Source organism: Mycolicibacterium sp. SMGY-1XX, assembly GCF_059132455.1.
The window spans coordinates 1,605,383-1,661,805 of record NZ_CP101139.1 but is presented as its reverse complement, the minus strand read 5'-3'; the positions used below and the strand labels follow the sequence as shown (position 1 = coordinate 1,661,805).

The 56,423-nt window shown below is 66.7% G+C and carries 60 protein-coding genes (2 of these 60 running past the window's edge); 22 read left to right on the top strand and 38 right to left on the bottom strand.

What is annotated here, in order from left to right:
- On the bottom strand, positions 1-1,247 hold the 5' portion of the coding sequence (locus NL241_RS08185) for a tyrosine-protein kinase domain-containing protein (RefSeq protein WP_487690783.1). Its footprint begins 148 nt before the window's first position; 1,247 of the gene's 1,395 nt are visible here — the first part of the coding sequence; it begins with the start codon at positions 1,245-1,247; the stop codon falls past the left edge of the window.
- A 253-nt stretch (positions 1,248-1,500) separates the two neighbouring features.
- Here NL241_RS08185 and NL241_RS08180 point away from each other — a divergent pair, with 253 nt between their 5' ends.
- From NL241_RS08180 to NL241_RS08165, 4 genes are all read left to right on the top strand, one after another.
- Positions 1,501-3,501 (top strand): hypothetical protein, encoded by a 2,001-nt coding sequence (locus tag NL241_RS08180; RefSeq protein WP_494397258.1) that lies wholly within the window; start codon positions 1,501-1,503, stop codon positions 3,499-3,501.
- 76 nt (positions 3,502-3,577) lie between these two features.
- On the top strand, positions 3,578-4,303 hold the full coding sequence (locus NL241_RS08175; protein ID WP_487690780.1) for a GAF domain-containing protein: 726 nt from the start codon (positions 3,578-3,580) through the stop codon (positions 4,301-4,303).
- Between the two features lie 143 nt (positions 4,304-4,446).
- Positions 4,447-5,100: an undecaprenyl diphosphate synthase family protein gene (locus NL241_RS08170; protein WP_494398267.1), complete on the top strand. Its 654-nt coding sequence runs from the start codon at positions 4,447-4,449 to the stop codon at positions 5,098-5,100.
- A 6-nt stretch (positions 5,101-5,106) separates the two neighbouring features.
- Complete coding sequence (locus NL241_RS08165) at positions 5,107-6,504, top strand: FAD-dependent oxidoreductase (RefSeq protein ID WP_494397257.1); 1,398 nt, start codon at positions 5,107-5,109, stop codon at positions 6,502-6,504.
- 156 nt (positions 6,505-6,660) lie between these two features.
- On the opposite strand, the gene NL241_RS08160 is transcribed toward NL241_RS08165, so the two are convergent.
- The 14 genes from NL241_RS08160 to NL241_RS08095 form a co-directional block, all read right to left on the bottom strand.
- Positions 6,661-8,184, bottom strand: a complete 1,524-nt coding sequence (locus tag NL241_RS08160; protein ID WP_494397256.1) for a sugar transferase — start codon at positions 8,182-8,184, stop codon at positions 6,661-6,663.
- Between the two features lie 211 nt (positions 8,185-8,395).
- Entirely contained in the window at positions 8,396-8,695 is a 300-nt protein-coding gene (gene rpsQ / locus NL241_RS08155; RefSeq protein WP_487690772.1) for a 30S ribosomal protein S17, read from the bottom strand.
- Entirely contained in the window at positions 8,695-8,931 is a 237-nt protein-coding gene (rpmC, locus tag NL241_RS08150; protein WP_487690770.1) for a 50S ribosomal protein L29, read from the bottom strand. The genes rpsQ and rpmC overlap by 1 nt, the downstream gene beginning before the upstream one ends.
- Positions 8,931-9,347, bottom strand: a complete 417-nt coding sequence (gene rplP / locus NL241_RS08145; RefSeq protein WP_083736073.1) for a 50S ribosomal protein L16 — start codon at positions 9,345-9,347, stop codon at positions 8,931-8,933. Before rplP ends, rpmC begins: the two co-directional genes overlap by 1 nt.
- A 2-nt stretch (positions 9,348-9,349) precedes the next feature.
- The gene (gene rpsC / locus NL241_RS08140) at positions 9,350-10,186 is read right to left on the bottom strand and encodes a 30S ribosomal protein S3 (protein WP_487690768.1); all 837 of its coding nucleotides are present in this window, start codon (positions 10,184-10,186) and stop codon (positions 9,350-9,352) included.
- On the bottom strand, positions 10,186-10,662 hold the full coding sequence (gene rplV / locus NL241_RS08135; protein ID WP_494397255.1) for a 50S ribosomal protein L22: 477 nt from the start codon (positions 10,660-10,662) through the stop codon (positions 10,186-10,188). The genes rpsC and rplV overlap by 1 nt, the downstream gene beginning before the upstream one ends.
- On the bottom strand, positions 10,659-10,940 hold the full coding sequence (gene rpsS, locus NL241_RS08130; RefSeq protein ID WP_003883480.1) for a 30S ribosomal protein S19: 282 nt from the start codon (positions 10,938-10,940) through the stop codon (positions 10,659-10,661). Before rpsS ends, rplV begins: the two co-directional genes overlap by 4 nt.
- A gap of 18 nt (positions 10,941-10,958) precedes the next feature.
- A complete protein-coding gene (gene rplB, locus NL241_RS08125; protein WP_487690765.1) occupies positions 10,959-11,795 on the bottom strand; it encodes a 50S ribosomal protein L2 in 837 nt (278 codons plus the stop codon).
- Between the two features lie 24 nt (positions 11,796-11,819).
- Entirely contained in the window at positions 11,820-12,122 is a 303-nt protein-coding gene (gene rplW / locus NL241_RS08120; protein WP_487690764.1) for a 50S ribosomal protein L23, read from the bottom strand.
- Positions 12,122-12,769: a 50S ribosomal protein L4 gene (gene rplD, locus NL241_RS08115; protein WP_487690763.1), complete on the bottom strand. Its 648-nt coding sequence runs from the start codon at positions 12,767-12,769 to the stop codon at positions 12,122-12,124. Before rplD ends, rplW begins: the two co-directional genes overlap by 1 nt.
- Positions 12,769-13,422 (bottom strand): 50S ribosomal protein L3, encoded by a 654-nt coding sequence (gene rplC, locus NL241_RS08110; RefSeq protein WP_487690761.1) that lies wholly within the window; start codon positions 13,420-13,422, stop codon positions 12,769-12,771. Before rplC ends, rplD begins: the two co-directional genes overlap by 1 nt.
- Positions 13,423-13,445: 23 nt before the next feature.
- Entirely contained in the window at positions 13,446-13,751 is a 306-nt protein-coding gene (gene rpsJ, locus NL241_RS08105) for a 30S ribosomal protein S10 (RefSeq protein ID WP_003883485.1), read from the bottom strand.
- 398 nt (positions 13,752-14,149) lie between these two features.
- Positions 14,150-14,509: a nuclear transport factor 2 family protein gene (locus tag NL241_RS08100; protein WP_487691441.1), complete on the bottom strand. Its 360-nt coding sequence runs from the start codon at positions 14,507-14,509 to the stop codon at positions 14,150-14,152.
- Positions 14,510-14,516: 7 nt separating this feature from the next.
- On the bottom strand, positions 14,517-16,112 hold the full coding sequence (locus NL241_RS08095) for a carboxylesterase/lipase family protein (RefSeq protein WP_494397254.1): 1,596 nt from the start codon (positions 16,110-16,112) through the stop codon (positions 14,517-14,519).
- A 130-nt stretch (positions 16,113-16,242) separates the two neighbouring features.
- On the opposite strand from NL241_RS08095, the gene NL241_RS08090 reads away from it, so the two are divergent.
- Complete coding sequence (locus NL241_RS08090) at positions 16,243-17,505, top strand: cytochrome P450 (RefSeq protein ID WP_487690746.1); 1,263 nt, start codon at positions 16,243-16,245, stop codon at positions 17,503-17,505.
- Here NL241_RS08090 and NL241_RS08085 read toward each other — a convergent pair.
- A complete protein-coding gene (locus NL241_RS08085) occupies positions 17,490-18,113 on the bottom strand; it encodes a TetR/AcrR family transcriptional regulator (protein WP_487691440.1) in 624 nt (207 codons plus the stop codon). The genes NL241_RS08090 and NL241_RS08085 overlap by 16 nt on opposite strands.
- Before the next feature lie 88 nt (positions 18,114-18,201).
- Here NL241_RS08085 and NL241_RS08080 point away from each other — a divergent pair, with 88 nt between their 5' ends.
- Both NL241_RS08080 and NL241_RS08075 read left to right on the top strand, forming a co-directional pair.
- Positions 18,202-19,809 carry an MFS transporter gene (locus NL241_RS08080; RefSeq protein WP_494397253.1) on the top strand — a complete coding sequence of 536 codons (1,608 nt, stop codon included), beginning with the start codon at positions 18,202-18,204 and terminating at the stop codon, positions 19,807-19,809.
- 72 nt (positions 19,810-19,881) lie between these two features.
- Positions 19,882-20,541 carry an aspartate/glutamate racemase family protein gene (locus tag NL241_RS08075; protein WP_487690743.1) on the top strand — a complete coding sequence of 220 codons (660 nt, stop codon included), beginning with the start codon at positions 19,882-19,884 and terminating at the stop codon, positions 20,539-20,541.
- A 54-nt stretch (positions 20,542-20,595) separates the two neighbouring features.
- Here NL241_RS08075 and mftG read toward each other — a convergent pair whose 3' ends face one another.
- The 7 genes from mftG to mftA form a co-directional block, all read right to left on the bottom strand.
- Positions 20,596-22,038 (bottom strand): mycofactocin dehydrogenase MftG, encoded by a 1,443-nt coding sequence (mftG, locus tag NL241_RS08070; RefSeq protein ID WP_487690742.1) that lies wholly within the window; start codon positions 22,036-22,038, stop codon positions 20,596-20,598.
- Between the two features lie 9 nt (positions 22,039-22,047).
- Positions 22,048-23,484 carry a mycofactocin biosynthesis glycosyltransferase MftF gene (mftF, locus tag NL241_RS08065; protein ID WP_487691439.1) on the bottom strand — a complete coding sequence of 479 codons (1,437 nt, stop codon included), beginning with the start codon at positions 23,482-23,484 and terminating at the stop codon, positions 22,048-22,050.
- Between the two features lie 32 nt (positions 23,485-23,516).
- Positions 23,517-24,263: a mycofactocin biosynthesis peptidyl-dipeptidase MftE gene (mftE, locus tag NL241_RS08060; RefSeq protein WP_494397252.1), complete on the bottom strand. Its 747-nt coding sequence runs from the start codon at positions 24,261-24,263 to the stop codon at positions 23,517-23,519.
- A 113-nt stretch (positions 24,264-24,376) separates the two neighbouring features.
- Positions 24,377-25,555: a pre-mycofactocin synthase MftD gene (gene mftD / locus NL241_RS08055; protein WP_487690740.1), complete on the bottom strand. Its 1,179-nt coding sequence runs from the start codon at positions 25,553-25,555 to the stop codon at positions 24,377-24,379.
- Positions 25,556-25,558: 3 nt separating this feature from the next.
- Positions 25,559-26,740, bottom strand: coding sequence for a mycofactocin radical SAM maturase (gene mftC, locus NL241_RS08050; RefSeq protein ID WP_494397251.1), 1,182 nt, complete (start codon positions 26,738-26,740; stop codon positions 25,559-25,561).
- Positions 26,737-27,033, bottom strand: coding sequence for a mycofactocin biosynthesis chaperone MftB (gene mftB / locus NL241_RS08045; RefSeq protein ID WP_487690736.1), 297 nt, complete (start codon positions 27,031-27,033; stop codon positions 26,737-26,739). Before mftB ends, mftC begins: the two co-directional genes overlap by 4 nt.
- A 2-nt stretch (positions 27,034-27,035) precedes the next feature.
- Entirely contained in the window at positions 27,036-27,131 is a 96-nt protein-coding gene (gene mftA / locus NL241_RS08040) for a mycofactocin precursor MftA (RefSeq protein ID WP_487690734.1), read from the bottom strand.
- 90 nt (positions 27,132-27,221) lie between these two features.
- On the opposite strand from mftA, the gene mftR reads away from it, so the two are divergent.
- The 11 genes from mftR (at position 27,222) to NL241_RS07985 (ending at position 40,332) form a co-directional block, all read left to right on the top strand.
- Positions 27,222-27,806, top strand: a complete 585-nt coding sequence (gene mftR, locus NL241_RS08035; RefSeq protein WP_487690732.1) for a mycofactocin system transcriptional regulator MftR — start codon at positions 27,222-27,224, stop codon at positions 27,804-27,806.
- Between the two features lie 71 nt (positions 27,807-27,877).
- Positions 27,878-28,363 carry an RNA polymerase sigma factor gene (locus NL241_RS08030; protein WP_487690730.1) on the top strand — a complete coding sequence of 162 codons (486 nt, stop codon included), beginning with the start codon at positions 27,878-27,880 and terminating at the stop codon, positions 28,361-28,363.
- Positions 28,360-29,607 (top strand): VOC family protein, encoded by a 1,248-nt coding sequence (locus tag NL241_RS08025; RefSeq protein ID WP_494397250.1) that lies wholly within the window; start codon positions 28,360-28,362, stop codon positions 29,605-29,607. The genes NL241_RS08030 and NL241_RS08025 overlap by 4 nt, the downstream gene beginning before the upstream one ends.
- A 69-nt stretch (positions 29,608-29,676) precedes the next feature.
- Positions 29,677-30,981 carry an NtaA/DmoA family FMN-dependent monooxygenase gene (locus NL241_RS08020; RefSeq protein ID WP_494397249.1) on the top strand — a complete coding sequence of 435 codons (1,305 nt, stop codon included), beginning with the start codon at positions 29,677-29,679 and terminating at the stop codon, positions 30,979-30,981.
- 10 nt (positions 30,982-30,991) lie between these two features.
- On the top strand, positions 30,992-32,224 hold the full coding sequence (locus NL241_RS08015; RefSeq protein ID WP_494397248.1) for an acyl-CoA dehydrogenase family protein: 1,233 nt from the start codon (positions 30,992-30,994) through the stop codon (positions 32,222-32,224).
- Positions 32,225-32,229: 5 nt separating this feature from the next.
- Positions 32,230-33,606 (top strand): LLM class flavin-dependent oxidoreductase, encoded by a 1,377-nt coding sequence (locus NL241_RS08010; protein ID WP_494397247.1) that lies wholly within the window; start codon positions 32,230-32,232, stop codon positions 33,604-33,606.
- Between the two features lie 31 nt (positions 33,607-33,637).
- Positions 33,638-34,858: a GNAT family N-acetyltransferase gene (locus NL241_RS08005; RefSeq protein WP_494397246.1), complete on the top strand. Its 1,221-nt coding sequence runs from the start codon at positions 33,638-33,640 to the stop codon at positions 34,856-34,858.
- 121 nt (positions 34,859-34,979) lie between these two features.
- The gene (locus tag NL241_RS08000; RefSeq protein ID WP_494397245.1) at positions 34,980-36,608 is read left to right on the top strand and encodes a dipeptide ABC transporter ATP-binding protein; all 1,629 of its coding nucleotides are present in this window, start codon (positions 34,980-34,982) and stop codon (positions 36,606-36,608) included.
- Positions 36,605-37,546 (top strand): ABC transporter permease, encoded by a 942-nt coding sequence (locus NL241_RS07995; RefSeq protein WP_494397244.1) that lies wholly within the window; start codon positions 36,605-36,607, stop codon positions 37,544-37,546. Before NL241_RS08000 ends, NL241_RS07995 begins: the two co-directional genes overlap by 4 nt.
- Positions 37,543-38,526, top strand: a complete 984-nt coding sequence (locus NL241_RS07990) for an ABC transporter permease (protein ID WP_494397243.1) — start codon at positions 37,543-37,545, stop codon at positions 38,524-38,526. The genes NL241_RS07995 and NL241_RS07990 overlap by 4 nt, the downstream gene beginning before the upstream one ends.
- Before the next feature lie 36 nt (positions 38,527-38,562).
- Positions 38,563-40,332 (top strand): ABC transporter substrate-binding protein, encoded by a 1,770-nt coding sequence (locus NL241_RS07985; protein WP_494397242.1) that lies wholly within the window; start codon positions 38,563-38,565, stop codon positions 40,330-40,332.
- A gap of 57 nt (positions 40,333-40,389) precedes the next feature.
- On the opposite strand, the gene NL241_RS07980 is transcribed toward NL241_RS07985, so the two are convergent.
- Complete coding sequence (locus tag NL241_RS07980; RefSeq protein WP_487690711.1) at positions 40,390-41,553, bottom strand: NAD(P)/FAD-dependent oxidoreductase; 1,164 nt, start codon at positions 41,551-41,553, stop codon at positions 40,390-40,392.
- Between the two features lie 284 nt (positions 41,554-41,837).
- On the bottom strand, positions 41,838-42,287 hold the full coding sequence (locus tag NL241_RS07975; protein WP_487690709.1) for an Rv2324 family transcriptional regulator: 450 nt from the start codon (positions 42,285-42,287) through the stop codon (positions 41,838-41,840).
- A 122-nt stretch (positions 42,288-42,409) separates the two neighbouring features.
- Between NL241_RS07975 and ddaH the strand changes: the two genes are divergently transcribed.
- Both ddaH and rocD read left to right on the top strand, forming a co-directional pair.
- Entirely contained in the window at positions 42,410-43,258 is an 849-nt protein-coding gene (gene ddaH, locus NL241_RS07970) for a dimethylargininase (protein WP_487690707.1), read from the top strand.
- A 1-nt stretch (position 43,259) separates the two neighbouring features.
- The gene (gene rocD, locus NL241_RS07965; protein ID WP_494398266.1) at positions 43,260-44,480 is read left to right on the top strand and encodes an ornithine--oxo-acid transaminase; all 1,221 of its coding nucleotides are present in this window, start codon (positions 43,260-43,262) and stop codon (positions 44,478-44,480) included.
- Here the strand turns inward: rocD and NL241_RS07960 are convergent.
- From NL241_RS07960 to NL241_RS07915, 10 genes are all read right to left on the bottom strand, one after another.
- Entirely contained in the window at positions 44,436-45,284 is an 849-nt protein-coding gene (locus NL241_RS07960) for a mycofactocin-coupled SDR family oxidoreductase (RefSeq protein WP_494397241.1), read from the bottom strand. The two genes, rocD and NL241_RS07960, sit on opposite strands and share 45 nt — an antisense overlap.
- 129 nt (positions 45,285-45,413) lie before the next feature.
- The gene (locus NL241_RS07955) at positions 45,414-46,250 is read right to left on the bottom strand and encodes a cutinase family protein (RefSeq protein WP_487690703.1); all 837 of its coding nucleotides are present in this window, start codon (positions 46,248-46,250) and stop codon (positions 45,414-45,416) included.
- 58 nt (positions 46,251-46,308) lie between these two features.
- Complete coding sequence (locus NL241_RS07950) at positions 46,309-47,130, bottom strand: SHOCT domain-containing protein (RefSeq protein WP_487690701.1); 822 nt, start codon at positions 47,128-47,130, stop codon at positions 46,309-46,311.
- Positions 47,131-47,272: 142 nt separating this feature from the next.
- Positions 47,273-48,463, bottom strand: coding sequence for an elongation factor Tu (gene tuf, locus NL241_RS07945; RefSeq protein WP_487690699.1), 1,191 nt, complete (start codon positions 48,461-48,463; stop codon positions 47,273-47,275).
- Between the two features lie 141 nt (positions 48,464-48,604).
- Complete coding sequence (gene fusA / locus NL241_RS07940) at positions 48,605-50,707, bottom strand: elongation factor G (RefSeq protein WP_487690697.1); 2,103 nt, start codon at positions 50,705-50,707, stop codon at positions 48,605-48,607.
- A 76-nt stretch (positions 50,708-50,783) separates the two neighbouring features.
- Complete coding sequence (rpsG, locus tag NL241_RS07935) at positions 50,784-51,254, bottom strand: 30S ribosomal protein S7 (RefSeq protein WP_011558402.1); 471 nt, start codon at positions 51,252-51,254, stop codon at positions 50,784-50,786.
- Positions 51,254-51,628 carry a 30S ribosomal protein S12 gene (gene rpsL, locus NL241_RS07930; RefSeq protein ID WP_068915583.1) on the bottom strand — a complete coding sequence of 125 codons (375 nt, stop codon included), beginning with the start codon at positions 51,626-51,628 and terminating at the stop codon, positions 51,254-51,256. The genes rpsG and rpsL overlap by 1 nt, the downstream gene beginning before the upstream one ends.
- 337 nt (positions 51,629-51,965) lie before the next feature.
- On the bottom strand, positions 51,966-52,580 hold the full coding sequence (locus NL241_RS07925; RefSeq protein WP_487690694.1) for a TetR/AcrR family transcriptional regulator: 615 nt from the start codon (positions 52,578-52,580) through the stop codon (positions 51,966-51,968).
- Positions 52,581-52,630: 50 nt separating this feature from the next.
- Positions 52,631-53,143, bottom strand: a complete 513-nt coding sequence (locus NL241_RS07920) for a DUF3558 domain-containing protein (RefSeq protein ID WP_487690692.1) — start codon at positions 53,141-53,143, stop codon at positions 52,631-52,633.
- Between the two features lie 6 nt (positions 53,144-53,149).
- The gene (locus tag NL241_RS07915; RefSeq protein ID WP_487690690.1) at positions 53,150-53,653 is read right to left on the bottom strand and encodes a DUF3558 domain-containing protein; all 504 of its coding nucleotides are present in this window, start codon (positions 53,651-53,653) and stop codon (positions 53,150-53,152) included.
- Positions 53,654-53,825: 172 nt separating this feature from the next.
- Here NL241_RS07915 and NL241_RS07910 point away from each other — a divergent pair, with 172 nt between their 5' ends.
- The gene (locus NL241_RS07910; protein WP_487691437.1) at positions 53,826-54,182 is read left to right on the top strand and encodes a DUF3060 domain-containing protein; all 357 of its coding nucleotides are present in this window, start codon (positions 53,826-53,828) and stop codon (positions 54,180-54,182) included.
- Between the two features lie 19 nt (positions 54,183-54,201).
- Positions 54,202-54,603, top strand: coding sequence for a DUF3060 domain-containing protein (locus tag NL241_RS07905; RefSeq protein ID WP_487690688.1), 402 nt, complete (start codon positions 54,202-54,204; stop codon positions 54,601-54,603).
- A gap of 90 nt (positions 54,604-54,693) precedes the next feature.
- Here NL241_RS07905 and NL241_RS07900 read toward each other — a convergent pair whose 3' ends face one another.
- The 3 genes in view from NL241_RS07900 to NL241_RS07890 are tightly spaced (each overlapping or abutting the next) and all read right to left on the bottom strand, a layout consistent with a single transcriptional unit that may run on beyond the window.
- The gene (locus tag NL241_RS07900; RefSeq protein WP_494397240.1) at positions 54,694-55,458 is read right to left on the bottom strand and encodes a crotonase/enoyl-CoA hydratase family protein; all 765 of its coding nucleotides are present in this window, start codon (positions 55,456-55,458) and stop codon (positions 54,694-54,696) included.
- Positions 55,455-56,168, bottom strand: coding sequence for a PaaX family transcriptional regulator C-terminal domain-containing protein (locus NL241_RS07895; RefSeq protein ID WP_494397239.1), 714 nt, complete (start codon positions 56,166-56,168; stop codon positions 55,455-55,457). Before NL241_RS07895 ends, NL241_RS07900 begins: the two co-directional genes overlap by 4 nt.
- Positions 56,165-56,423: the final stretch of a crotonase/enoyl-CoA hydratase family protein gene (locus tag NL241_RS07890; protein WP_487690684.1), read on the bottom strand. The gene runs 680 nt beyond the window's last position; 259 of the gene's 939 nt are visible here — the last part of the coding sequence; its start codon lies off the right edge, out of view — the gene reads right to left on this strand; the stop codon is at positions 56,165-56,167. The genes NL241_RS07895 and NL241_RS07890 overlap by 4 nt, the downstream gene beginning before the upstream one ends.

Sequence of the window (56,423 nt, the reverse complement as noted above, 5' to 3'; positions counted from 1 at the left end):
GTGTGGATAGCATCGGCCAGTTGTTTTCGTCTGGTCCTGCCGAACTGCGCGACCAGCAGCACGCCTTGGGAATTGGTGGCCAACAGAGCGGCATCCGGTACCAGAAGTGACGGGGAATCGACCACCACGTAATCGAACTGTCGGCTCAGTTGGCTCAGAACATCTTTGGCCACCCGGGATTCGAGCAGCTCCGTGGGGTTGGACGGAATGGCACCTGAGGTCACCACGGTCAGTCGGGCGTGGCCTGACGGTTGCAGCGCCTCCTCCAGAGACGCCGCGCCGGCGAGCACGGTGCTCAAACCCGTTTGACCGGCCGGGTCGAAACACGACGCGACCTTGGGCCGCCGTAGATCGCCGTCGACGAGCACCACATCGTGTTTGGCTTCGGCCAACGCCAAAGCCAGGTTGACGGCCGTCATGGTTCTGCCCTCGTCGGGCATGCAGCTGGCGACCAGCAGCACGCGGGGGCCGTCGGTGACTTCGAGGAATCGCAGATTGATTCGCAGGTCGCGGAACGCTTCGGCCACCGGTGACCGGTCGCTGTCGAAGGGGATGAGCGGCTTTTCCCGGCGCTGACCGTCGAAGGGGATTTCGGCGAGCAGCCCTACTCCCGTGGCCTTTTCCAGGTCTTCCGGACCATGGACCGAATCGTTGACACGGTCGCGGAACAGGGCCAGCACGATTCCGAGTAGTGCGCCCATCACGGTGGCGATTGCCAGAGTGCGAACCGTCTTCTGATTGACCGGGTTGTCGGGGATCTCCGCGCGTTGTTGCACGATCACCCGTGCGTTGGGCTCAGCGCCCAGTTCGGGGGTTTCCAGTCCCGCCGCCATGACGACGAACTCGTCGGCCAGCGTGTTGGCGATATCGCGGGCGCGTACCGGTGAGGAGTCCAACACCACGACGTCGATCAGCACGGTGCCGGTCGGTGCACTCGCTTCGACTTCTTCCTGCAGTTCATCGGCGCTCATGTCGAGCCCGAGCTTGTCGATGGTGCGCTGTGCCAGGATCTCGCCCATCAGCAGTTCGGTGTAGGAGAGCACCCGGCGTTCCGCGAAGAGGCCGCCATCATAGGTCTGGCTGTTGGTGCCGTCGGAGGTCGTCGAGACGAACAGCCGTGTCGAGGCCTCGTACTGGGGAGTGATGACGAACGAGTACGCGAGCGCCCCCAGAACGGCGACAACTGTTGTGGCGCAGATGATCTTCCACCGGGTGCGCAAGATCCGCGCGAAGTCCTGAACAGTCAAGTGCGACCCTTCATCACCGATGCTCACCCTCGTCAGACCCGCTCGTTGCGCCAGCCGGCAAGCGCACAAGTCGTCACACGCTATCCCAGAATGTAGATTAACGCCCCCTCGCGCGCGACATCGGCCCTTTCCGCCAGCAACAACGCGCCAGGCCCCTGGGCCCGCCGGTATAGTCCGAAACCTGTTGGCATTTCTGAGCTCGAACAGTCGAAAGTAGAACCGCGTGCACCCGGTTAGTTCACTCCTGGCGGCGATGAACAGCAATGCGAGTCGAGGTGGCGCACTGCGCGCGCTGATCGTCGCGACGGTGCTCATCATGCCGACGATGCTCGCGGGGTCGGTCGCAGGCCCAGCGCATGCCGAACCCAGCGATGCTGCCGACACTGTGGATTCTGCCGGAGTGCGGCTGGCCTGGCCCACCCTCGGGCTGGAACCCGAGACGTTCCTCAGCGCCAACAGCAAGACCGATTTCTCGGTGCCGGTGCCCACCGGGCTGACCGCCGGGCGATTGCAGGGCCTGATCCACGCGCCCATGAACATCGACGCCGGGTACCTCGAGATCGCGGACGGCGACGGCAGGTTCCTCGCGGCGATCGATCTACCCGCCGCGTCATCGGCGCAGGCGGTGACCCCGTTGGACGTCGACATCTCGGGCGCTCGAATCCGGGCATCCACGCTCGACCTCTCGCTCACCGTCCGTCCACTCGACAACGCCGACCGGTTCTGTGGACCGCTGCAGCAATTGACAGTCAGTGATCTGGCAACGGTTTTCACCGGGACCGAATCGCCGGCGACCACGATCTCGAACTTCTTCCCGCCGGTGCTCGAGCGCGTCACGATCTATGCGCCCACCGACGCCGACGCCGCTGAGCAGCAGTCGGTGCTGACCCTCGTCTCCACGCTCACCCGGCTTTACCATCCTCAGCCCTTGGAGACAAGAGTTGTCAATCAGCCTCGTGGTGCGAATCCGCCACCGGCCGGTCAATTGACTCGGGCGATCGTCGTCGAGTCGGGTGGTCCCGCCAGCCTGAGCGTCGAAAATGCCGGGGCACCAAGCGCTTATCTGCGGGTGTCCGGCCAGGGGGACGAACTCTCGACGCAGGTGTCGCTGCTCGTCAACCAGCTGCAGTCACTGGTCCAGACGGCCGCCACTCGCGTCGAGCAAGCCGGATCCGTCGTCCCGCCCAGTGCGGACACCCTGACGTTCGGCGAGCTGAACGTCACCGGTAGGACGGACGTGCTCCGCACCGGAAACCTGCGGGTCGGGGTGGATCGGGCGGCGCTGGGCGGCGGTCGTGTCGACGGTGTGCAGGTGCATCTGCTCGCCGATTACACACCCGTCCCCGGGGACGATTCGGCCAGTGTCGTGGTTCGCTCCAATGATGTTGTGGTGTACCGGGCCCCGCTCAACGACAGTGGGCGACTCGACGCCACCTTCGACATGAACAACCAGGCCTTCGGTCAGTGGATCAACTTGGATCTTGCGCTCACCTACACACCGAACGAATCATGCGGGCCCTTCATCGCCCCCATCACCTTCCAGATCGATCCACAATCGACGTTGACCCTGCACCGCGGTGGTCCCCCGCTCAACGGCTTCGGCGCCGTGCCGTCGGAGTTCAGCCCCAGTTTCCTGGTGGCTCTGGACGGCACCAGCCCGAATCAACTCTCCTACGCCGCCCGGACAGTCTCGGCGATCGCGCGTCTCACCGGCGCGCCGCTGGCACCACAGGTGGTCGATGTGAAGACCGCCGTCGACGCCAACTCGGGCGCCCTGATTGTCGCCGAATCCGCAGCGCTGGCGGACACCTCATTGAACCCGCCGGTCGGCGGTGACGGCGCCACGGTGGACCTCGGACTGCCCACCGAGCTCCGCGCGAACATCGACGAGGGACTGGGTTCGATCCAGGTCTTCGCCGACCGGCCACGCAACCGTTCCGTCGTCCTCGTCACGACCACCGACGAATGGGGATTGGTGGATCCGCTCTTCGGCTACATCGAGGGGCTCGAAGGCGGTTGGTCGGCACTGACCGGAGATGTGCTGGCCGCAGGTGCGGGCGGTATCCCCACCAACGTCGCGATACGAGCCGATGCCGAGGCCGTCGACACCTCTGCGGCGACGGCGCCGAAGTCGTTGCAGCGGTGGATTCCATTGGGCGTGGGTGCGGCCGTCGTCGCCGTCATCGCCATCGCCGCGGCAATGCTGTGGACCAAGAGACGCCGGCCCGTTCGGGCCGGCGTGCTGGACGATTGAACGCGCGTGTCGTCGAAATGACGGCGATCCACTCCAGCGGCAACCGAATGCCGCCGATTCGACTAGCGTGTTGCGAATGAGCAGCACGGTGCCGCGGTTCGATGATTGGCTCAACCGCAAGCTCGAAGAGTGCGCACAAGTCGCCGGCCTGGACGTGGAGACCTACGTTGCTCATGCCGTGGCCGAGAAGATGCTGGCCGACCTGAGAGCTGCCGACAGCCCGTCCGTCGAGGAGGCGGCCAGCCGCCTGTTGGCTGCCGGAGTGCCTTCTGCCGCTGGGCCATCGGAAATCTCGGCCACCATCAGTGACCCCGCCCGACTGCGTGCGCTGTATGCCACCGGACTCCTCGACTCCGCCCCCGAGGAGGTGTACGACCGGATCACGCGTGCGGCCGCGGCAGCCCTCGACGCTCCGCTGTCCTCGATGACACTCATCGATGCCGACCGGCAGTACTTCAAGAGCTCGGTGGGCATGGATCTGCCAGACCCGGCATTCCGTGAGACACCGCTGGAGCGGTCCGTCTGTCAGTACGCCGTGGCCTCGGGTGCGCCGTTGGTCCTCGAAGACATGCGGGCCGACCCGGCCTTCAAGGATCACCCCGCGGTCGTCGACGGAACCGTGGCGGCCTATCTCGGCATCCCGCTGATCGATCATGACGACAACGCCATCGGGACGCTGTGCGTGTTCGACGTCAAGCCCCGGCAGTGGGGATCCGGGCACCTCCAGGTTCTGAGCGATCTGGCAAAGATAGCGACCGACCGCATCTTCGGCCCTGGCCCCGGCCCCGGCTTGAATGCCTGAATAACGCTTTTCCAGCAAAGGCGCACCGCTAACTGTGCGTTTGCTGAGCGACACTGGCATCGACATTTCATTTGGTGTCCGGTGTTGCCGCAATGCCGCGTGTAGTACGTTTGCTATCCAGTCACGTTGCAAAGGGGTGGCGGATGCAGCATGAACCGACTCATGTCGGTCTGATACCCGACGGCCTGCGACGGTGGGCCAGCGCCAACAACTGCTCACTCGACGATGCGTATCTTCGTGGCGCCGAAAAGGTGACCGAGATACTTGTTGCACTCCAACGACACCAGGTACGAACCGTTTCGGTGTACAACCTCAGCCAGGCCAACCTGGCGCGACCCAACCTCGAGCTGAGCGCCGTGTACGCCGCCTCGATCCACTTCTTCACCACGCTGATCCCGGCACATTTCGATCCGGCCGAGTGCAGTGTGCGGCTACACGGTGATAGACGTTTGCTCCCGGGTGATTTTCTGGCCGCGGCGGAGGGCTTGGAAAATGCCATGCACGGCGACGATTTCCATATCAACATCCTTGCTGCCTATGACGCGATGGATGAATTGCGGGCCGCTCATCTGCTGGCGGAGCGAGACGCTTGCGATATCAGCGAAGCCTTCGAGATCGGCCAGGTGGATCTGGTCATCCGCAGCTCCCCCGAGCCTCTGCTGAGTGGATTTCTGCCGATGCAGAGCCAGTACGCTCAGCTGCGATTCCTGACGACGGCGCTCAACGATCTCCAGCCAGGCGACCTCGACGACCTCATCGCGGACTACCGGCGCTTCCCGCAGCGCCGGGGCCGTTAGTCCGGCATGGTCTCTCGCCGTGACCCGCTGATCGTCGGTGCGGGCCCAGCTGGGCTCACCGCTGCGCTGAAGCTCGCAGAACGTGGCGTTGCGGCCCGGATCTATGAAGGCACGGGCACCGTCGGCGGCTTGGCCCGCACCCCCACGGCCGGCCCCTGGCGGGTGGACCCGGGCGGTCACCGATTCTTCACCAAAGACGAAGAGGTGTTGGACCTCTGGAACTCTCTGCTGCCGGCCGATCAGTGGATCTCGGTGCCGCGGAGCTCCGCCATGCTGGTCAACGGCACCTACGTGCAGTATCCGCTGATCGGGCGTGATCTGTTGACCGCAATGGGGTTTCGACAGGGTCTGCACGGTATGGGCAGCCTGTTGTGGTCTCGGATCCGTCGCCGCGGCCGACGCCCCGGCCACTCGGCGAGCTTCCGCGAATGGGGCACACACGAGTTCGGTCGCTACTGGTACACGATGTTCTTCGACGGCTACGTCCGCAAAACGTGGTTGGCCGATCCCGGGGCGATAGCCAGTGATTGGGCCAGTCAACGGATAAAACCGATCGCCTGGCACCTGCTGGGTGGCCGAGGGCCCAAGAGCCAAGACACCTTTCGTTATCCGCGGCTCGGACCGGGGCAGCTGTGGGAAGCCGCAGCAGCGGCGTCGGTCCAGGCCGGCGCGGTCATTGCCCTCAACTCCCCCGTGGCCTGCATCCGCTCCGACGGCGATGGCTGGGTGATCGAGCTGCAGAACGGCCAAACCGCCTCCGGTGATGCGGTTTTTTCGAGTATGCCGCTGCGCCAATTGGTGGACATCCTGGAACCGGAGCCACCGCAGCATATTCGGGCCGCCGCCGCCGCGCTCAAGCACCGGGCTCTGATCACCGTCGCCGTCGCCCTCAACAAACGTTATGAGATTCCGTTCAATTGGGTGTACACGCCCAGCAGGGAGTTTCGCGTCGGCCGGGTGCAGAACTACTGCCGCTGGTCGGATTCGCTGGCGCCGGAAGGCTTCGACGGCACGTATCTGGGCCTGGAGTACTTCACCCTCCCCGACGATGATCTGTGGATCATGATCAACGAGAGTCTTGGCACCATCGTCGAACAGGACCTCCGGGCATTGGGTTTCGACGAATCTGCGATCGACCACGTCGCGGTCGTGCGCTCACTGTCTGCATATCCGATCTACGACTCGGCGCGCGATGCCAACGTCGCAGCGATCCGCGACTACCTGTATCGGGCCCATCCGACCCTGCACCCGATCGGTCGTAACGGTATGCACCGCTACGACAATCAGGACCATGCCATGCTGAGCGCCATGCGCAGTGTCGCCCGGTACTTCGGCGAGGATGTGGACCCGTGGCAGGTGAACACCGAACGGCACTACCACGAGTCGAACGTCATCAATAGGTGACAGCCTGAGTCCGAGGCTGGCGAGGGACGAGCCAGGCGAAGGAGCTCAGGCCCGACGAACCAGCCTGAGTCCGAGGCTGGCCGGGGGTACCTCCCGCTTGCGGGGGCGGGACGAGCCAGGCGAAGGAGCTCAGGCCCGACGAACCAGCCTGAGCAACTACTCCGAGCCGCGAAGAACCGCCGCCACCGTGAGCGCCAGGATCTTGAGATCCAGCACCAGCGACCAGTTCTCGATGTAGTAGTTGTCCCATTCGGCGCGATCGGCGATCGAGGTCTGGCCACGGAGGCCGTGCACCTGCGCCCAGCCGGTGACGCCGGCTTTCACCCGATGTCGCTCACCGTAGCGCCGGATCTGCATCTCGAAGAGTTCGACGAACTCCGGCCGTTCGGGCCGCGGGCCCACCAGGCTCATGTCGCCCCGCAGCACGTTGATCAACTGCGGCAGTTCGTCCAGCGAGGTGGCGCGCATGAACTTGCCGATCTTCGTCCGGCGGTCCACCCCCTCGACACCGCCTGGCGCAGCACCGGTTTGGAGCTCGAACTGCGCATCCGAAGCGCGCGGAGGACGCATCGACCGGAACTTCAGACATTCGAACACCCGACCATCGCGTCCCACCCGGTCCTGGCCGAAGAAGATCGGTCCAGGGGAGCTCAGGCGGACCAACAGCATGAGCGTCAAGAACAACGGCGAGATCGCCAGTAGCCCAAGGCCGGCGATCACACGGTCGGAGAGGTGTTTGGCGGCGAACTGCCACCCGTTGGGGTTGGTGTAGGCCAGGGCCAACAACGGCAGCCCGCCGATGTGGTCGATGTGTGCGCGGGTGCCGATGGTGTCGAACATGCGCGGCACCACCCACACCCGTAGTCCGAGTCGGTGAGCGATGTGGATGACGTCGGTGAGCACTTCGTCGCGGCTCCGGGAGAACGCGACGACGATGTTCTGTGCGCCCGTGGCCTCCACCACGGCTTCGAGGTGCTCGGGCGCACCGACATACGGAATCAAGAAGTCCGGCGCCGCGTCATTGCCCGACTGTGGCGCCTCGACGTCGAGTAGGCCGATCGGCACCAGCCCGTACTCTGGCGAGCCCTGCAACCGCTGGACAATCTGGTGCGCCACACGGCCATTGCCCACGATGAGTGTGGGGACGGCGATGCGGCGCGGAAGCCGCAGCACACGGCTCCCCAGGAGAATGAGGATCCGCCCCAGCGGAATGGCAACTGCAGCGCAGCCCCAGGTAAACAGCCAGATCTCGCTGCGCGAACCTTGGACCTGGAACAGGTTCAGCTTTTCGAACAACACGAGTACGGCCAGATACAACGCCGACGCAAGTGCGATCGCGACCTCGATCGGTCCGATGTCATCGATGGTCCGACGGTTGAGATCTGACCGATAGAGATCTCGCAGGCTCATCAGCCCGATCAACATCGGCACGAAGAGGAACAGGAGTGCGAAGGGAATGTACTGGCCGACCCTCGTCAGCCACCACCACGCCACTGCCACCGCGATCGCCGCAAAAACGAAGTCGCCCACCATGGTGACGGTTTTGACGAAGGTGTCGGCGCGATCCCCGAAGGGCACCCGGAACCGGGGCTGGCCCGATGATTCTTGGGCGCGCAGCGCTTCGCTGATGCGTAGTCGCGTTGTCGTCGACGCATCGACGAGAGCGGGTCGAGGGGTCATCTGCGTCTCAGCCCGCCAACCGAGTGTCCGACAGAGGGCGTGAGACGTGCGCACGGGGCATCACCAGGACAAAACGCGAGCTATAGCCGGGGCACACAGCAAAAGGGTAAGCAGATTTTATCCCGCCCGCAAACACATCGGAGAAAAACAAAAAGTGCCCGTCGCGATTGCTCGCGACGGGCACTTCCTGCGAAACGCAGCAATTCGCCTGCTACTTGGCCTTTTCCAGGACCTCGACCAGACGCCAGCGCTTGGAAGCCGACAGCGGACGGGTTTCCATCAGCGAAACGCGATCGCCGATACCGGCATCGCCGTTCTCGTCGTGCGCCTTCACCTTGGTGGTGGTGCGGATGATCTTGCCGTACAGCGGGTGACTCTTGCGGTCTTCCAGCTCGACGACGATGGTCTTCTGCATCTTGTCGCTCACGACGTAGCCGATGGCGGTCTTGCGACGGCCACGCGGCTTCTCGGTGCGGGGCGTGTGCTTGGCGCCCTTTTCGTTCTCTGCCATCAGGATTCCTCACCACCATCGGGCCCGGACGTCAGACCCAGTTCACGTTCCCGCAGCACCGTGTAGATGCGTGCGATTTCCCGCCGCACCGTGCGGAGCCGGCGGTTGTTGTCCAGCTGTCCGGTAGCCATCTGGAAGCGCAGATTGAACAGCTCTTCCTTCGACTCGCGCAGACGATCGGTCAGCTCTTCCTCGGTGAGCTCACGCAGTTCGCCCGGCGACACTCCAACTGCCATCAGAACTGCTCCTCTCGAGTGATGATGCGTGCCTTGATCGGCAGCTTGTGGATCGCGCGGGTCAGTGCCTCGCGCGCGGTCTTCTCATCCGGGTAGCTGAGCTCGAAGAGCACGCGGCCCGGCTTGACGTTGGCGACCCACCACTCCGGCGAACCCTTACCGGAACCCATGCGGGTCTCGGCGGGCTTCTTGGTCAGCGGGCGGTCCGGGAAGATGTTGATCCACACCTTGCCGCCACGCTTGATGTGCCGGTTGATGGCGATACGAGCGGACTCGATCTGACGGTTGGTCAGATACGTGTGCTCCAGCGCCTGGATACCGTAGTCACCGAAGCTCACCGAAGTACCGCCGCTGGCGATACCGCGCTGGCGGGGGTGGTGCTGCTTGCGGTGCTTGACCCTGCGAGGGATAAGCATGTCTAGCTCTCCGTAGTCTCTGTCGCGCCTGCCGCGGCCTCGGTGCCTTGGGTCGCTTCGGCGACCGCGGGGGCCTCCGTGGCGGCCCGGCCGGCGTCAGTGCTGGTGGCGGTGGTGCCCGACGCACCGCTGCGACGCGGGCGAGTGCCCGACGGGCGCTCGCGACGCGGCCGGTCAGCGGCCGGGGCTGCGGCGGCCAGCTCACGCTTGCCACCCACGATGTCGCCCTTGTAGATCCAGACCTTCACGCCGATGCGGCCGAAGGTGGTCTTGGCTTCGTACAGGCCGTAGTCGATGTCGGCGCGCAGCGTGTGCAGCGGCACCCGGCCTTCGCGGTAGAACTCCGAGCGGCTCATCTCGGCGCCGCCGAGACGGCCCGAGCACTGCACCCGGATGCCCTTGACGTTGGGCTGACGCATCGCCGACTGGATGGCCTTGCGCATCGCGCGGCGGAACGCCACGCGGTTGCTCAGCTGCTCGGCGACACCCTGGGCCACGAGCTGCGCCTGGCTCTCGGGGTTCTTCACCTCGAGGATGTTCAGCTGGACCTGCTTCTTGGTCAGCTTCTCCAGGTCGGCGCGGATGCGGTCGGCTTCGGTGCCGCGACGGCCGATCACGATGCCGGGGCGCGCGGTGTGGATGTCGACGCGCACCCGGTCACGGGTGCGTTCGATCTCCACATCGGCGATGCCGGCGCGCTCCAGGCCGGTGGCCAGCAGACGGCGGATCGCGACGTCTTCCTTGACGTAGTCGGCGTACTGCTTGTCGGCGTACCACCGGGACTTCCAGTCGGTGGTGATACCGAGGCGGAAGCCGTGGGGATTGATCTTCTGGCCCACTACTCCGAGCCCTCCTTCGAATCGGTGGCCGTGGCTTCCGTGGCTTTCGCAGAAGCGGCCTTGCTGGCCTGCGCACGCCGCGAGCGCGCGTTGGAGGCACCCTTGGCGCCTCCGTCCTTGCGCGGACGCGACTCCACGATCACGGTGATGTGGCTGGTGCGCTTGCGGATCCGGTAGGCACGGCCCTGCGCGCGGGGACGGATGCGCTTGGCGGTGGGGCCTTCGTCGGCGAAGACGGTGGCGACCACCAGCGAGTCGGGGTCCAGACCCTCGTTGTTCTGCGCGTTGGCCGCGGCGCTGGCGATCACCTTGGCGACGGGCTCGCTGGCGCTCTGCGGCGCCCAGCGCAGGATGTCGAGCGCTTCGGCGACCGACTTACCACGCACCAGGTCGATGACCCGGCGCGCTTTGGTCGCCGAGACGCGCACGAAGCGCGCCTTGGCGGTCGCGGACGGATATTCGATTGCAGTAGTCATCGCCTCTTGCTCTTCCGGTCATCCTTGATGTGACCCTTGAAGGTGCGGGTGGGGGCGAACTCGCCCAGCTTGTGCCCGACCATCGCCTCGGTGACGAACACCGGCACGTGCTTGCGACCGTCGTGGACGGCGAAGGTGTGGCCGATGAAGTCGGGGAGGATGGTGGACCGACGGGACCAGGTCTTGATGACCTGCTTGGTGTTCTTCTCGTTCTGGACGTCGACCTTCTTGAGCAGATGGTCGTCGACGAACGGGCCCTTCTTCAGGCTACGTGGCATCGCTTGATCCTTTCCGGCCTAGCGCTTCTTGCCGGTGCGCCGGCGGCGGACGATGAGCTTGTCGCTCGGCTTGTTGGGCTTGCGGGTACGGCCTTCCGGCTTACCCCACGGGCTGACCGGGTGGCGACCACCGGAGGTCTTGCCTTCACCACCACCGTGCGGGTGGTCGACCGGGTTCATCACGACACCGCGGACGGTGGGGCGCTTGCCCTTCCACCGCATACGGCCGGCCTTGCCCCAGTTGATGTTGGCCTGCTCGGCATTGCCCACCTCGCCGACGGTGGCGCGGCAGCGCACGTCGACGCGGCGGATCTCACCCGAGGGCATACGCAGGGAGGCGTAGGAGCCTTCCTTACCCAGCAGCTGGATGCTGACACCGGCCGAGCGGGCCAGCTTGGCACCGCCACCGGGCCGCAGCTCCACGGCGTGGATGACGGTACCGGCGGGGATGTTGCGCAGCGGCAGGTTGTTACCCGGCTTGATGTCGGCGTTGGCGCCGGACTCCACGATGGCACCCTGCTTGAGGCCTTCGGGGGCGATGATGTAGCGCTTCTCGCCGTCCACGAAGTGCAGCAGCGCGATGTTCGCGGTGCGGTTGGGGTCGTACTCGATGTGAGCGACCTTGGCGTCGACGCCGTCCTTGTCGTGGCGACGGAAGTCGATAAGACGGTAGGCACGCTTGTGCCCGCCACCCTTGTGCCGCGTGGTGATGCGGCCGTGCGCGTTGCGTCCACCCTTGCCGTGCAGCGGACGTACCAGCGACTTCTCCGGATGATCGCGAGTGATCTCGGCGAAATCGGAGACGCTGGCACCGCGGCGACCGGGGGTCGTCGGCTTGTACTTGCGAATAGCCATTAGTTAATCCTTAACTCCCGGCCGTCAGGCCGGTGCTCCGAACAGATCGATCGGCTTGCTACCGGGGGCCAGGGTCACCAGCGCGCGCTTGGTGCTCTTGCGCTGGCCGTAGCCGGCGCGGGTGCGCTTGCGCTTGCCCTGACGGTTCTGGGTGTTCACCGAATCGACCTTGACCTTGAAGATCTTCTCGATGGCGATCTTGATCTGGGTCTTGTTCGAATCCGGGTGCACGACGAACGTGTACACGTTGTCCTCGATCAGCCCGTACGACTTCTCCGAGATGACCGGGGCCAGGATGATGTCGCGGGGGTCAGCGATGGTAGCCATCAGGCAGACACCTCCTCTTTGGTGTTGGCGCTGATGTAGGCGTTCAAGGCCTCCACCGAGAACACCACGTCGTCAGCGTTGAGCACGTCGTAGGTGTTGAGCTGATCCGGCGAGATCACATGCACGCCAGGCAGATTGCGCACGCTCTTGATGCTCACCTCGTCGGCGCGGCCGATCACGATCAGCACCTTCTTGTTCTCGGTCAGCGTCCCCAGGAACGCCTTGGCGCTCTTGGTCGACGGAGCCTGACCGGTCACCAGCTCGGTGACGGCGTGGATGCGCTCGTTACGCGCGCGGTCGCTCAGAGCGCCTCGCAGCGCGGCGGCGATCATCTTCTTGGGGGTGCGCTGGCTGTAGTCGCGCGGCTTGGGGCCGTGCACGATGCCACCACCGGTGAACTGCGGTGCGCGGGTCGAACCCTGACGGGCGCGACCGGTGCCCTTCTGCCGGTACGGCTTCTTGCCGCCGCCGGAGACCTCACCGCGGGTCTTGGTGGAGTGCGTGCCCTGACGCTTGGCGGCCAACTGCGCGGTGACCACCTGGTGCAGCAGCGCGATGTTCGCCTCGACGTCGAACAGTTCGGCGGGCAGCTCGATGCTGTCGGCCTTCTTGCCGTCCGGGGTACGAACGTCGATCTTGCTAGCCATTACTTCTCACCTCGTTTGATCGCGCTGCGAACCATGACGAGCCCGCCGTTGCGGCCGGGGATGGCGCCCTTGATCAGGATGACGCCGTTCTCGGCGTCGACCTTGTGCACCTTCAGGTTCTGCGTGGTGACCTTGTCATTGCCCATCCGGCCGGACATACGGGTGCCCTTGAAGACGCGACCCGGGGTGGCGCAGCCACCGATCGAGCCGGGCCGGCGGTGCACAGCCTGCGCGCCGTGGCTGGCGCCCTGGCCGCGGAAGCCGTGCCGCTTCATGGTGCCGGCGAAGCCCTTGCCCTTGCTGGTGCCGGTGACGTCGACGTACGCGCCGTCAGCGAAGATCTCGGCGGTCAGTTCCTGGCCGATCTCGTACTCAGCGGCGGCGGCCTCGTCGTCGAGACGGAGCTCGGCGAGGTGGCGGCGGGGGTTGATGCCTGCGGCGGCGAACTGACCGGTGACCGGCTTGTTCACCTTGCGGGGGCTGATCTCGCCGTAGGCGAGCTGGACGGCGCTGTAGCCGTCGGTCTCCTGGGTGCGGATACGGGTCACCACGTTGGGTCCGGCCTTGACGACCGTCACCGGAACGACCTTGTTGTTCTCGTCGAACACCTGTGTCATGCCCAGCTTGGTGCCCAGAATGCCTTTACGTGCCATTTCTGTAAGTCTCCTGGGGGCTTCTACTGGATGTTCACGTCGACGCTGGCCGGCAGATCGATGCGCATCAGGGCGTCAACGGTCTTCGGCGTCGGGTCGAGGATGTCGATCAGCCGCTTGTGCGTACGCATCTCGAAGTGTTCCCGCGAGTCCTTGTACTTGTGCGGGGACCGAATGACGCAGTACACGTTCTTCTCGGTCGGCAGCGGCACCGGCCCGACCACGCTCGCGCCCGTACGGGTGACCGTCTCGACGATCTTGCGCGCAGAGGCGTCAATGGCCTCGTGGTCGTAGGCCTTGAGCCTGATGCGGATCTTTTGTCCCGCCACGCTTCTCCTACCTCACTACTCACGGGGCTCCTCTTGGAGCCCCCAACTGTCGTCGTCCCGCGCGATGCCCGCGCGAAATGCCGCCGCTGTTTACCTGTCTCTGGTTCACCGGCCCCCGCGGTCGGGTGTGTCGCCCTCACGCAGCCTCGAACGCGTTCGATTTCTCGTACACACTCGTTGGTTGGACCGGACGCGCCCGTAGGGCGCAGGTCGTATGCCCGTACCGGATCCGGCCCGCAAGGGGCGTACCCGGCTCAAGGCAACCCGAACAGTATGCCCTAGATCCGGGCCCGATCCAAATCCCTGATCAGGGCCGGTTGCCGCTGCTCCGCCGCCGATTCCTGCACACGGGCCGCGATTACGGACGCATCACGACCGTAGCGCAGGAATCGGCCGCGCTACACCTCGACCAGATACGTGCCGTGCCCCTCGCGCACCAGGTCGCCGTCGAACGTGAGCACCTCGTTGACCAGGCCGCCGGCCTGGTTGCGGTAGTGCAGCACCAGCGTCGACTCCCCCGCGTACACGCCGACGATGTCGAAGTGCAGGTCCGGGATCAGCGGCAGCGCAGAAACCCAGTACGCACGCAAGGCTTCCTTACCCCTGACCACGCCCCCGGTCTCGGGGAGCACCCGGGCGGCCACCGGCGAGGTGAACAGCACGTCGTCGTGAAAGTGGGCCAGTACCGCCTCGATGTCGTGCGCGTTCCAGGCATCCACCCACTGCTGGGCGAAGCGACGCGGGTCCGGTGTCGGCATGGCTCTCCTATCGCTGGACCGTGCTGGCCCAGAAATCACACTGATGCTCCTGCTCGAAGCCGGTGACAACGCGGCTGCCGTCCGCGTCGAACGACATCCACGCCTTGGTGTTCCCCTCGCGGCGTGGCCACCCCGGGGCGTCCGCGGCGGCGGGCACACCGTCGGTGACGAACCGGCTGAAGTAACCGATCATCTGGTCGGAGAGCTTCTGCTGCACCGGGTCGAGTGCGGGTGCGCCGCCCACGTCGAACAGGTAGCGCAGTTCCAGCGAGTGGCTGGCGCCCACCGGAAACGGCACCTGGCGCAGCGGTTCGGGTGCGGGGGCGGTGCGGTCGTTGAACTCATAGGCGTACACCGCCGCGCCCGTCTTGGCCATGTCGTCGCCCATCCGGTCGGCCACACAGGCGAAGGCACCGTCGGTGACGGCCGCCGAATACGCCGACGAGACATTGTCTCCGTAGGCCGCCAGCGGGTACCGCTGTTCGACGGCGGCGGCGTGCGGGCCGAATGTGTCGGCGAGCAGCCGCTGATAGTCGGCCGGCTCCGGCTCCCGGTTCTCCCGCAGATACTGCAGGGCCATGAACAGGGTGAACTCGTCACGGGTGGTGCCGATCAACACCGGCACCTTCAATGCCTTGCCCTCGGCCATCGCCTTCACCGGGTCCACCGGCAACATCGAGGTGCCGGTGACCGGCCCCGACAGTGCGTCGTCGCCGATCCTGCCGAAGTAGACCGGCTGCTCCAGAGCCGCCGCGGGCAGGGCGCGCAGGCAGGCCGGCGCAGTCACCGGGTCCGGGCAGCCCACCGTCGCCGCGTACTCGAGGCTGGGCTGGCGGGCTGCGGCGACATCGAGTTGCGCCTGGCAGGGCCCGCTCATCAGGATGGCGGCCCGGAACAATCCCGCCGATTCGGGGGCCACCAGGTGGTCACACACCGACATCGCGCCGGCCGACTCCCCCGCCACGGTCACCTTCTTCGGGTCGCCGCCGAACGCTGCGATGTTGTCGCGGACCCATCGCAACGCCGCCTGCTGATCGGCCAATCCGTAGTTGCCCAGCTGTTCCGGAGGTCCCAGCGCCGGGTGCGCCAGGAACCCGAGAGCGCCGAGCCGGTAGTTGACGGTGACGACGACCATGCGGCCCTTGGCGGCCAGCCACTGCGCGTTGTAGAGGTCGGCGCTGCCGTTGACGAACGCGCCGCCGTGGATCCACACCATCACCGGCAGTCCGACCGCACCGGTGGGTGACCACACGTTGAGCGACAGGCAGTCTTCGCTGGCGATTCGACCGAAGTCGGGATCGAGGCTGGTGTCCTGGACGCAACGGGGCCCCGGCTTGCTGGCATCGAACATCTCCGGCCGGGGCGGCGGCGGGGCGGGCGGCTGCCAGCGTCGTTCGCCGACAGGTGGTGCGGCGTACGGAATTCCTTGGAAGAGAACATGATCGGGGGCCACAAGCCCACGCACCGATCCCGAGTCGGTACGCACCACGCCGGAACCGAGGGTTGGATCGGGTGTCGGCACCTGGTCGTCGCCCGAGGCTTGACTGCCGCCACCGCTACATCCGCAGGCGATCAGCAGCACGAGAACCGCCAGCAGGGCCACCCACCCTCGTCGGATGGGCCGTCGATTGAAAGAGTCCAAAGTAATCGGGACTTTAGCCGCAAATCCCTCCCGCCCGCTCCGAGGTTCCTCCACACTGGAAACCTGACACCCGTCAATTAGGAGTCGCCGCATGAGCACACCCACCCAGGACCGCCGAACCAGCCTGGAAGGCCAGGTACTGGCCGACCCCACCGCCTACGCCGACGACAACCGGCTACATGCGGCGCTGACTCATCTGCGGGCCCACGAACCCGTCGCCTGGGTGGACAAGTCTCCGTATCGGCCGTTCTGGGCCATCACCAAGCACGCCGACATCATGGCCATCGAGCGCGAGAACAACCTGTTCATCAGCGAACCGCGCCCCTTACTCAGCACCGCCCAGGCCGACGACCTGGCCAAGGCACAGCTCGAGGCCGGGATGGGGCTGCGCACGCTCATCCACATGGATGACCCGCACCACCGCGATGTCCGGGCCATCGGCGCCGACTGGTTCCGCCCGAAAGCCATGCGCGCGCTGAAGGTCCGGGTGGACGAGCTCGCCAGACGTTATGTCGACCAGATGCGGGACATCGGCCCGGAATGCGATTTTGTCACCGACATCGCCGTCCAGTTCCCGCTGTACGTCATCATGTCGCTGCTCGGGCTCCCCGAGGAGGACTACGGCCGCATGCACACCCTCACCCAGGAGATGTTCGGCGGCGACGACGACGAGTACAAGCGCGGCACCACACCCGAGGAGCAGATGGCGGTGCTGCTGGACTTCTTCGCCTACTTCTCCACCCTCACCGCCTCGCGGCGCGAGAGCCCGACCGACGACCTGGCCTCGGCCATCGCCAACGGGCGCATCAACGGCGAGCCGCTGTCCGATGTCGACACCGCGTCCTACTACGTGATCGTCGCCAGCGCTGGTCATGACACCACCAAGGACGCCATCTCCGGGGGCCTGCGCGCCCTGATCGACAACCCCGGCGAGCTGGACCGGTTGCGCAACGACCTGAGCCTGATGCCGACTGCGGTGGAGGAAATGATCCGCTGGAGCACCCCGGTCAAGGAGTTCATGCGCACTGCCACCGCCGATACCGAAGTGCGTGGCGTGCGCATCGCCGAAGGGGAATCGGTGTACCTGGCCTATGTGTCGGGCAACCGCGACGAGGAGGTCTTCACCGATCCGTTCCGGTTCGACGTCGCCCGCGACCCGAACCGGCACGTGGCGTTCGGCTACGGAGTGCACTTCTGCCTGGGCGCCGCGCTGGCCCGGATGGAGATGAACAGCCTGTTCACCGAGCTGCTCCCCCGGCTCCAGTCGATCGAACTGGCCGGCGAACCCGAACTGTCAGCGACGACGTTCGTGGGCGGGCTCAAGCATCTGCCGATCCGCTATTCCGTGAGGTGAGCCTTGGAGCCGGCGTGGGTGGCCAAAAAGCCATCCACCGCCAGCACCGCCAGGCGGCGGTAGTCGACGTCGGGCAGCGTGCTGAGTTTGCCCAGCGCGATCGGCCCCAGTAGCAGTGCGGCGGCCTCGACATGATCGACCTCGCCCAGTTCGGCTACGGCGTCCGGACTGTCGAGGATGGCGTCGAACGGCGCCGCGTACTGTTCGGCCACCCGTTCCCGCAGCGTGCGCACCTCGGCGCTGTCATCAGAGGACGGATACTGTTCCATGTCGCCGCCGAGGGACAGCCAGGACATGGCGGTCAGGCTCACCGGCGCTTCGGCGATCAACTCGGCCTGCGCCTGCACCAGGGCGATCAGCCGGTCCCGCAGCGAACCCTCGTCGGGCGGTGTGGGCGCCGGCGGGATGAGTGCGTGGAAAGCGGCGGCCACCAGGTCGTGACCGCTGGGGAAATGCCGGTAGAGCGTTGCCCGGGCCACGTTGGCACCGCGCAGCACCGCGTCGACGGTGACGGCGTTGGGGCCACCGCTACGCAACAGCGCCGTGGCGGACTCGAGTAGACGGGCACGTGATCGTGCCGGCCGCGGGTCGCTGCGCCCGGCGGTCATCGCAGGCTCCTTCTTCACCGGCGAGACTGTGCGTCCCTGTACAAGACTGTTAGTCTCGAAAGTACGTCCACCGAAGAGGAGCGCCATCATGGTCGACACCCTCGCTCGGCCCGACAAGCCTACCGACCCCGCCCTGGCGGAGATGTCAACGCGCGCTCGCGTGTGGCTGCTGATCGTCGCGTGCCTGGACGTCAGCATCGTCGTGTCGTCGATGATCGCGCTGAACACCGCCCTCGGTGACATCGCCGTGCAGACGTCGGCCACCCAGACACAGCTCACCTGGGTGGTCGACGGCTACACCCTGGTGATGGCGTGCCTGCTGCTGCCCGCCGGAGCGATCGGCGACCGGTATGGCCGCCGCGGCGCGCTGCTGATCGGCCTGGCCGTGTTCACCATCGCCTCCGCCGCACCGTTGCTGTTCTCCGATGCCGGCCAGCTGATCGCCGCGCGGGCGGTGGCCGGTGCGGGTGCGGCATTCATCATGCCGGCGACGCTCTCACTGTTGACGGCGGCCTATCCAAAGGCCGAGCGCAACAAGGCCGTTGGCATCTGGGCCGGTGTCGTCGGCTCCGGGGCCGTCTTCGGTTTCCTGGGATCCGGTGTCCTGCTGCACTTCTGGTCCTGGCAATCCATCTTCTGGGCGTTCGCCGCGGCCGGGCTGACGATGTTCGTGCTGACCTGCACCGTGCGGTCCTCCCGCGACGAGGACGCCACCTCACTGGACTGGTGGGGCGCGGCGCTGATCGCCGCCGCGGTCGCGGTGTTCGTCTTCGGCGTCATGGAGGCCCCGGCACGCGGCTGGACCGACCTGCTGGTGGTCGGCTGTATGGCGGGCGGACTGGCGCTGGCCGCGGCATTCGCGCTGGTCGAGCTGAAGGTCGGGAAGCCGATGCTCGACGTCCGGCTGTTCGGCAATCCGTCGTTCGCCACCGGCGCCGTCGGCATCACGTTGTTGTTCTTTGCGAACTTCGGCTTCTTCTTCGTCGGCATCCAGTACATCCAGTTGGTGATGGGCTACAGCCCGCTCATGACCGCCGCCGCCCTGGTTCCGCTGATGGGTCCGGTGCTGCTGCTCAGCGCCGCCAACGGCTGGTACCTGCCGAGGGTGGGCCTGCGCGTGGTGTTGTTCGTCGGCCTGCTGCTGATCGCCGCCGGACTGCTGTGCATGCTGCTGCTCGAGGTCGACTCGCCGTATGTCGATCTCGCGTGGCCGCTGCTGATCATGAGCACCGGTATCGGGTTGTGCACCGCTCCCACCACGTCCGCGATCATGGGCTCGGCACCCGACGAGAAGCAGGGTGTGGCCTCCGCGGTCAACGACACCACCCGCGAGTTGGGCGCTGCGCTGGGCATCGCCGTCGCCGGTTCTCTGTTGGCGGCCCGCTACGGCCAGATGCTGGCACCGGAGCTGACCGAGCTGCCGGAACCGGCCCGTGAACCGGCGCTGAGTTCGCTCGCCGAAGCCATTGCGGTGGCTGACCAGCTGGGCCCGTCGGGCGCCGGACTCGCCGACATGGCCCGCACCGCGTTCCTGGACGCGATGGACTCCTCCCTGCTGGCGCTGGCGGTGGTACTCGGCGTGGCCGCGGTGTTCGTCGGAATCTGGGCGCCGGGACGCGACGGCAGGCAGCTGCGGGCGGTGCGGTTGCTGCTCACCCGTCGCCGCCGCAAATCGATCGGCCGCCACCGCTCCTGACGAGATCGGCTGCGGCACTGGCAGTTGCACTTCCGACGGGCACAGCACCGGCGCCGGCACTAGGCTGCAAACGTGCGGCTCCTGCTGGTCAACCCGAACACCACCGCGTCCATGACATCGGCCATCGAGGCCACCGCGGCGTCCGTGGCGCGCCCGGCCACCGTCGTGGAGGCTGTGAACCCTGCGTTCGGGCCGGCGAGCATCGAAAGTGACGACGACGAACGACGTTGTGTGCCAGGCTTACTGGATCAGCTCAGCGCCGCAGCACATCGGCCCGTGGAAACCCGGCCGGACGCGTACGTGATCGCCTGCTTCGGCGACCCGGGTTTGGAGGAGGCGCGCAAGCTGGTCACGGAGCCGGTGCTCGGCATCGCCCAGGCCGCCATGCACGCCGCCGCCCTGGCCGCAGGCACGTTCTCGGTGGTCACCTCGATGTCGTCGACGGTGCCGCGAGGTTGGGAGCTGGCCAAGACCTACACCCCGGCCGCCTGTCTGGGCGTGTACGCCAGCGACATCCCGGTGCTGCAGATCGACTCCGACCCCACCACCATCGAGCCCATCGGCCGGTTGTGCGCGCATGCTTTGCAGGCCGACGGCAGCCGGTCGATCGTGCTGGGGTGCGCCGCCATGGCCCGCTTCGCCGAACCCCTGCGCCAGCAGCTCGGGGTGCCGGTGATCGACGGCGTGGTGGCCGCGACCTTGCTGGCCGAAGCGCTGGCTCCGCTGGCCTGACCTTCGGGATTTGGGCGCGCTGGTAACCGCTCAGCGGTTGGAAACGCGCCGAAATCACACGAAGGCCGCCGCCCGGTAGGCGAGCATCGCGATGGTGGCATGCGGGCCGCGGCTCGGCACGGCAGGCAGCACCGACCCGTCGACCACCCAGAGGCCGTCCACACCCAGGACCCGGCACTGCGGATCCGTCACCGCAGCCGGGTCCCCGTCGAGACCCATCGGCGCCGTCGCGCACAAATGCTGGGAGGTGGCCCACGCGGGTTCCCCGATTTCGGTTGCTGCGCCTGCCAATTCCCGGGCGATCCCGGTACCGCGCTGCAAAGCCTCGACATCCGCGGGATCGCGGTCGTAGTGGTGCTCGATGCGAAGCGGTACCGCCGGGTCCGCGGACACCAGCGTCACGCGCCCCCGTGAGCGGGGCTGCATCAAAGCCACCCCGAGGTGGGGCCAATCCGGGCGCCCACCGATCCCGTCGCCGACCATGGCAACGAAACCACCTGTGTAGGGCCGTATCTCGATCTGGTTGCGCAGGCTCAACACCACCTCGAGAACGGGCCTGCTGGCGACGACCGCCCAGTCGGTGGGCAACACCCATTCGGGGTGGTCGGCGCAGCGACGGCCCACCGGGGCGGGCACGGTGACCGTCACTCCGGCCTCACGCAGCTGCGTCTCGTCGCCGACTCCGGAGAGCATCAGCAGGTGTGCTGAGCCGATTGCCCCGCAGGACAGCACGATTCGGTCGGCGGTCAGGGTGGCCGGGCCGTCCGGCCCCACGACCTCGACGCCGGTTGCCCGGCCGGCCTCGATCCGCACCCGGTGCGCTCGGGTACCGGTCCGCAGGACGAGGTTTGCTCTGCTCAACGCCGGCTCCAGGAACGCCGCGCCGGGCCCGGTACGGACACCGTCGACGATGTTCAGCGGCACCGCGCCGATACCGTCCACTGCGCCGGTCATGGCGTCGGTGCCATTCAGGTCGGGCAGCCACGCAAAACCCGCCCGCTCGGCCGCGGTGACGAAGGCCGCGGTGCTGCCTGCCAGGTCGCTGGTGCGCCGGATGCGGATCGGTCCGCGGTCTCCGTGCTCGGGGTGGGCGCCGAAGTCCAGATCGGTCTCGATGGCCCGGTAGCTTGCCAGCACGTCGCCCCAACTCCACCCCGGCAAATCCCAGCCTCCGATGTCCGCAGGCGTGGCCCGGCAGAAGTAGCCCCCGTTGACCGCTCCGGAGCCGCCCACCGTGGCCCCCCGCACGATCTGCGCAACCCGTTGTGGGTCGGCGGTCAGTTCGGTCTGGAATCGCGCCACCAGTGGGCTCGCCGCGCCGATCGGCAACTGCAGACCGTTGCGTGTCAGGGCGGTGACACCGGGTTGCTGTGGGCCGGGCCCGGCTTCCACCACGGTCACCGAACGGCTGCCATCCGCCGAAAGTCGCTCGGCCAGTATGGATCCGGCGCTACCGGCACCGATGATCAGGACATCGCTGTGCGAGGAGACGGACAAGGCGGACAGTCAGCTCCGGAACTGCGGTTTCAGCGGGCCGAGGTTACGTTCCCGCACCACGCCGGTCCACAAGCCGGTCCCGTAGGCCACGTCGTCGAGGCGCTTGAGCACCAGGTAACACATCAGTCCCAGCGGCCTGGCGTCGTCTTCGGCGTGCCTTCGGCGGGCCAGCCAGTCCACCACCCCGTCGACCACGGCCGCGACCAGCACGATGCGCCGGCACCGCCGCGACAGCGACGCCGCCAGCAGCGCCACCGGCCAGTAATGCCGGCAGATGGCCGAGGCGAGTTGCAGTACCGCCGAACCCAGCCAGCGGCCGGTCACCGCGGCCACGTCACTGGCCCCCGTCTCGGGAGCCTGCATCGCGGTGGCGACCCGTCGTCCCGTCACGGCCACGGCCACCAGCGACGCCAGGTAGCTGAGCCGGGTGCCGGCGGCCAGGAGCAGCCAGACCACCATCGTGGGGGTCGAGATCACCATGGGCGCCGTCTTGTCCGGATGCCGGGCCGACAACGGTGCGGCCGAGGTGCCGTAAAACGCCCTGCGCGACAACCAGTCCCGCATCTTGGTGCGGTGCTCATGAGCAACCAGGGCGATGGGCTCATACCGCAGGCGCGCACCTGCTTCGACGAGGCGCCAGCACAGGTCCACATCTTCACCCGAGTGCATGCTCTCGTCGAATCCGCCCAGTTCGGCCACGGTGCGGCGTCGGCAGATGATCGCCGCGCTGGGCACGTACGACACCGTGGTGTAGGGCACCACCGGGGCTTCGCGGTGCCCCAGATCCAGGGACGACCGGATGGCTTCGTAGCGGCTCACCACGTTGTCGGTCTGCGACAGCCCGACGATCCTCGGCGCCACGAGCGCCACCGCCGGGTCGCAGAAATGGCCGAGCAGCGCTTCCAGCCAGCCCCGTCGGGGCACCACATCGGAGTCGAGGAAGGCCACGAAGTCGGTGGTACTGGCCGCCAGCCCGGTGTTGCGGGCGGCGGCGGGCCCGCGGCTCACGGAATGCCGCAGCACTTCGATCTCACAGTGGGCGTCCGCGAAATCGCTCGGGGCCACCGGAATCTCCGAGCCGTCGTCGACCACCAGAACGCGCAACCCGCGCATCGCAGCGACCAGGCGCCGCACTCCTAAAGTGTTGTCGCGCACGGGAATAACGACCGTCACGTCGCGGTGGGAGGGCCCTCCGGCGGGCCGGGGATGGGCGACGGTGGCATCCAGCAGGGTACGAGCCAGCTGAGCACTGGTGGCGTCGCGCACCTCGAGCCGGCCCCCGTCCAGCATCACCTGCGCGGCCGGCGCCAACCGCAGCAACCGGGCCGGCGACCCGCCCAGCAGCGCAGATCCGGACCCCAGCACTTTGACCCGCCGGTCTATCTGGACCGCGAACCCGTCCGGAAGGCGGGTCTGGGCGGCAGGTTCGGCGGTCTCCCGCACCATGTCGGTGTCGGTGTCGGTTTCGGTGCCGGACATCATGACAACATTCCGTCGTCTCGGGGTGCCCACCGGGCCACCCGGTCGACGCAGCCGGCCACCATCTCCTCGAACAACCGTTCGCCCGCAACCGCCGTCGCAGTGGTCGGATCCCCCAACACTCCCACCTCACTCACTGCAGCTACTCCCCCGCTCCGCATCCTGGGCATCAACTCCGCCAGTGGCGCACTGTTTCCCGGACAGGACTCCTCGATCAGGACATCAGACGGCGAAAGATACAGCAATACCGACGTTTCGGTGTGTCCGGCATGAGCATCGCCGCCTCGGACCAGACACGAACACCACACCACGTCGCGGCCTTCGTAGCGCAACAAACGGGTGGCCGCCCGCAAAGCCCCGACATTGCCCCCGTGACCGTTGACGAAAACCACCCGTGGCGCCCACCGGCACGCGGACCGGCCGAACTCGACCAGTAACCGCTCCAAGGCGTCCTCGCCGATCGAGATGGTGCCGGGAAACGCCTCGTGCTCGCCGCTGGCCCCGTAGGCCACCGGTGGCGCGAGCAGGTGATCAGGCCCGAGCCGCCCGGCCAGTTCGCGGGCGACGGCGGTGGCGATCCGCGTGTCGGTGTCCAGTGGCAGGTGCGGGCCGTGCTGTTCGCATGCGCCGACGGGCACCACCACCGCGGCCGAGGTGCCGTGCAGCTGGAATGAGGTGCGGTTCCCCAGATCACTGGCTCCGAATTCGGTGGGGGCAGGCACTTGCCGATGGTAGGCCGAATTCACCTGGCGCGCCTCGATTGTTGGCGCAGTCTTTCGATTTCTTTCACCGCCGCCGGGACGGGCGGGCCCATCGGGTCACCTCAGCCCCGTGAGCCACGCCCGTATCAGCGTGCGGTTCAGGCGCCCAGGGTGCGGGTGAAACCGTCCGGGATGAGAATGTCGTCGGGGGTGAGGTCGTGAATGGAGGCCTTGCCGAGGCCCATGAGGGCGGAGTCGATGCCGCCGCGCAGGATGTCGAGGACGTTCTCCACACCAGCCTGGCCGTTGGCGGCCAGTCCCCACAGGTAGGCGCGGCCGATCATCACTGCGCGTGCGCCGAGGGCGACGGCCTTGACGACATCGCTGCCGCGGCGGATCCCACCGTCGAGCAATACCTCCACCTGGTCGCCGACGGTATCGGCGATGGCAGGCAGGCAGCGGATGGCCGCTGGGGTGCCGTCGAGGTTGTTGCCGCCGTGGTTGGACACCGAGATTGCTGAAACCCCGGCGTCCACAGCACGTTTGGCGTCGTCAACCCGGACGATGCCCTTCAGCATGAACGGGGCATCGGCCCACTGGGAGCGCAGCCAGGCGATGTCCTCCCACGTGGGCGGCGGGGTGCCCATCCATTCGCCGTAGGCCTGGAAGAACGGCGGACCCGCTTCACCTTTGCGGCCCTGGTTGGGCACCCGCAGATCCGGCGGGCTCATGGTCTTGCCGAAGTTCCACAGCCAGCGCGGTTTGGTGATCACCTCGGGGGCCATCTTCACCATGGTCTTGAGATTCATCTGCTCCGGGATCTTCGGACTGCCCCAGTCCCGGCCGTGCGAGAAGCTCCAGTCGGTGGTGGCGATCAGCCCCACCGCGCCGGCCTCCTTGGCGCGCTGCACCCGCTCGAGGATGGCGTCGCGGCCGCCCAGCCAGTAGATCTGGAAGAAGATCTTGCCGTTGACCGCGATGACCTCTTCGATCGGCTTGGAAGCGAAGGACGACAGACCCATTGCGGTACCCCGGGCGGCCGCTGCCCGGGCGACGGCGACTTCGCCGTCGGGGTCGACAGCCTGCACCCCGGTGGGTGAGATCATCACCGGCATCGAAATGTCCTGGCCCATCACGGTTGTGGCCAGATCACGCTTGGCGGCCGCGCCCACCACATGCGGAGCGAAGCCGAGTTCGGAGAACGACTCGACGTTGTCGGAGATCGTCACACCCTTCTCGCTGGCGCCCAGCAAAGCTGAGTAGGCGGATTTGGGCAGCCGTTTCTTGGCCAGCTGCTGGGCGATGGAAACGGTTTCGAACCACGTGTCACGAGCCATTTTCTACACAGGACTTTCGTTGCAGAATTTCTTGGGAGGAGCGCTCAAGGTGAGCATCACCGGCGCATTCTTGCGTTTGCCGGTGTGGGAATGGTCGCCGCTGGGCTTGGGTTTGGTGCGCTCCAGTGCCAGGGCGGGTTCGCCGTAGCCTTGGACGCATTCTGGATCCGGACCGTCCAGCGGCAGGCCGGTGAAGAACTTCGCCGCCATACAACCACCGCGACAGGCGTCGTAGTGGTTGCAGGACCCGCAGGCGCCGGCCGAGGTCGGCTCACGCAGCTCCCGGAACAGCGGAGCGTTCTTCCATACATTGTCAAAGCCGCCGTCGGACACCAGGTTTCCGGCCAGGAACTTGTCGTGGATGGCAAACGGGCAGGCGTAGACGTCGCCGATCGGGTCGATCAGGCACACCACGCGCCCGGCGCCGCACAGGTTCAGCCCGGCCAGGGCTCCTGGTTCACCGAGTCCGGAGAGGTGGAAGAAGGAATCACCGGTGAGCACCCGCTCACCGTGGAGCACCAGCCAGTCGTAGAGCTGCACCTGTTGGGCGGCGGTGGGATGCAGTTCATCCCACACATCGGCCCCGCGGCCCGAGGGCCGCAGCCGGGTGATGCGCAAGGTGGCGCCGAACCGGTCGGCCAGGGCCTTGAAGTCATCGAGTTGGTCGACGTTGTGGCGGGTCACCACCACCGAGATCTTGGCGTCTTTGAAACCGGCGTTCTTCAGGTTCTCCAGAGCCCGGATCGCCATGTCGAACGAGCCATTTCCGCGCACCGCATCGTTGATCTCGGCGGTGGCGCCGTCGAGGGAGATCTGCACGTCGACGTAATCGCTGGCGGCCAGCTTGGCCGCCACCGCCTCATTGATCCGCACCCCGTTGGTGGAGAACTTCACGCCCACATGGTGTGCGGTGGCGTAGTCGACCAGCTCCCAGAAATCCGGGCGCACCGTGGGCTCACCACCGCCGATGTTGACGTAGAACACCTGCATGCGTTCCAGCTCATCGATGATCGCCTTGCACTGCTCGGTGCTCAGCTCACGCGGGTCACGTTTGCCTGATGCCGACAGGCAGTGCACACATGCGAGATTGCAGGCGTAGGTCAGTTCCCAGGTCAAACAGATCGGGGCGTCCAGACCGCGCTCGAACTGATCGACAAGACGGGGGACGGGGGCTACGGCAGTCATGAATTCTCCTTCGAGACAAGCATGTTCGACGCCGCCAGCGTGGCCAGTGCGCGCAGATACGGCTCCTGGGCGTCCTCGTCGACGCCGGCGGCGCGGCACGCCGACCGGGCATCGGGGTACTCCCCCAACGTCTCGACCATGGCCAGGATGGTGCGATTCTTCAGAAATGACAGTTTGCGAGTACCGAAGTGGTACAGCAGCGCGCCGAACGGCTCCGGCCGCACCGCCACCTGCGGATGCAGACGCCATCCACAATCCGGATCGAACGACGTCACCGTCGGCGCGCTGCTCATGATCAGTAGACCCCGCACATCCCGTCGATGGACACCTCTTCGACCAGCGTCTCGGTGACCAGTTCGGCCTCGGAGGCGACCTGCGGATCGTGTTCCATAAAACCAGCCTTTCTTGATGTGACACTCGACACAACGTCGGGTGCGGACCACAATATGGCATCGAGTGCCTAAATGGAAGAGGAGCAGCGGTGGCTTCTGAAAAGCCCCAACTGGGACGAAAACGATCCACCACGCGCGACCACATCGCCGACGTGGCCATCGACCTGTTCTGCGCGCGGGGGTTCGACTCGGTGAGCGTCGACGACGTGGCCCAGGCCGCGGGCATCGCCCGTCGCACCCTGTTCCGCTACTACCCCTCCAAGAGCGCGCTGCCCTGGGGCGACTTCGACGTGCATCTGGCCCAGCTGCGGGAACTGTTCGGCGGCTTCGACGAACAGGTGCCACTGCGCGACGCGCTGCGGTCGGGGTTGCTGGCCTTCAACACCTTCGACGACATGGAAGCCGCGCGACACCGTGAGCGTATGCGATTGATCCTGGAAACTGCTGAGCTGCAGGCATATTCGATGACGATGTATGCGGGGTGGCGTGAGGTGATCGCCGAATTCGTCGCCCACCGGCGCGGACAGCTTGCCGCCGACATCGGCCCCCAGGCCGTCGGCTGGATGATGCTGGGCGTGGCACTGTCCGCCTACGAGCACTGGCTCGCGGACGCCTCGGTGTCACTCACCGAGGCACTCGGCCAGGCCTTCGATGTCGTCGCCTCCGGCCTCTAGTGGTGCGGGGCGCGACCCACAGATCACGAGAAAGGTGACGGAGTCCGGCGTCGGATCACGACGATAGGGGTGTGAGCGCCGAATCGCTGCTGACGCTGTACGACGAAGCCCTGCCGATCGTGTACGGCTACTTCGTCAGGCGCTGCGGCGACCGCGGCACCGCCGAGGACCTGACCTCGGAGACCTTCCTGGCGGCCATGGACGCCGCCAGGAAACCGGATCCACCCCCGGTCACGGTGCCTTGGCTACTCGGGGTGGCGCGGCACAAACTCGCCGATCATTACCGGCGTAGGCACCTCATCCCGATGGCCGAACTGCCAGAGCCCGGGCCCGACACCGGTGCGTGGGACGCCGAACTGGACCGCATGGTCGCCGAGAGCGTGCTCAACAGGCTGGCCGAGCCGCACCGCAGCGTGCTGGTGTTGCGCTACATGGACGACCATTCGGTGCCCGAATGCGCGGCGTTGATCGGACGGACCGTCCATGCCACCGAGGCGCTCCTGGTCCGGGCCCGCCGGGCCTTCAGACAGCAGTACCCGGAAGGAGGAACGTCATGACCGACCCCCTGCACGTGCTGCACAGCGACGACCTTCCGGTCCAGCCCGACCCCGGCTTCGCGGCCCGCCTTCGGCGCCGTCTCGAGTCGGCCCTGCCGATGCCCGAAGGAGTGATCATGAGCGGCACCGATACCGCCCTGACGGAATTGACCCGAACCACCCTCCCCCGCCCGGCCGCTCTGCCGTATCTGACGGTGGCCGACGCCCGCGCCGCCATCTCCTGGTACTCCGATACCTTCGGCGCCCGGGTGCAGGGTGAGCCGATCGTCATGGACGACAACAGAATCGGGCACGCGGAGCTGATCCTGGCGGGCGGCGTGCTCTACCTGGCCGACGAGTATCCGGAGCTGGGCCTGACCGCACCGGTCGCCGGCGCCACGTCGGTGAGCCTGATGCTGGCGGTACCCGACACCGACGCGGCCCTGCGCAAGGCTCGCGACACCGGCGGGCACGTCGAGCGCGAACCCTACGAGGCTCACGGCTCACGCAACGCCAGCGTCATCGACCCGTTCGGACACCGGTGGATGTTGACCGGCCCCGTCACCGGCGCCACGACGCCGATTCAGCACGGCGACGTCGGGTACGTCTCGCTGTGGACCGTCGACGTAGCCCGGGCCGCCGCGTTCTACGGCCGCGTCCTCGGCTGGGAATTCGACCCGGCCACGCACCAGGTCGTCAACACCGACCAGCGCATCGGCATCTACAGCGTGGGCGTGAACACGCTGTTCTGCTGCTATGCGGTGACCGACCTGGAGGGTGCCCGGCAGTCGATCGCACGCGGCGGTGGCCGCCCCGGCACCGTCACGCAGTTTGATTTCGGCTCGGTGCTCGACGCCACCGATCCGCAGGGCACCCCGTTCGCGGTCTTCGTACCGGCACCGGGAACTCCTCGGCCCGCGCTGAATGGCGCTGGGCCGGGCGAACTCTCGTACATCACATACGAAGTGGGCGACGCCGCCGCATTCCGTGCGTTCTACAGCGGGTTCCTCTTCTGGACATTCGAGCCGGGACGGGTGGACGACGGCTGGCAGGTTCAAGGCTCGCATCCGATGGCCGGTGTGGCAGGCGGCAGTGCCCGAACTGTCACCGTGCCGATGTGGACGGTCGCCGATGTCGACGACGCGGTGGCACGTGTCCGGCACGCCGGTGGGACCGTGCTGCAGGAGCCGAGCCGGCAGCCCTACGGGCGCATGGCCGAGTGCAGCGACGACCAGGGCGGCCGGTTCTACCTGGGCGAGTTCTGAGTCGGCAATTTGAACTCTCGACAAATTTAACCGGCGCGTAATCCGCGGGGGCTCGATAGCTTGCCGTTTGTGTCGCGACAATTGCATCTGCTGGCCTACGGCAACACCCGCTCGGCGGGCCCGTGGCGGCATCCCGAAATCGACAACAGCACCGCAGCAGTGCGGCGCCGCCTGGTGCGACGGGCCCAGACCGCGGAGGCCGGGACCTTCGACGCGGTGTTCTTCGCCGACGGCCTGAACTTCGGCCCGCCGGCCACTTGGCCGTACAAGACCACCGAAGATTTCGAGCCCTTGACCACCACCGCGGCCCTGTCGTCGGTCACCGACCACATCGGCCTGGTGGTCACCGGCTCGGCCACTCTGCAGCACCCCTACCACCTGGCCCGGCAGCTGCTGTCCCTCGACCATCTCAGCGGCGGCCGCGCCGGCTGGAACCTGGTGACCAGCTTCGCCCAGGCCGCCGCCGACAACTTCAGCGCCCGCGGCGTCGTCGACCACGACGAGCGCTACCGGGTGGCCGAAGAAGCACTCGACGTCGTCCAGAAACTCTGGGACGGCTGGGCCGACGACACCATCGTCGAAGACCGGCGCAGCGGAATCTTCAACGATGTCACCAAGATCCACGTCGCCAACCACCACGGTCGCTACTTCGACGTGCGAGGACCCATCGGCGCGGCCCGCTCCCCGCAGGGCCGGCCGGTGCTGTTCCAGGCCGGGTCGTCGGCGACGGGCCGCGGCTTCGCCGCCCGGCACGCCGAGGTGATCTTCACCGGCCAGGGCAACCGCACCCGGGCCCAGGAGTTCTACCGGCAGATCCAGGCCGAGTCGCGGGCCCAGGGCCGCGCCGCCGCGCCGTTGATCACCCCGTCGCTGCGCTTCATCGTCGGCTCCACCGAGGACGAGGTGGCCCGCATCGAGCGCACCGCCTACGAGTACTTCAGCCCCGAGTACCAGGCCGGCTGGCTGCTGGAGGTCGACGTCGACGTCACCGGCGCCGATCTGGACGGCCCGGTGCCGGACTCCGCGTTCCCCGACAGCACCGAAACCCATCAGACGGCGCTGGCGGGCTATCGGGCGCTGGCCAAGGACGGCAACCCCACGGTCCGGGAATTCCTGTACCGCACCGTGAACGGCTGGGGCGCAAGCGTCGCCGGCACACCGGAACAGATCGCGGACGAGATCGAGAGCTGGTTCACCACACAGGCTTCCGACGGCTTCGTGCTGATGGACTCGGGACTGCCCGGCCAGTTCGACACCTTCGTCGAACAGGTGGTCCCGCTGCTGCGCAAGCGCAGCCTGTTCCGCCACGAGTACTCGGGCAGCACACTGCGCCACCATCTCGGCCTCGCCGTCCCTCCCCACCGCACTCACTGAAAGAAGCACCATGTCCTCAGCCACCTACCTGCAGCCACCCACCGCGGATCTCGACGAGCTGCGGGCGCGGTTCGCACCGCACTTCGCCGACATCGCGGCCGGCAACCTCGAACGCGAACGCGGCCGGGTGTTTCCGCACGATCAGGTCCGTCAGCTGGGCGACGCCGGATTCGGCACGCTGCGCATCCCCGTCGAGTACGGCGGGCTGGGCGCCTCACTGGAGCAGACCTTTCTGCTGCTGGCCGATCTCGGCGAGGCCGACCCCAACGTCGCGCACATCTTTCGTAACCACCTTGCGTTCGTCGAGGACCGGCTGAACGCACCACGATCCGATTCCGGTGACATCTGGCTCAAACGCTTCCTCGCCGGCGCGTTCGTCGGCGGCGGCTGGACCGAGGCCAACAATCTCACGCTGGCGAAGATCGCCACCACCGTCACCACCGAGGACGACCACTGGGTGGTCAGCGGCGCGAAATACTATGCCACCGGCAGCCTTTACGCGGACTGGCTCGACGTCATCGGCCGCGGCGACGACGGCGAACTCTGGACCGCCCTGGTGCGGGCCGATGATCCGGGGGTCACCCTGATCGACGACTGGCGTGGTTTCGGGCAGCGCACCACTGCCAGCGGGTCGGCGCGCTACAACCGGGTGCGCGCCGAAGCCGGTGATGTGTTCCCCGCCGCCGACCGCTTCTCCTACCAACCGCACTTCTATCAGACGGCCATGCTGTCGGTGCTCACCGGAATCACCAGGGCCACCCTGCGCGACGGCCACACCGCGCTGGTGGCCCGCGAACGCAACTATCCTCAGGGCCTCACCCCGGTGGCCCGTGACGACGCGCAACTGCTGCAGGTCATCGGTCAGGTGTCCGCGGAGGTGTTCGCCGCGCAGTCCGCATTGGCCGCCGCCGCCCGCACGCTCGACGACGTGGTGCGCGGCCGGATCACCGGCGCTGCGGATCGGCAGCGCCAGAGGCTGATCGACGCCGAGGTGGCCGTCACCCAGGCGCAGCTGGTGATCATCGCGGCTGCGCTGGAGGCCACCACCACCGTGTTCGACGCGCTCGGGGCGTCCGGGGTCTCCGAGGAGCTGGGGCTGGACCGACACTGGCGCAACGCGCGCACCCTGGCGTCGCACAATCCGCGGGTCTACAAGGCCCGGATTCTCGGTGACTGGTTGGTCAACGGAAAGGATCCGGTGCCGGATCTGGCCTCCCGCGGCCGCGGCGGCCAAGGAGACTGACGGCGATGACGGACCCGGAACCCATCATCCTGCATGCGTTCTCGATGAACTCGGTGTCACACGTCAACTACGGACTGTGGCGTCATCCCCGCGATCAGACGTACCGGTACAACACGATCGAGTACTGGACCGAGCTGGCTCAGACCCTGGACCGCGGCGGTTTCGACGCCCTGTTCCTGGCCGACGCGCTCGGGCTGCTGGACACCTACGCCGGGGATGCCGAGGCGTCCCTGCGCACCGGTACACAGTCACCGGTCAGCGATCCGCTGCTGCTGGTGTCGGCCATGGCGGCGGCCACCACGCATCTGGGCTTCGGGGTCACGGTGTCCACCACCTACGAGCATCCGTATCTGTTGGCCCGCAAGTTCACCACGCTGGACCACCTGACCCGTGGCCGGGTGGCGTGGAACATCGTCACCTCCCAATTGGAGAGCGCGGCACGCAATCTCGGGCTGGACCGTCAAGTGCCGCACGACGAGCGTTACGAGCGGGCCGACGAGTTCCTCGACGTGGTGTACAAGCTCTGGGAATCCTCCTGGGAGGACGGCGCGGTGGTGCGAGACCGCGATCAGCGGGTGTACACCGACCCCAGCCGAGTGCACCCAATCGGGCACTCCGGCAACTACTTCCGCGTCCCCGGCGCCCACCTGTCCGAGCCGAGCCCGCAGCGCACCCCGGTGCTGTTCCAGGCCGGCGGGTCACCCCGTGGGCAACAGTTCGCCGCCAAGCACGCCGAGGTCGTCTTCGTCGCCGGCGCCGATGCCGCCGGCCTGCGGCGCACCGTCACGACCATCCGCGAGCTGGCCGAGGGCTTCGGGCGCGACCCGTCGACGCTGCGCTTCGTCAGCGCCGTCGCAGTGGTGGTGGACGACACCGACGAGGGGGCACGAGCCAAGCTGGCCGACTACCAGTCCTACTTCGACGTCGAGGGGGCGTTGTCCCATTACTCGGCCAGTACCGGGGTGGACTTCTCCGGCCAGGACCTCGACAGTGTGATCGGCAGTCACCGAACAGATTCCAACCGTTCACTGCTGAGCATGTTCGCCGACACCGACCGCACCTGGACACTGCGCCAGGCGCTGGCACCGTCGCACGGGTTCGGCCGCACGCCGACGTTCGTCGGAACTCCCCCATCGGTGGCCGACGCCTTGGAGCGGTGGCTGGCCGACACCGATACCGAGGGCTTCAACCTGATCCACATCGTCAACCCGGACAGCTACCGCGACTTCGCCGAATTGGTGGTTCCCGAACTGTCCCGCCGCGGCCGGATCCGGCCCCGCCCGCAGACTGCCACCACCTTGCGGGCCCGGTTGTCGGGCCGCAACGGGGTCCGCGACGATCACCCGGCGTCGCGGTACCGGGCGCGGGCGGGCGCCCGATGAGCACCCAGGGGCGGCACCAGCGGGTTACCGCATGAGCGCGCCCGAGATCCGCGTCCTGGACGACGAAGCGGAGCTGATCGCCGCTACCAACGTCTTTCGGGCCGCGATGGTCGGCTTTCCCAAGCTGGTCGATCTTCCTGCCGGGACCATCACCAAACTGCTCGAGCCAGGACGCACTCTCGGCGCCTTCGTCGACAGCGTGCTCGTCGGGACCACCGATTCGGCCGCCAGCACGCTCATCCTGCCGGGAGGAAACCAGGTGCCGCACGCCGCGGTCACCCATGTCGGCGTGCTGCCCACGGCCACCCGCCGCGGCGTGGCCACCGCGCTGATGCATCACCAATTGCGTGATCTGCGCAACCGCGGCGAGGTGGTGGCCACACTGCGCGCCTCCGAGGCCACCATCTATGAGCGGTTCGGGTACTCGGTCGCCAGTTCCACGCACACGCTGGAGGTACGAACCGCCGAGGCGGTGCTGCGTCGCGGAGTCGGTGAGGGCGGGCCGGTCCGGCTGGTGGAGCCGGGCTCGGCGTGGGACCTGCTGCCCGCCATCTACAGCCGCGCCCGGCCCAGCCGCCCGGGCGGTATCGGCCGGCCCGCGGTGTGGTGGCAGAACCAGCAGTTCCGGGCCGCCACCTCGTCGGCCCCGAGTTATGTTGCAGTGCACGGGGAACCAGGCGCCGAGGATGGTTTCGTCCGGTACCGGCCGGAGAACACCGAGCGCTGGTTCGTCCAGAACGAAAGGACGGTGGTCGTCGACGATTTCTTCGCCCCCACCGACTCCGCCTACCTGGGCCTGGTGCGGTACCTGCTCGACCTCGACCTGGTGGACCGGCTGGTGTTCACGTTGTCTCCCGTGGACGACCCGCTGCCGTGGCTGCTGACCGACCGGCGCGCGGTACAGGTGGTCGGTGAGCGTGACGAGACCTGGCTGCGGGTGCTCGACACCCACCGGGCGCTGGCTGGGCGCCGCTACGCGGACGCCACCGAGTTGGTGATCGCCGTGCAGGATCAGGTGTTGCCCGACAATGCCGGCACCTTCGCCCTGACCGCCCGGGGCGTGGTACCGACATCACGACCGCCGCAGTTGACGGTGGACGTGGCGACGTTGGCGGCCGTCCTGCTGGGTGGGACGTCCTGGCGCACTGCGGCGCTGGCCGGACTTGTGGCCGTCGCCGACCCCGAGGCTCTGGAGGTTGCCGACCGGTTGTTCGCGGTGCCCCTGGCTCCTTTCGCCGGGTTCTACTTTTGATCGGCGCGCGTGTAACCCGGCGTTAATTTCCCACTGAGCCAAACCCGTGCTCCCGCGCCCGGCGACGTCCACGATGTCCGTGTGTTGTTGTGGCAGTGGGGATCCCCCGTGAAAAGCAGTCATGTCACTGCTTGAGGTCGAAGATCTCTCCGTCACCATCCACACCGGAGATCGCGCCTCGGGACGACGGGCGGTCCGGGCGGTGGAGTCATTCAGCTTCTCGGTGGACCCCGGGCAGACGCTGGCGGTGGTCGGTGAATCCGGCTCCGGCAAGAGCGTTTCGCTGCTGGCCGCCACCAGGCTGCTCGGGCTCGACGCCGACGTCACCGGAACGGTGCGGTTCGACGGGCAGGACCTGCTGACCGTCGCACCGCGTCAGCTGCGCCGGATCCTGGGCAAGCAGATCGGGTTCGTCTTCCAGGATCCGCAGAGCAATCTGCATCCGTTCAAGACCGTCGGCGACCAGATCGGCGAGGTGCTGCGGGTGCACTCCGGCGGATCGAAACGGCAGCGCCGCAGCCGGGTCGAAGAACTGCTCGGTGAGGTGGGAATCGCCGACCCGCACACCGCCTATGCCCACTACCCCGCCGAGTTCTCCGGCGGCATGCGGCAACGGGTGATGATCGCCATCGCCATCGCGCTGAATCCGGCGTTGATCATCGCCGACGAACCCACCACCGCTCTGGACGTGAGTGTCCAGGCCGGAATCCTGGCGCTGTTGGGCCGGCTCCAGCGCGAACACGGCACCGCGATCGTCTTCGTCAGCCACGACCTGGCGGTGGTGCACCAGATCGCCGACACCGTCGTGGTGGTCAAGGACGGCCGGGTGGTCGAAACCGGCACCCGCGCCGAGCTGTACCGCGCCCCACGCGAGCAGTACACCCGGGATCTGCTGCGCGCTTCCCGGTTGCACAGTCTGCGCGCCCCGGCCACCCGTGTGCCGCCGGCCGATGCCGAAACGGTGCTCACCGTCCGCGGCCTGCGTAAGTCCTACCGCACCAGGACCCGCGGGCAGCGCAGGACGGTCGTCGAAGACTTCGACCTCACCATCGACCGCGGTCAGATCGTCGGTCTGGTCGGCGAATCCGGTTCGGGGAAGTCCACTGTCGGACGCATCGTCGCCGGGCTGCAGTACGCCGACGCCGGCGACATCCGGCTGGCCGGTGAGCAGTTCCCCACCTCACTCAGCGACGGTGTGCCCGCCCTGGCCCCGGCCACCCGGCGGGCGGTGCAGATGGTCTTCCAGGACCCGTATTCGAGCCTCAACCCGCGGCGCACGGTCGCCGCGTCCCTGGCCGCGCCGTTGCAGGTCCAGCGCGTCGAGGCCGCCGCGATCAGCAGGCGGGTGCACGAGGCCGCCGATGCCGCACGACTGCCCGCCGCCTTGCTCAACCGCTATCCCGCCGAACTGTCCGGCGGGCAACGCCAACGGGTGGCGATCGCGCGGGCGCTGGTGTTGCGGCCGGCGTTGATCGTCGCCGACGAGGCATTGTCCTCACTGGATGTCACCACCGGCAGCGAGATCATCGAGTTGGTCCAGACACTGGTACGTGAACAGGGCACGGCATTCCTGTTCATCACCCACGACCTGGGTGTGGTGTCGTCGATCGCCGATCAGGTGATCGTGCTTGGCCCGGACGGAGTCGCGGAGTCCGGCGACACCGCCACGGTGTTCACCGATCCGCAATCCGCTTACACCCGCGCGCTTCTGGATGCGGTACCAAACGTGGACGAAGAGTTGGTGTCATGAGTCAAGTCCTGTTGCCGCAGGCAGCGGGTGCTGATCTCGACACGCTGACACCCCGGAATCGTCTGCGCCGCTTCCTCGCCGACCCCGGGCTGGTGATCGGGTCGGCGCTGGTGCTGCTGGTGGTCATCGCCGCGCTGGCAGCACCGCTGGTGGCCGCCGTCGTGGGTCACGGTCCCAATGACCAGTTCCCCGACGACACCCTGGACGCCGCAGGGCTTCCCATCACCGGGGGCAACGGGTTCCTGCTCGGCGCCGACGGCAACGGCCGCGACGTCTTCGTGCGCACGCTCTACGGCGCCCGGGTGTCGCTGGGCATCGGCATCCCGGCGACCACGCTGGCCATGCTGATCGGTGTGATCGTCGGCCTGCTCGGCGGCTACTTCGGAGGGCGCGTGGATGCGACGCTGTCGGAGCTGACCAACATCGCTTTGGCGTTTCCGTTCCTGGTGACGGCGCTGTCGGTGGTGACGCTCAACCGCGGTACCGCGGGCACCAATCTGATCGATCCGATCTTCGTGGTGATCGGCATCATCGCGCTGTTCTCGTGGACCTATTTCGCGCGGCTGGTCCGCAACGCCGTGATCGAGGTGAAGGCCAAACCGTTTGTGCTGGCGGCGATCGGCGCCGGAAGCTCTCACTGGCGGGTACTGCTGCGCGAGATCCTGCCGATCATCGCGCCGACGGTCATCATCTACTGGTCGGTGCAACTGCCGGCCAACATCGTCGCCGAGGCCTCGTTGTCGTATCTGGGCGTCGGCATCAAAGCGCCGACCCCGAGTTGGGGCACCATGATCGCCAACGCTCAGCAGTCCGCGCTGTATCAGACCCAGCCCTGGCTGTTGATCGCGCCGGCATTCGCGTTGTTCGTCACCGTGCTGGGCTTCAACATCCTGAGCACGCGGCTGCGCAGCCGGTTCGACCCGTTGGCGCGGCGATGACGCGCTTCGCGCTGTGGCGCACCAGCCGCATGGTGTTCACCGTCTCGGTGGTCGTGCTGATCACCTTCGGCCTCACCCGCGTCGCCTACCAGAACCCGGCCCGGATGCTGGCTCCGGAGAACGCATCTCAGGAGACCGTCGACGCGATCGCCCGCAGCCTTCGGCTCGATGATCCGTGGTGGGTGCAGCTGTGGCACTACGCCGTGCGCGGCCCCGAGATCAAGGGCACCCCGACCGGCTTGCTGAACTGGCCGCCCAGTCTGGGTTATTCGTACCGGCAGCAACGGCCGGTCACCGAACTGATCCTGGAGAAGATCCCGGTCACCGTGAGTCTGGCGGTGGGCGCGCTGGTGCTGTGGGGAGCGTTGTCGATACTGCTCGGGGTGTACGCCGCGCGGCGCCCCGGCGGGTGGTTCGACACCGCCACCGCGGGCATTTCGTATGTGTTCCTGTCGATCCCGACGTTTGTCACCGGCGTGGCGCTGCTGTACCTGCTGTACTTCAAGCTGTCCCTGGCCGGGGTGAAGTTCTTCCCCGGCGGGGGTTATGTACCGCTGACCGAGTCGCCGGTGGAGTGGGCCCGACATCTTCTGCTGCCCTGGCTCACCCTGGTGCTGGCCGAGGTCGCACTGTTCCAGCGGGTGGTCCGCGCGTCGGTACTGGAAGTCGCGAACAAGGACTACATCCGCACCGCCCGGGCCAAAGGAGTTGGGCCGCAACGGGTGTACTTCGACCACGCCCTGTCGGCCGCGTTGAACCCGATTCTCACCCTCGGCGCCATCGAGTTCGCCACCATCCTCGGCGGCGCCATCATCACCGAGCAACTGTTCGGTCTCGACGGGGTGGGCCGGCTGGCGGTCAGCGCCGCCAACTCCGGTGACGCCCCCGTGGTGATCGGCTGCACACTGCTGGGCGCCGTCATCTTCGTGGTGTCCACGTTTGTCATCGACCTCATCACCCACGCCCGCAGCGGCAAATGACCTGTGCTCCACCCCTCATCATCAAGGAGAATCTCAATGAAAGTCCCCTGGCGCATCGCTGCCCTGCTCACGGCAACCCTCGTGGTGGGCGCCTGCGGCAGCAGCACCACTTCCGAGGAGGCCTCGTCGGCGGACCCGTCGTCGCTGTACGGCGGCACCCTGAAGGTGGCATCCGTCGGTGACATCGACGCACTCGATCCGCTGATCGCCTACTCCGCCGAATCGTGGCAGGTCATCCGCGCCACGACCCGGCAGCTGGTCACCTACGCCGGCAACAAGGAGAGCATCGGCGACGACACCGAGGTGGTACCCGATCTCGCGGAGAGCTGGGACATCAGCCCGGACAAGCTGACCTACACGTTCCACCTGCGCGACGGCATCACGTTCTCCGGCGCCAGTGACCGACCGATCACGGCACAGGACTTCGTGTATGCGATCAAGCGATTCCCCGATCCCAACGGCCAGGTCAGCGCCATCACCTACTACAACGCGCTGTTCGACGGATTCACCGAGTACGCCGACGAATTCGCCAAGGTGCCGACCGGCGACCTGAACGCCGTGAAGCAGTTCATCGACACCCACGACATCCGCGGGGTCAAGGCTCTCGACGACAAGACACTGGAGATCAAGCTGACCCGGCCGGCCAGCGACATCCTCGACATCCTCACCCTCAACTTCGTCAGCCCGCTGCCCGAGGAGGTGGTGTCGAAGTACATCGCCGACAGCCTGGAGTTCCGGCAGAACTACGTCTCCTCCGGGCCGTACTACATCGACTCCTACGATCAGGGCAAGCAACTGACCCTGAAGAAGGTGGAGAACTACAACGCCGAAGGCGACCCGCGCAAGGCGTACGCCGACGAGATCGTCTTCGACACCACGGTGGCCTCCGCGGATGCGGCCTCCCAGCAGCTGCAGACCGGCACCGCCGACATCGGGTTGTACATCCGCGCCTACCCGGCCAATGTGATCGCCCAGTACAAGCAGGCCGATCCCGATCACCTGCACAAGTCGGCCAGTGGGTCGGCGGTGTTCCTCAGCTGGAACAACCCCGAGCAGCCGGCCACCCCGGCGCAGGCGGCACTGAAAGACCTCCGGGTGCGGCAGGCCTTCAACTACTCGCTGGACCGCGCGGATGTGGTGCGGGGGTTGGGTGGTCCGGATTCGGCGATCCCCAGCAACGAGATCCTGACCTCCACCATCGTCGGCTTCAACGACGAAAACCCTTACCCGACACCGGAAGACAAGGGTGACCCGGAGAAGGCCAAGGCGCTGCTGGCCGAGGCGGGCCAATCCGATCTGACCGTCAACATCGCCTACCGCAACACTCCGGAGTTCGAGAAGATCGCCACCTCGGTGCAGAACTCGGTGCAGCGCTCCGGCATCACGGTCCGGCTGACCCCCATTCCGGGCGAGAGCTGGGGCACCTTCAGCTCGTTCCTCGGCGACAAGACCAAGCTCGGCGAATGGGATCTGGCGATCACCAACTGGACCCCGGACTGGCAGGGCAACAGCGCCCGGATGACGCTGGGCGGCTGGCTGGATTCGGAGTTCGCTCCCGGTGGCACCTGGAACGGCGTCACCTATGACAACCCGGACCTCAATGCCGCGGTGAACCGGGCGTTCGCGGCCGAGGATCCGACCGCCGATTGGAAGACCGCCAACGAGATCGCCACCAAGGATCTGGCCTGGTTCCCGTTGATCGAGCGGGTCAAGTCGGTACCGACGTCGGATCGGGTGTCCAACTGGACCTGGCAGTCGCTGGGTAACGGCGCCGATATCACCAACATCTCCGTCACCGGCCAGTAGGGATTTGGGCGCGCTGGTAACCGCTCAGCGGTTACCAGCGCGCCCAAATCGCACGGTTTAGCCCAGCACTTCGGAGATCGCCGCGCCCGCGGCGATCTTCGCCCTGGCCTTCATGACTTTGCCCGGCACGCCGCCGCCGACCACACCGACGAGCGCGCCCTCGCGCTCGTAATACGCCAGGAACTTGCGGCCGTCGTCTTCGACCAGGTGCACGACGTCGTCGGCCTCCGGCTCACCGAGGCACTGGATCTTCACGTCGTACTGATCGCTCCAGAAGTACGGCACCACAACGGCTTCCGGCGGCTGATTGCCGAGCAGTGACGGCACCAGCACGCGGGCCTGCTCGGCGACGTTGCTCCAGTGCTCCACGCGCGCTTGATGTCCTTGGGCGTCCTGCCAGGACGCCACGTCGCCGAGGGCCCAGATGTGCGGCACCGTGGTGCGGCCGACGTTGTCGCAGATGATCCCGTTGTCCACCGCGACGCCGCTGCCTTCGAGCCAGTCGGTCGCCGGCCGGGAACCGATGCCCACCACCACCAGATCGGCGTCGACCTCGGTGCCGTCGGACAGCACCACCTTCTCGACATGCGACTGCCCGACGATCTCGGCCACCCCGACGCCGGTGCGTACGTCGACACCTTCTCCGCGGTGCAGCCGCGACACCAGATCTCCGATCTGGGTGCCCAGCACCGACGCCAGTGGGGCGGGCTGCGGCTCGACCATCACCACGTCGACGCCCAGACCGCGCAGGCTCGCGGCCACCTCACAGCCGATGAAACCGGCACCGATGACGACGGCGCGGTGCGCCTCGCCGGCATGCTTGCGCAGCGCCAGGCTCTCGTCGAAGGTGCGCAGCACCCGCACGCCCTCCAGGTCCGGGAAGGACGGGATACGCCGGGGCACCAGGCCGGTGGCGATGATCAGGTCGTCGTACTGCAGCACCGCATCATTGGCCAGCCGCACCGTCTTGGCGTCGTTGTCGATCGATACCGCTGCCGATCCCAGCAGCAGCGTGATGTCATTCTCGTCGTAGAACTCCAGCGGCTTGAGCGTCACATCGTCGACCTGAGCGCGCAGCACTTCCTTCGACAGCGGCGGCCGGTCGTACGGCAGATGCACCTCGTCGCTGACGATGGTGACCGGGCCGGTGTACTCCGCGCGGCGCAGCTGTTCAGCGACCCGCGTCGCGGCCAGCCCACCACCCACAATGACAATTCCCACAAAAAGTGTTTACACGATGGTGGCGCGCCGCGGCGGACCACCCTATGTGCGGGTGCTCAACAGCCGGAGTCCAAGGCTGGTGAGGGACGAGCCAGGTGAAGGAGCTCCGGCTACGAAAGCAACAGCCGGAGTCCAAGGCTGGTGAGGGACGAGCCAGGTGAAGGAGCTCCGGCTACGAAAGCAACAGCCGGAGTCCAAGGCTGGTGAGGGACGAGCCAGGTGAAGGAGCTCCGGCTACGAAAGCAACAGCCGGAGTCCAAGGCTGGTGACGGAGCCAGGCTGGGTTACGCCGGCGGCGACCGGTCGATCAGGTTCGACAACACCACGATGCTCTCGCTGCGTTCGATGTCGCCGCTGGACCGGATCTGCTCCAACGTCGACTCCAGATGGCGCATATCCCGCGCCAAGACGTGCAGGATCGCATCGGAGGTACCGGTCACCGTGGCCGCGGACACCACCTCGGGCATGTTGACCCAGGCGGCCCGCAGCTGATCCGGCGAGATGGTGCCGTGGCAGTAGACCTGGACGTAGGCCTCGGTGGTCCAGCCCAGTGCCTGCCGGTCGATCACGGTGGTGAAACCGCGGATGACGCCGTTGTCCAGCAGGCGGTCGACGCGCCGTTTGACCGCAGGCGCGGACAGATTGACCTTCTCCCCGATCTCGGCGAACGTCGCGCGCGCGTGCTCGGCCAACTCGGCGACGATCAGCTCGTCGGTCTCATCCAGCCGATTCATCGAGCTCACCTCATCGCGACGCAACAAAACACCGAATACTTCAAATCTGCGCAACGGATCATACCTCAACACGCAATGAGTGGAGATTGATTGCGTCAGGCGCTGAAAATATCCTTCTGACCATGACGATCTCCGACATCGCCACCGCCGCCGCTGCGCAGCGAACCGCCTCTCTGCGCCACTACGCCATGACGGCGCCCACCCACTTCACGGTCGAATACGCCATCAACCCGTGGATGGACACCTCCACCCCCGTCGATCCTGCGCTGGCACTGGCCCAGTGGGAGGACCTGCGGCAGACCTACCTGAGCCTGGGTCACGCGGTCGACCTGGTGTCCCCCGAACCGGGCCTACCGGACATGGTGTACGCCGCCAACGGCGGTCTGGTCATCGGTGACACCGCGATCGTCGCCCGCTTCAAGCATCCCGAACGCGCCGGCGAAGCCGATGCGTACGCGGCGTGGATGGCCGCAGCCGGTTACACCCCCCGCTTCACCACACACCTCAACGAGGGCCAGGGCGATCTCCTGGTCGTCGGCTCGATGATCCTGGCGGGCACGGGTTTCCGCACCGACGAGGCCGCCCACGCCGAGGTCGCCGAGCTCACCGCGATGCCGGTGGTCACGCTGCACCTCACCGATCCGCGCTTCTACCATCTCGACACCGCGCTGGCGGTGCTGGACGACACCACCATTGCCTACTACCCGCCGGCCTTCACCGACGAATCCCGCGCCACCCTGGAACGCCTGTTCCCCGGCGCCATCGAGGTGGCCTCGGCCGACGCCTACGTCCTCGGACTCAACGTGGTGTCCGACGGACGACACGTCGTGCTGCCGGCGGCTGCTCACGGCTTCGCCCAACAGTTGGCGTCGCACGGATTCGAGCCGATCGGCGTCGACCTCTCCGAACTGCTCAAGGGCGGTGGGTCGGTGAAATGCTGCACGCTGGAGGTGTACCGTGACCGCCGTTGAGATGCCGAGCGCGCTTCTGCTGGAAGACCGCTACGCCGCTCACAATTACTCGCCGCTACCCGTGGTCGCCGCCAGTGCCGAAGGCGCGTGGATCACCGATATCGACGGCCGCCGCTACCTGGACTGCCTGGCGGCGTACTCGGCGGTGAATTTCGGGCATCGCCACCCCGCGATCATCGCGGCGGCACACGCACAACTGGATGCCGTCACCTTGGTGAGCCGCGCATTCCACTCCGACCGGCTCGGCCCGTTCTGCGCCGCCCTGGCGCAGTTGTGCGGCAAAGACATGGTGCTGCCGATGAACAGCGGCGCCGAAGCCGTCGAAAGCGGTATCAAGGTGGCCCGCAAGTGGGGTACCGACGTCAAGGGGGTTCCCGCGGGACTGGCCAATATCGTGGTGGCGGAGAACAACTTTCACGGCCGCACCATCAGTATTGTCAGTTTCTCCTCCGACGACTCGGCGCGCAACGGCTTCGCCCCGTTCACCCCGGGCTTCCGCACCGTGCCCTTCGGTGATGCGCAGGCGGTCGAAAATGCCATCGACCAGAACACCGTCGCTGTCCTGCTGGAGCCGATCCAGGGTGAGGCGGGCGTCATCGTGCCGCCCGCCGATTACCTGCCGCGGGTGCGTGAGATCTGCAGCAGGCGCGGTGTTCTGATGATCGCCGACGAGATCCAGTCCGGGTTGGCACGCACCGGACGGACGTTCGCGTGCGACCACTGGGGTGTCGTGCCCGATGTGTACCTGCTCGGCAAGGCGTTGGGCGGTGGCGTCATGCCGCTGTCGGCGGTGGTCGCCGACGCCGACATCCTCGGTGTGCTGCACCCCGGCGAGCACGGATCGACCTTCGGCGGCAATCCCCTGGCGGCCGCAATCGGCAGCGCCGTCGTGGACCTGCTTTCCACCGGCGAATTCCAAACCAGAGCAACCGTTTCGGGGCGGAAGTTACAGGCCAGGCTGCGCGGCCTGCTCGGCCACGGTGTCACCGAAGTGCGTGGACTGGGGATGTGGGCCGGTGTGGACATCGACCCGGCGCTGGGCACCGGCAAGCACATCAGCCTGCTGCTCGCCGAGCGCGGTGTGCTGGTCAAGGACACCCACGGCTCGACGTTGCGCTTCGCCCCGCCGCTGGTGATCACCGACGACGAAATCGATTGGATGGTGGACCAGTTCGCGTCAGTACTTCATGACGCCGCGGTCGACGGCGATCTGCGAACCTGAGATCGCCATCGACTCGTCGGAGGCCAGCCAGGCCACCACGTTGGACACTTCCTCGGGCGACATGAACTCCTGCAGGCCCTTCTTGCCCGCGTGATTCACCGGGTGCAGCGGCATCGGCGCGAAGCTGTGCAGGAAACTGGGGTGCTGGGAGAACACCTTCATCATCGCGTCGCGCTCCACCATCGGGGTGTCGATGGAGTACGGGTGGATCGAGTTCACCCGGATGCCGAACTCCCCCACCTCGAGAGCCAGCGCGTTGGTGATGGCGACGACGCCGTGTTTGGACGCGGAGTAGTGGCCGTTGCCGGGGGTGGCTTTCAGGCCGGCCGACGAGCTGACCATGATGATCGACCCGCCGTTGCCGGCCTCGATCATCGCCGGCACCGCGGCTCGCACCGTGCGCCAGGCACCGGACAGGTTGGTCTGGATCACGCTGTCCCACTGCTCTTCTGACATCTCGAACAGCCGGCCCCAGCTCAGGATTCCGGCATTGACCACCAGCACGTCGAGGCGGCCGAACTGTTCGATACCGTCTGCCACCACCTGCTGCTGGGCAGCCAGGTCGCGAACGTCGACCTCACGGGCCAGCACCTTGCGGCCCGTCGCTTCGACCTGGCGCACCGTCTCGGCGAGATCCTCCGAGGTGGCGGGCGGGTAGGTGATGGAGTCGGTCACCGGGCCGCAGATGTCGATCGCGATGATGTCGGCGCCGTCGCCGGCCAACCGGACGGCATGCGCGCGGCCCTGGCCACGCGCGGCTCCCGTCACGAGAGCAACCCGACCTTCCAACGATCCGCCGGCCATCTGTCCCGTCCTCTCCCTCGAGCGCGAGCGCGCGTGTCTGTACAGCGACACGCGGCCTTCCGCGTACAACGATGCGCGCTCGCGTCAGGCTAGCAGTAGAACTGGAACGTGTTCTAGTAAACCGGACGGTCAGGCCACGGGTGCGGGCGCGGGCGCAGGCACGGGCGCCACCACCGGAGCGGGGGCCATCTGCGCGAGCTCGTAGAGCGGCGACACCCAGTTGTAGCTGCCCTTGGCGTAGCTGGTGTGGACGGCGACCGCCTGCGCGCTCACCTCGTCCTCATCGGCGTCGGGGTCATAGTCACACACGGCGTCGCCGTAATCGCAGACGCTGATGGTGCGGCTACCGATCACAGGCGACAACGGGGCCGGCGCATGCGCCAGGATCGGCCAGTCCTGCGCCACTCCCAGACGCTCGCCGGGGACCCCCGACGCGGTACCCAGATTCAATGTGGGGTCTTCGGGCCGGCGATCGCCGTCGGCGATCAGCAGAGCGGTGGACAGATTGGGGCTGGCCTCGAGTGCCTGCAGATTGCGGTGCACCACCATGGCGCCCTGCGAGTACCCGGCCAGCACCACCTTCGTCGACGGGCACTGCCGGACGAAATTGGCGTACTGGTTGGCCAGCGCACCGGTGCCCTGGTCGACACTGCCGATGAAACCGGCCCAGTCCAGGATGCCGCCGTCCAGCGGCACCTCGGTGGCGGGATAGATCACGGCCTCGGCCGTCACGGTCTCACCGTTGCGGGCGGCTTGCTGCTGGAAGGCCAGGTACGACTGGTACATCACCTTGCCCATGCCACCGTTCAACGACGCCTCCGGGCCCCGCTCACCGGAGCCGGCAGCGCCGATCCAGTGCAGGTCGGGGCACATCGGCTCGGCCGCCGCCGTGCCCGTCCCACTGACCAACGCAGCTGCACCGACGGCAACGGCACAGGCCGCCGCAGCGAAATGACGAGAAACCAAGACCCTTGCACCCTTCACGCGAACGTTGCCTGGTACATCGCGCGGGGCCGGCCGGGAGTTACAGCTCGGCGATGATCTGCTGTCGTTTGGCGGTGTATTCGGCCTCGGTGATGGCACCGGTGGCGCGCAGCGTCTCGAGTTCCTGCAGCCGGGCGGCCGTCGACGGCGCAGGAGCCACCGGCATGAACGACGGCACGGTCTCCGGCTGCGGTGGGGCCGGGGTGGCTGCGGCGCGGCGCACCACGTTCATCACCTGCTGGCGCAGCGCCGGATTGGATCGGATGTCGATGACCCCCGACAACGGCACATTGTTGGTCTTGAGGATCCGCATGATCGCCATCAACGGCTCGACCTGACCGGAGAGGTCGTAAGTCCGGTTGTCCTCGTCGAGGGTGAACTGGGCCGGCGCCATGCCGTTGATCAAAGCGCTTCTGTTCCAGTCGATTTCGAACGAATGCGTGGACGGGTCGACGATCGCGACGAGCTTGCGCGCCATGATCATCGGGGTCCGTTCCATCGACGCCAGCACCCGGTCCTGGGCGGTGAACGGAGCGATGCCCTCCCCGGAGATGCGCAGGTCGAGGGTCACCAGCGGCTGGTCGTTGACCCGGGCGCCGCTTTCCTGGATCCCGGTCACCTCGGCCACCGCCAGCACGCCCTGGTGCTCGAGATATTGCGACCTGGCGGCCGCTCGGGCGCCGTAGCCGGCCATCGCCAACGCGATCAGCACGTCGACGGCCGTCACCACCAGCCCGGCCCAGAACATCCACTTGAGCAACGGATCCCGCCCGGTGCCGAAGAACACCGCCAGGAAGATCGGCCCGACCAGGCCGCCGCACAGCAACACCCACAGTTGAGCTTTCACGTAACGCCACACCATGCGCCGGCTCCTCGGTCCTGAACAGCGAATGTCAGACTAACGCCCCCCGGTGGCGTCCGGCCCCCAATACGAAAGCGGCGCCCACCCTTTCGGGTGAGCGCCGCTGTCGAGCGTCAGAAGCTAGATCACTGGAGGATCAAAATCACTTCAGGATCTTGGTGACGCGGCCGGCGCCGACGGTACGGCCACCCTCGCGGATCGCGAAGCGCAGGCCTTCGTCCATGGCCACCGGCTGGATCAGCTTGACGGAGATGTCGGTGTTGTCACCGGGCATCACCATCTCGGTGCCCTCGGGGAGGGTCACCACGCCGGTCACGTCCGTGGTACGGAAGTAGAACTGCGGGCGGTAGTTGTTGAAGAACGGCGTGTGGCGGCCGCCCTCGTCCTTGGACAGGATGTAGACGCTGCCCTCGAAGTCGGTGTGCGGGGTGGTGGTGCCGGGCTTGACCACAACCTGGCCACGCTCGACGTCCTCACGCTTCACACCGCGGACCAGCAGACCAACGTTGTCGCCGGCCTGGCCCTGGTCGAGCAGCTTGCGGAACATCTCGACACCGGTGACCGTGGTCTTGGTGGTGCCGGGACGGATGCCGACGATCTCGACTTCCTCGTTCACATTGATCACGCCACGCTCGACACGACCGGTGACGACGGTGCCACGACCGGTGATCGTGAAGACGTCCTCGACGGGCATCAGGAACGGCTTGTCGGTCTCGCGAACCGGGTCCGGGATGGACTCGTCGACGGCCTCCATGAGTTCCTCGACGGACTTGACCCACTTCTCGTCGCCCTCGAGAGCCTTGAGCGCCGACACCTTGATGACGGGGGCTTCCTCGTCGAAGTCCTGGGCGGCCAGCAGTTCGCGGACCTCCATCTCGACGAGCTCGATGAGCTCCTCGTCGTCGACCATATCGGCCTTGTTCAGGGCAACCAGGATGTAGGGCACGCCGACCTGGCGGGCGAGCAGCACGTGCTCGCGAGTCTGCGGCATGGGGCCATCGGTGGCGGCGACCACCAGGATTGCGCCGTCCATCTGGGCGGCACCGGTGATCATGTTCTTGATGTAGTCAGCGTGACCGGGGGCGTCGACGTGTGCGTAGTGACGCTTGTCGGTCTGGTACTCCACGTGGGAGATGTTGATGGTGATACCACGCTGACGCTCTTCGGGCGCATTGTCGATCTGGTCGAATGCGCGCGACTCGTTCAAATCGGGGTACTTGTCGTGCAGAACCTTGGTGATTGCTGCAGTCAGCGTGGTCTTGCCGTGGTCAACGTGACCGATGGTCCCGATGTTGACGTGCGGCTTCGTCCGCTCGAACTTCGCCTTCGCCACTTCTGTGTCCTCCTGGACTTGTTGGTGCTTCGGTTAAAGCAGTGTTGACAATTCAGTTGTGTGGTCCGAAGGGACCGGAGACTTATTCTCCGGTCGCCTTCGCGCTGCTGAGCGCTCGGCTCCGTGCTCGCTCGCTGGCGCTCACTCGCCCGTCGCCTTCGCGATGATCTCCTTCGACACGTTCGCCGGAACTTCAGCGTACGAGTCGAACACCATGGAGTAGTTCGCCCGGCCCTGGGTCTTCGACCGGAGGTCGCCGACGTAGCCGAACATCTCCGACAGCGGAACCTGCGCCTTGACGACACGGGCACCACTGCGCTCCTCCATGGCCTGGATCTGACCACGGCGGGAGTTCAGGTCGCCGATCACGTCACCCATGTAGTCCTCAGGGGTGGTGACTTCGACGGCCATGATCGGTTCCAGGATGGCCGGCTGGGCCTGTCCGGCAGCCTTCTTCAGCACCTGGGAACCGGCGATCTTGAAGGCCATTTCCGACGAGTCGACGTCGTGGTAGGCGCCGTCGAGCAGCGTGACCTTCACATTCACCAGCGGGTAGCCGGCCAGCACGCCGTACTGCATGGCGTCCTGGGCGCCGGCGTCCACCGACGGGATGTACTCGCGGGGGATGCGTCCACCGGTGACCTTGTTCTCGAACTCGTAGGTCGCACCGTCCTCGCCGACGAACGGCTCGAGGTTGATGATGACCTTCGCGAACTGGCCGGAGCCACCGGTCTGCTTCTTGTGGGTGAACTCGACGTTGTTGACGGCCCGGCGGATGGTCTCGCGGTAGGCCACCTGCGGCTTGCCGACGTTCGCCTCGACCTTGAACTCGCGACGCATGCGGTCCACCAGGATGTCCAGGTGAAGCTCGCCCATGCCGCCGATGACGGTCTGGCCGGTCTCCTGGTCCAGGTGCACCTTGAAGGTCGGGTCCTCTTCCGCCAGCTTCTGGATGGCGGTGCCCAGCTTCTCCTGGTCGCTCTTGGTCTTGGGCTCGATGGCCACCTCGATCACGGGATCGGGGAAGGTCATCGACTCGAGCACGATCTGCTGGTTCGGATCGCTGAGGGTGTCACCGGTGGTGGTGTCCTTCAGGCCGATGACCGCGTAGATGTGGCCGGCGGAAGCGGTCTCGACCGGGTTCTCCTTGTTGGAGTGCATCTGGAACAGCTTGCCCAGCCGCTCCTTCTTGCCCTTGGTCGAGTTGATCACCTGCGAGCCGGAATCGACCTTGCCGGAGTAGACGCGGACGTAGGTCAGCTTGCCGAAGAACGGGTGCGTGGCCACCTTGAACGCCAAGCCGGAGAAGGGCTCGTCGGCCGACGGCTTACGAGAGATGATCTCGTCTTCCTTGCCCGGGACGTGGCCTTCGGCGGCCGCGACGTCCAGCGGGGTCGGCAGGTAGTCGATGACCGCGTCGAGCATGGGCTGCACGCCCTTGTTCTTGAACGCGCTACCGCACAGCACCGGGTAGGCCGTGCTGCTGACGGTCAGCTTGCGCAGGCCTGACTTGATCTCCTCGATCGTCAGCTCTTCGCCGCCCAGGTACTTCTCCATGAGTTCGTCGTCGGCCTCGGCGACGGCCTCGATCATGGCGGTGCGGTATTCCTCGGCCTTTTCCTGCAGGTCGGCCGGGATGTCGACGACGTCGTACTTCTCGCCGAGCTTGGTCTCGCCGCGCCACACCTTGGCCTTCATCTCGACCAGGTCGACGACGCCTTCGAAGTCACCTTCGGAGCCGATCGGAAGCTGGATCGGGATGACGTTGGCGCCGAGGCGGTCCTTCATGGTCTGCACCGAGAAGTAGAAGTCGGCGCCCAGCTTGTCCATCTTGTTGACGAAGCAGATGCGGGGCACGTCGTACTTGTCGGCCTGCCGCCAGACCTGCTCGGACTGCGGCTCCACGCCTTCCTTGCCGTCGAACACGGCGACGGCGCCATCGAGCACGCGCAGGCTGCGCTCCACCTCGACGGTGAAGTCGACGTGGCCGGGGGTGTCGATGATGTTGATCTGGTTGTTGTTCCAGAAGCAGGTGGTGGCAGCCGAGGTGATGGTGATACCCCGCTCCTGCTCCTGCTCCATCCAGTCCATCGTGGCGGCACCGTCGTGCACCTCACCGATCTTGTAGCTGATACCGGTGTAGAAGAGGATGCGTTCGGTGGTCGTCGTCTTGCCGGCATCGATGTGCGCCATGATGCCGATGTTGCGGACCTTGGTGAGGTCGGTGAGCACGTCCTGTGCCACGGCTAGATTCCCAACTTTCGCTTGCTAAAGGTGTATTCGGTGCGCCCGGCGGTCAGCACGCCCCGCCGGCGTGACATCACCAGCGGTAGTGCGCGAAGGCCCGGTTCGCCTCGGCCATCTTGTGGGTGTCTTCCCGTCGCTTGACGGCAGCACCCAGGCCATTGCTGGCATCGAGGATCTCGTTGGCCAGACGCTCGACCATGGTCTTTTCGCGGCGGGCCTTGGAGAAGCTGACCAGCCAGCGCAGCGCCAGGGTGACCGAACGATCGGGACGAACCTCGACGGGCACCTGGTAGGTGGCGCCACCGACGCGACGGCTGCGGACCTCGAGGGCCGGCTTCACGTTGTCGAGGGCGCGCTTGAGGGTGACGACCGGATCGGTGCCGGTCTTGTCGCGGGCCTGTTCGAGCGCACCATAAACAATGCGTTCAGCCAGCGATTTCTTCCCGTCCAGCAGGACTTTGTTGACCAGCTGGGTGACCAGCTGGGATCCGTAGACCGGATCGTTGACCAACGGGCGCTTCGGCGCGGGACCCTTGCGCGGCATCAGCTCTTCTCCTTCTTCGCGCCGTAACGGCTGCGGGCCTGCTTGCGGTTCTTGACACCCTGGGTGTCCAGCGAGCCGCGGATGATCTTGTAACGCACACCGGGGAGGTCCTTCACACGACCGCCGCGCACCAGCACCATCGAGTGCTCCTGCAGGTTGTGGCCTTCACCCGGGATGTAGGCGGTGACCTCAACCGCGCTGGTCAGCCGCACGCGCGCCACCTTGCGAAGCGCCGAGTTCGGCTTCTTCGGGGTGGTCGTGTACACGCGGGTGCACACGCCGCGGCGCTGCGGGCTGCCCTTGAGGGCCGCGGTCTTGACCTTGGCGATCTTGTCGCGGCGACCCTTGCGGACCAGCTGCTGAATGGTTGGCATTTACCGGCTTCCTATGTAGTGCTGTGTTGCTCTTCGTTTGTTGCTGACGTGTTCTTCAGCGTCTCTTTAAGTCTCTGTACTGCGGTTTCGTCCAGCCTCGTTACCCCGCGGCCGGGCGTGTCGCACGCGCTCAGCACAAGTGACGATCTTGCGATCACCCGATGCCTGTAGACATGCGAATTGGCCCGGCGTGCGCGCACACCTACCGTCGAAGCGGCCGCATGCGCCCATCTGGGCCAGGCACGAGCTACCACGATACCAGGGGCGGCCATACCGACAAAACCGCCGGAAGCAGGCGCGCAGGGCCTTACCGGCTCAGCCTACCGGGCGTTTTTCCCTACTCGCGACGTTCCAGGCCGGTGGTCAGCCGCAGCACCATGTCGGAGAACACCGCGTCCTGGTCGATGTCGTCCATCACGCCCGTCATCTCCAGGAGCACGAACCCGTGCAGCGCCGACCAGAACTCCAGGGCGGCGTAGTAGGCGTCCTCCCCTTCCAGGCCGTAGGACATCAGCACGTTGATCACCGGCCCGGCGGCTTCTTTGGTGGCCGCCGAGTACTCCGGGTCGTCCCCCCCGAACGGCATCCGGGTGAACGCCGAGTACCGCCCCGGGTGGTGGTGGGCGTAACTGCGGTAGGCGCCGGCCATCACCAGCACCGCGTCCTCACGCACCCGCCCCTCGCCGACGGTGTTGAGCATGCCGATGATGTCGCCGATCACCCGCATCCGGACCGTGCGCCGCAGGTCTTCGAGGCTGTCGACGTGGTTGTAGAGCGACGGGCCCTTGGTGCCGAGGTGGTTGGCCAGCGCGTTGATGGTCAGCGCGTCCCAACCCTCGCGGTCCAGGAAATTCAACGCCGCGTTGACGATGATCTCCCGGCTGAGTTTGGCGGGCCGGGCACCTGCGCGCGGCCGCACACCCGTCGATGACGGGTCAGGCCGTGATGCCATGAGAATGCCCCTCGAATGTTCTAGAACCGAATTCGGCTCGCCGAAGAACTCTAGTTGACGCGGTCCTGCGACAACTGCGCCAGCTCTTCGGTGATTCCGCACAGATCGGGCAGGCTGGCCGGGTTGAGCGTCTGGATCGACCAGGCGATCACGTCGTCACCCTTGTCGATGTAGATGCTGCACGCGTTGACGTCCTCGGCTTTGAAGCCCTGGTTGCCCGACATCTCGAGTTCGGTGATGGTGCGGCCTGCCTCCTGCTCGAGCTGGCGCTCGACGTCCAGGTCGCTGCCGCGGTACCACCAGGTGGAGATGCCCATGCCTGCGCCGACAGACCCCAGCATGGTCTGTTCCTGCCAGAAGCAGCCGGTCTCGCTGTCGAGCACCTTCTGGAAGATCGCCGTCCCGGCGGCCTCCTCCACTTCGTCGTCGGTGACGCTATTGCACTCGCCGCTGCGGAAACCCCCCGGTGGCGGTTCCGCCGACGTCGGGGCGGGTTCCGACGGGGAGCCACACGCCGTGAGGGCAGCGGCCAACAACACGAGTACCGAACGAGCCTTGAACATCTCTGACTACATCTCCGACGACAGGGTGGCGGCCAGCAGCTTCTCGGCGTCCGCGCACGGATCACCATCCTGCTCGTTGCGGTACTGCACCCACCAGCTGAGAACGCCGGGGTTGGCTGAGGTGGTCGCCGAGCACGCGACACCGATGGTCGACGTGCGGGCGAAGAAGGCCGGATACCGCTGGACCACCTTGTCGGTGATCTCCGCGCCGCGTTCTTCGGCCACGGACCGTTCGCGCTCGATGGTGCCGGTGTCGAACCAGGAGAAGGTGGCGTCGATGGTCGTGTCACCGCGGCTCAGGACGTACTGACACACCGCGCCGCTGTACGGGCGGACCACCTCATCGGCTTCGACGGTCTCCTGCACGGTCGTGTCGGCCAGCCTGCCGCAGCTGTTGTCGATGTACCCGAAGTTGCGGCCGGACTCCTCCGGCTGCGTCTCGGCCAACTGCGCGGTGCCCTCGACGGTATGCGAACACCCGGTCACCGCTAGCCCAGCGGCGACTGCCATCAACAAAACGTGCCTTTTCACCGCCCATCACCGTACTGATCCGCCTGGCTCGCGGCGAGCCAACTCGACATGGTGATTCGAATACCCTCAGCACCGCCTGCGATACACGTAGGCTCAGGACTCACAGATGAGCGCTCCGAGTGAGAGGGTCACAGTGAATCGGACGTCTGGGATCAGCGCCCTGCTCGGCTGTGCCGTGCTGTCGGCCGGCCTGCTTGCCGGTGCGCCGGCGGCGGGAGCCAAGAACGGCGACACCCACATCACCGGTGTCGGCGTCACCCAGACCGTGGACTGCAACGACTCGCTGCTGTTGATCAACGGCTCCAACAACATGATCACCGCGCTGGGCAACTGCTGGGCCATCACCATGCAGGGGTCCTACAACACCGTGGTGGCCGACAACGTCGTCAACGACATCACCGTGTACGGATTCGAACAGACGGCCTACTTCAAGAACGGCGCGCCGGCCATCATCGACCGTGGCCGCGAACTGGGGATGACCAACCGCATCGCCCGCGTTCCCGCCTGATTCCGGAGGATCGAGACTCATGCTCAGCCGTCGTTGGCTCGTCCTGTTCGCCGCCGCCGCTGCTGCCGGTGTGGTGGGATGCGGTTCGGAGAGCTCGGACACCACCAGCCCCACCGTGACCGCCGGGACATCCGGCGCGCAGGTGGAGGTGGGCAACACCATCAACTACGGGTCGTTCGGCACCACCGCCGAGATCGACTGCGCCGACGGCAAATCCCTCAATGTGGGTGGCTCCAACAACACCTTGACCGTCACCGGTGTCTGCGCGTCGGTGAACGTCGGCGGTGCCGACAACCGGATCACGTTCGACACCATCGACAAGGAGCTCTCCGTCGTCGGTATCAACAACACCGTCACCTACGTCGCCGGTGACCCCAAGGTGGACAACCTCGGCTCCGGCAACAAGATCGAGAAGGGCTGACCCTTCCCGCTGCCCCCCGCCAGCGCGACCGCGCGTGTTTGTACGCTGTGGTCCGGCGTGTCTCGTACCAACTCGTGCGCTCAGCCCTAGTCAGGCCTTCTGGCCGTGCCGCCCCGCACCGTCGGCGAAACGTCGTGCGCCCGAGAGTGATTCGTGTTTGACGCGCGCCATGCTGCCGAACTCGACGTCCATGGCCTCTTCCTCGGAGACACCCCATTGATGCAGGGCCGAGAGCCGGTCGGCGCGGAGACACTGTTGCGGTAACGCCGCGAGCTCAGCCGCCAGTTCCTCGGCCTTCTCCCGCGCCTGCCCGTTCGGTACCACGCGGTTGACCAGCCCGATCTGCAACGCCTCGGCGGCGTCGACGGCCCGGCCGGTGAGGATCAAGTCCATGGCCCGGCTGTGGCCGATCAGCCGCGGTAACCTCACGGTGCCGCCGTCGATCAACGGAACCCCCCACCGCCGGCAGAACACCCCGAACACCGCGTCCTCCTCGGCGACCCGCAGATCGCACCACAACGCCAGCTCCAGCCCACCGGCGACGGCGTAACCGCTGACCGCCGCGATCACCGGTTTGGCCAGCCTCATCCGGGTCGGGCCCATCGGGCCGGGGCCGCTGCGATGCACCTTGTTGGCATCCGGGGTTCCGAACGCTTTGAGATCGGCTCCGGCGGAGAAGGTTCCGTTGTCACCCCACAGCACCGCCACCGAGGCGGTGTCATCGCGGTCGAACTCCTCGAACGCCTCGTAGAGCTCTGCGGCCGCAGGTCCGTTGACTGCGTTGCGGGCCTGCGGCCGGTTCATGATCACCGTGGTAACCGGCCCGCTGCGTTCGACTCGCACTCCGCCACTCATGTCGCCTCCACGCGATCTCGGCGGCCGATCAGTTCGGCCGCGAAGTCGGAATACGCCGACCGTACGTCGTCGCCTGGCCATCCTGCCGGCAGCAACTCCCCCGGCAGCAGCGGGTCGGTCAACAGGTGCCGCACCATGCCCGCTGCGGCAACGAACCGGCCCGGCACCCCGTCGGCGGCGGCCATCTCGTCGAGCAGGCGATGACCCGTCGCACTCCACGCCGGCAGGTCCCACAACTGCCCGGCCAGCTCCACCGGCGCGTCGTCACGACAGCGCAAGATCCGCACCCGGTCGGTGACATCGGCGGGCAGTTCGAGGCCCAGGTTGTCCGGCCGCAACCACACACCTTCACGAAGCTCACCGAACCTGTTCTCCTGCAGTAGCTTCCGCAGCAATGACCGGGTTCGGGCGTCGATCCCCACCGTGGTGATCACCAGTGTCACCCAACCGCCGTTCCACTCCTGCACCCGCGGCGTCAACGCGTCGTCCTGACGGCGTTGTCGCACCAGCAGGCGGTCGGAGAGGCGGTACCCGTCGGCAGAGCGGACCAGGTCCCCGGCGGAGACCATCCGGGTGAGTGCAACCCGCAGGGCATTGTCGTTGATGCCGAAGTCGGCCGTCAGCCGGATCAGTTCGGCGGCGGTGGCCCAGGCGGGGTGCGCGCCCAGCAATACCGACAACACCACCGATCTGGCGGTCAGCGGTTTCATACGTCCGAGGTTCGACGTCCGTGGTCACCCCGCGGTTCGTCGCGGCGGCGCACCGCCTCGCGGAAACCGTGTTCGCGGGCTTCGGCCACGAACGCATGCCCTTCCGGGGTGTGCCGGGCCACGCCGTCGAAGATCGTGCTCACCATCTGACTGGTGGCGACACCCTGTTGCAGCAGAGCCGAATTCAGCGCCAGCTTCGCCATGATGAGCTGGTTCACCGGCATCGAGGCGATACGCTGCACCAGCCGTTCGGTG

Bases quoted from the DNA above. Each gene is read 5' to 3' on its own strand.
- mftD (WP_487690740.1), bottom strand. From the start codon at position 25,555: ATGGCTCGTGACACGTGGTTCGAAACCGTTTCCATCGCCCAGCAGCTG.
- NL241_RS07990 (WP_494397243.1), top strand. From the start codon at position 37,543: ATGACGCGCTTCGCGCTGTGGCGCACCAGCCGCATGGTGTTCACCGTC.
- NL241_RS08090 (WP_487690746.1), top strand. From the start codon at position 16,243: ATGAGCACACCCACCCAGGACCGCCGAACCAGCCTGGAAGGCCAGGTA.
- rplD (WP_487690763.1), bottom strand. From the start codon at position 12,769: ATGGCTAGCAAGATCGACGTTCGTACCCCGGACGGCAAGAAGGCCGAC.
- rpsL (WP_068915583.1), bottom strand. From the start codon at position 51,628: ATGCCAACCATTCAGCAGCTGGTCCGCAAGGGTCGCCGCGACAAGATC.
- NL241_RS07905 (WP_487690688.1), top strand. From the start codon at position 54,202: ATGCTCAGCCGTCGTTGGCTCGTCCTGTTCGCCGCCGCCGCTGCTGCC.
- NL241_RS08085 (WP_487691440.1), bottom strand. From the start codon at position 18,113: ATGACCGCCGGGCGCAGCGACCCGCGGCCGGCACGATCACGTGCCCGT.
- NL241_RS07975 (WP_487690709.1), bottom strand. From the start codon at position 42,287: ATGAATCGGCTGGATGAGACCGACGAGCTGATCGTCGCCGAGTTGGCC.
- rplW (WP_487690764.1), bottom strand. From the start codon at position 12,122: ATGGCTACCATCGCTGACCCCCGCGACATCATCCTGGCCCCGGTCATC.
- rpsS (WP_003883480.1), bottom strand. From the start codon at position 10,940: ATGCCACGTAGCCTGAAGAAGGGCCCGTTCGTCGACGACCATCTGCTC.
- rplP (WP_083736073.1), bottom strand. From the start codon at position 9,347: ATGCTTATCCCTCGCAGGGTCAAGCACCGCAAGCAGCACCACCCCCGC.
- NL241_RS08005 (WP_494397246.1), top strand. From the start codon at position 33,638: ATGAGCGCGCCCGAGATCCGCGTCCTGGACGACGAAGCGGAGCTGATC.
- NL241_RS07915 (WP_487690690.1), bottom strand. From the start codon at position 53,653: ATGGCAGTCGCCGCTGGGCTAGCGGTGACCGGGTGTTCGCATACCGTC.
- rpsQ (WP_487690772.1), bottom strand. From the start codon at position 8,695: ATGGCAGAGAACGAAAAGGGCGCCAAGCACACGCCCCGCACCGAGAAG.
- NL241_RS07995 (WP_494397244.1), top strand. From the start codon at position 36,605: ATGAGTCAAGTCCTGTTGCCGCAGGCAGCGGGTGCTGATCTCGACACG.
- NL241_RS08180 (WP_494397258.1), top strand. From the start codon at position 1,501: ATGAACAGCAATGCGAGTCGAGGTGGCGCACTGCGCGCGCTGATCGTC.
- NL241_RS07950 (WP_487690701.1), bottom strand. From the start codon at position 47,130: ATGGTGTGGCGTTACGTGAAAGCTCAACTGTGGGTGTTGCTGTGCGGC.
- mftC (WP_494397251.1), bottom strand. From the start codon at position 26,740: ATGACTGCCGTAGCCCCCGTCCCCCGTCTTGTCGATCAGTTCGAGCGC.
- rocD (WP_494398266.1), top strand. From the start codon at position 43,260: ATGCCGAGCGCGCTTCTGCTGGAAGACCGCTACGCCGCTCACAATTAC.
- NL241_RS07985 (WP_494397242.1), top strand. From the start codon at position 38,563: ATGAAAGTCCCCTGGCGCATCGCTGCCCTGCTCACGGCAACCCTCGTG.
- rplV (WP_494397255.1), bottom strand. From the start codon at position 10,662: ATGACTACTGCAATCGAATATCCGTCCGCGACCGCCAAGGCGCGCTTC.
- mftA (WP_487690734.1), bottom strand. From the start codon at position 27,131: ATGGAACACGATCCGCAGGTCGCCTCCGAGGCCGAACTGGTCACCGAG.
- rplB (WP_487690765.1), bottom strand. From the start codon at position 11,795: ATGGCTATTCGCAAGTACAAGCCGACGACCCCCGGTCGCCGCGGTGCC.
- NL241_RS08165 (WP_494397257.1), top strand. From the start codon at position 5,107: ATGGTCTCTCGCCGTGACCCGCTGATCGTCGGTGCGGGCCCAGCTGGG.
- NL241_RS08170 (WP_494398267.1), top strand. From the start codon at position 4,447: ATGCAGCATGAACCGACTCATGTCGGTCTGATACCCGACGGCCTGCGA.
- NL241_RS08015 (WP_494397248.1), top strand. From the start codon at position 30,992: ATGTCCTCAGCCACCTACCTGCAGCCACCCACCGCGGATCTCGACGAG.
- NL241_RS07920 (WP_487690692.1), bottom strand. From the start codon at position 53,143: ATGTTCAAGGCTCGTTCGGTACTCGTGTTGTTGGCCGCTGCCCTCACG.
- NL241_RS07925 (WP_487690694.1), bottom strand. From the start codon at position 52,580: ATGGCATCACGGCCTGACCCGTCATCGACGGGTGTGCGGCCGCGCGCA.
- NL241_RS08080 (WP_494397253.1), top strand. From the start codon at position 18,202: ATGGTCGACACCCTCGCTCGGCCCGACAAGCCTACCGACCCCGCCCTG.
- NL241_RS07960 (WP_494397241.1), bottom strand. From the start codon at position 45,284: ATGGCCGGCGGATCGTTGGAAGGTCGGGTTGCTCTCGTGACGGGAGCC.
- NL241_RS07895 (WP_494397239.1), bottom strand. From the start codon at position 56,168: ATGAAACCGCTGACCGCCAGATCGGTGGTGTTGTCGGTATTGCTGGGC.
- rplC (WP_487690761.1), bottom strand. From the start codon at position 13,422: ATGGCACGTAAAGGCATTCTGGGCACCAAGCTGGGCATGACACAGGTG.
- mftF (WP_487691439.1), bottom strand. From the start codon at position 23,484: ATGGTGCGGGAGACCGCCGAACCTGCCGCCCAGACCCGCCTTCCGGAC.
- NL241_RS07900 (WP_494397240.1), bottom strand. From the start codon at position 55,458: ATGAGTGGCGGAGTGCGAGTCGAACGCAGCGGGCCGGTTACCACGGTG.
- NL241_RS08000 (WP_494397245.1), top strand. From the start codon at position 34,980: ATGTCACTGCTTGAGGTCGAAGATCTCTCCGTCACCATCCACACCGGA.
- NL241_RS08010 (WP_494397247.1), top strand. From the start codon at position 32,230: ATGACGGACCCGGAACCCATCATCCTGCATGCGTTCTCGATGAACTCG.
- NL241_RS08100 (WP_487691441.1), bottom strand. From the start codon at position 14,509: ATGCCGACACCGGACCCGCGTCGCTTCGCCCAGCAGTGGGTGGATGCC.
- rpsG (WP_011558402.1), bottom strand. From the start codon at position 51,254: ATGCCGCGCAAGGGTCCCGCGCCGAAGCGCCCGTTGGTCAACGATCCG.
- NL241_RS08160 (WP_494397256.1), bottom strand. From the start codon at position 8,184: ATGACCCCTCGACCCGCTCTCGTCGATGCGTCGACGACAACGCGACTA.
- ddaH (WP_487690707.1), top strand. From the start codon at position 42,410: ATGACGATCTCCGACATCGCCACCGCCGCCGCTGCGCAGCGAACCGCC.
- NL241_RS08025 (WP_494397250.1), top strand. From the start codon at position 28,360: ATGACCGACCCCCTGCACGTGCTGCACAGCGACGACCTTCCGGTCCAG.
- mftB (WP_487690736.1), bottom strand. From the start codon at position 27,033: ATGAGCAGCGCGCCGACGGTGACGTCGTTCGATCCGGATTGTGGATGG.
- rpmC (WP_487690770.1), bottom strand. From the start codon at position 8,931: ATGGCAGTTGGAGTGTCGCCGGGCGAACTGCGTGAGCTCACCGAGGAA.
- NL241_RS08175 (WP_487690780.1), top strand. From the start codon at position 3,578: ATGAGCAGCACGGTGCCGCGGTTCGATGATTGGCTCAACCGCAAGCTC.